Genomic DNA, 56232 nt, shown 5'->3' on the forward strand with positions numbered 1-56232 from the left:
CACGGCGATCTGGCACAACCGCAAGACCGAAGCCCCGGTCACCCGATCCCTGATTGCGTACGACCACTGATCACATAGGACTCACTCGTCTAGACCATCAGAACCTACCGGCGGGTTACTTGCTCCCTGGTGTCTGAGGTAGGACTACAGGGCCGGCGTGCCCTGATCGACATCGCCCGGGTCGGCCCGGGCAGCCGTGTGCTGGTGCGCGCGGCGGCGGGCGGGACCGGTCATGTGGCCGTCCAGCTGGCCGCGGCGGAGGGCGCCCGGGTAGTCGCAACCGCCCGGGCCGAGGACCACGGCTTCCTGCGCGACCTGGGCGCCGGCGAACTCGTCGACGACACGGCCGGGGACCTCGCCGAGCTGGTCCACGACGTCGACGCGGCCCTCGACCCGGTCGGCGGCGACCGGGCTCCGAACCTCCTCGACACCCTGCGTCCGGACGGCATCCTGCTGTGCTGCGTCCCGTCCGACCTGGGCCTGTCCCCCGAGGACGCGGAGGCGCGCGGCCTGCGCCTCGCCCTCGTCCCCGACAGCCCCTCGGGCGACCTGCTGGCCCGGGCCGCCCCGCTCCTCGCCGACCGCCGCATCCGCGTCCACGTGACGACGACCCTGCCGCTCGCGGACGCCGCCCGCGCCCACACCCTGGCGGAGGAGGGCCGGGCGCGGGGCGTGGTCGTCCTGGTGCCGCACCCCTGACCCCCGCGGGTACGCCGCAGGGCCGGGCCACGGCGGCCCGGCCCTGCGGTGCGCACGGGGCTCAGCCCATGTGCGGGTACGTGTAGTCGGTCGGCGGGACCAGCGTCTCCTTGATGGCGCGGGTCAGCGTCCAGCGCATGAGGTTCTGCGGGGCACCGGCCTTGTCGTTGGTGCCGGAGGCACGGCCGCCGCCGAAGGGCTGCTGGCCGACGACGGCGCCGGTCGACTTGTCGTTGATGTAGAAGTTGCCGGCCGCGTAGCGCAGCTTGTCCGCGGTGTACGCGGCGGCCGCGCGGTCGTTCGCGATGACCGAGCCGGTCAGGGCGTAGTCGGAGACGGCCTCCATCTGGGTCAGCATCTCGTCGTACTGGTCGTCCTCGTAGACGTGCACCGCCAGGATCGGGCCGAAGTACTCGGTGCGGAACACCTCGTTCTCCGGGTCGTCGCACTCGATGACGGTCGGTCGGACGAAGTACCCCTCGGAGTCGTCGTAGGTGCCGCCCGCGACGATCGTGCAGGAGGCGTCCTCCTCGGCGCGGTCGATGGCGGCCTTGTTCTTGGCGAAGGCGCGCTCGTCGATGACGGCGCCCATGAAGTTCGACAGGTCGGTGACGTCACCCATCGTGATGCCGTCGACCTCGGCCGCGAACTCCTCCTTGAAGCCGGAGTTCCAGATCGAGGCCGGGATGTACGCGCGGGAGGTGGCGCTGCACTTCTGACCCTGGTACTCGAAGGCGCCGCGGGTCAGGGCGGTCTTCAGGATCGCCGGGTCCGCCGAGGGGTGGGCGACGAGGAAGTCCTTGCCGCCGGTCTCGCCGACCAGGCGCGGGTAGGTGCGGTACTTCTCGATGTTGTTGCCGACCGTCTTCCACAGGTACTGGAAGGTCCTGGTCGAGCCGGTGAAGTGGATGCCCGCCAGGTCGCGGTGCTCCAGGGCGACCTTGGAGACCTCGATGCCGTCGCCGGTGACGAGGTTGATGACGCCCTTGGGCAGGCCGGCCTCCTCCAGCAGTCGCATCAGCAGCACGGCGGCGTGGGTCTGCGTGGGGGACGGCTTCCAGACCACGACGTTGCCCATCAGGGCCGGGGCGGTGGGCAGGTTGCCCGCGATGGCGGTGAAGTTGAAGGGCGTGATCGCGTAGACGAAGCCCTCCAGCGGCCGGTGGTCCAGCCGGTTCCACACGCCCGGGGAGTTGGCCGGGGGCTGCTCGGCCAGCAGCCTGCGGGCGTAGGAGACGTTGAAGCGCCAGAAGTCGACCAGCTCGCAGGGCGTGTCGATCTCGGCCTGCTGGGCGGTCTTGGACTGGCCGAGCATGGTGGAGGCGGCGAGCGTCTCGCGCCACGGGCCCGCCAGCAGCTCGGCGGCGCGCAGGATGATCGCCGCGCGGTCGTCGAAGGACAGGGCGCGCCAGGCGGGCGCGGCGGCCAGGGCCGCGTCGATCGCGTCCTGGGCGTCCTCCTGCGTGGCGTTGCGGTACGTGCCGAGCACGGCCTTGTGGCGGTGCGGCTGGACGACCTGGAAGGCCTCGCCGGCGCCCATGCGCTTCTCGCCGCCGATGGTGCAGGGCAGGTCGATCGGGTTGTCGGCCAGCTCCTTCAGCCTGGCCTCCAGCCGGGCCCGCTCGGGCGAGCCGGGGGCGTAGCCGTGCACCGGCTCGTTGACGGGGGTGGGGACCTGGGTCACAGCGTCCATGGGTTCCGTAACTCCTTACTGAGCGGTGGTTCGGTCTCAGCCCTTGCAGGGCTGTCAGCCCTTGGTCAGCATCGAGCGCGCGAAGAAGCGCAGGTTGGCCGGCTTCTCGGCGAGGCGGCGCATGAAGTAGCCGTACCAGTCGGTGCCGTAGGCGGTGTACACGCGCATGCGGTGGCCCTCGGCGGCCAGCCGCAGGTGCTCCCCGGTGCGGATGCCGTAGAGCATCTGGAACTCGTAGTCGCCGGGCTTGCGCCCGGCCCGGTGGGCGAGTTCCTGGCCGATGGCGACGAGCCGGGGGTCGTGGGAGCCGATCATCGGGTACCCCTCCCCCTGCATCAACGTCCGCAGGATCCGGACGTATGCCCGGTCGATCTCGTGCCTGTCCTGGTACGCGACGGAGGCCGGCTCCTTGTACGCGCCCTTGACCAGCCGCACCCGGCTGCCGCTCGCGGCCAGGCGGCGGGCGTCGTCCTCGGTGCGGAAGAGGTAGGCCTGGATGACGCAGCCGGTCTGCGGGAAGTCCTTCCGCAGCTCCTCGTGGACGGCGAACATCGAGTCCAGGGTGGTGTGGTCCTCGGCGTCCAGGGTGACGGTGGTGCCGATCCCGGCGGCGGCCTCGACGACCGGGCGGACGTTCTTCAGGGCGAGCTCGTGGCCGTCCTCCAGCGCCTGGCCGAACATCGAGAGCTTCACCGACATCTCTGCGCGGGTGCCGAGCTCCAGCGGCTTGAGGCGGTCGATCAGCTCCAGGTAGGCGTCGCGGGCGGCGGCGGCCTGCGCCGGGCTGGTGATGTCCTCGCCGACGACGTCCATCGTCAGCTCCAGGCCCTGACCGGTGAGGTCGCGGACCACGGGCACGATGTCGTCGACGTCCTCGCCGGGGATGAAGCGGTCGACGACCTGCTTGGTCACCGGGGCCGCCGAGATCAGGCGTCGCATCCGGTCGCTGCGCGACGCGGCGAGAATCACGGGACCCAGCACGGGGCACCTCCAGAGCACCAGCAGGAGAAGGCCGGACCCTGCGCGGGTGACGCGTCGGGTACGGGACGGAGAACCACCGTGAAACCTAAGGATCCCTCCGATCGTCGGCCATCGACAGCTGTCACGCATCCGTGCCGCAGATCTCAGACAGATGTATGAAGGGGCCGGTGCGGTGGGGGACAATGCCCGCGTGACGTCGGAACACAGGGGCGCCTACGAGGAGCTGGTCGACGAGGTCTCGGAGCTGCTCGGCGCGCCCGCGACCCTGGAGAACCGGGACTTCGAACTGATCGCCTTCAGGGCGTACGACAGCGAGGGCGACCTCGATCCGTCGGCCCTGGACCCCGTGCGCACCCGTTCGATTCTGACCCGCCGCTCCACGGCGGCCGTGCGGGCGTGGTTCGAGGGCTTCGGCATCACGCGCGCCACGGGCCCCGTCCGGATCCCGCCGACCCCGGAGGCCGGTGTCTACCGGGGCCGGATCTGCCTCCCCGTCCGGCACCGGGGCGTGGTGCGCGGCTACGTCTGGCTGCTGGACGACGAGCCCGGCCCGAACGAGGCCCAGCTGTCGGCCGCCATGCGGGTCACGGCCCGCATCGGCGCCCTCCTCGCGGACGAGGCGCAGCACGGCTCCGACCTCAGCCGGGAGCTGCGCGCGGTCCTGACCGCCGAGCGCGACTGGCAGCGCGACATGGCGATCGCCGAACTGCGCGCCGCCCTCGGCCCGCGCGCCGACGGCCCCCACACGGTGGTCTGCGTCGCCCCCTGGCCCTCGGCCGACCCCGACGACGCCCCCTCGGTCCGCGCGATGCCCGGCGCGGCGGCCCTGTGCACCCTGCCGTGGGGCGCGCAGGAACTGTGTGTGGCCGTGCTGATCCGGCTGCGTTCGCCGGACGTCCTGACCCCGGCGTCGACGGCGGCCGCGCGCCTGCTGGAACGGGCGGGCCTCTCCCCGGCGTCCGGCGCACGTCCCGCCGCGGGCGGCACCTCGCTCGGGGTGGCGGGCGGCACCTCGCCGGGCACGCCGGCCGGACCCGCCGGTGCCGCCGCGGGTCTCGCCACCGCCCGGCCCGGTCTCGCCGGGCTGGGTGCCGCCTGGGCGGAGGCCGCGGCGGCGGCCCGGGCCGCGCTGGCGGAGCCCCGGCTGGGACCGGTCGCCCGGTGGACGTCGATCGGGCCGTTCCGGCTGCTCACCGCCCTGCCCCCGCGGGCCGCCCACGACCCGGCGGTGAGCCCGCTGCTCTCCCCCGCCCAGCGCGAACTCGCCCGCACCGCCGAGGTCTACCTCGACTGCGCCGGCCAGGCCGCCCGCGCCGCCGCCGAGCTGGGCATCCACCGCCAGACCCTGTACTACCGGCTCTCCCGCGTCGAGAAGCTCACCGGCCTGGACCTGGACGACGGCGAGGACCGGCTGCTGCTGCACATGGCGCTGAAGTCGGCCCGGCTCGCACAGGGCGGGGGCCCGGGGCCGAGCGGGTGAGTCCCCCGGGACGAAGGAACGCCGGACGGGCTGATGCTCTCAGCCCGTCCGGCGTTTCCGGAGAGAGGGTCCGCTCGCGCGCCACGAACGGTGCCCGGGGACAAGGCCCCGGGAAGGTCAGGCCAGGTTCACCGACCGGGCGGAGGTCGCGCCGATCTCCGCGGCCACCTCGGCCAGCACGGCGGGGGTCACCGTGTCGTCCACGGTCAGCACCGCCAGCGCCTCGCCGCCGGCCACCGCACGCGACACCTGCATGCCGGCGATGTTGAGCCCCGCCTCGCCGAGGATGCGGCCCACCGTGCCGACGACACCCGGGCGGTCCTCGTACTTCAGCACCAGCATGTGGTCGGCGAGCGCGAGGTCCACGTCGTAGTCCCCGACGGCGACGATCTTCTGCAGGTGCTTGGGTCCGGCCAGCGTGCCGGAGACCGACACCTCCTCGCCGTCGGCGAGGGTGCCGCGCACCGTCACGACGTTACGGTGCTCGGTCGCCTCGGAGCTGGTGGTCAGGCGGACCTCGACACCGCGCTCCTGCGCGAACAGCGGGGCGTTGACGTACGACACCGTCTCGTCGACGACGTCCTCGAAGACACCCTTGAGGGCGGACAGCTCCAGCACCTTCACGTCGTGCTGGGTGATCTCGCCGTAGACCTCGACGTCGAGGCGGACCGCGACCTCACCGGCGAGCGCGGTGAAGATCCGGCCGAGGCGCTCGGCGAGCGGCAGACCCGGCTTGACGTCCTCGGCGATGACACCGCCCTGCACGTTCACCGCGTCCGGCACGAGCTCACCGGCGAGGGCGAGACGCACCGAGCGGGCGACGGCGATGCCGGCCTTCTCCTGCGCCTCGTCCGTGGAGGCGCCCAGGTGCGGGGTGGCGACGACCTGGTCGAACTCGAACAGCGGGGAGTCCGTGCAGGGCTCCTTCGCGTACACGTCGAGACCGGCGCCGGCGACCCGGCCCTCCTTCAGGGCCGAGTACAGCGCCTGCTCGTCGACGATCCCGCCGCGCGCGGCGTTGACGATGCGCACGCTCGGCTTCACCTTGCGCAGCGCCTCGTCGCCGATCAGGCCGAGCGTCTCGGGGGTCTTGGGGAGGTGGACGGTGATGAAGTCGGAGACCTCCAGCAGCTCGTCCAGCGACAGCACCTTGACGCCCATCTGCGCGGCCCGCGCGGGCTGCACGTAGGGGTCGTAGGCGACGACCTTCATGCCGAAGGCGGACATGCGCTGGGCGACGAGGGCGCCGATGCGGCCGAGGCCGACGACGCCGAGGGTCTTCTCGGCCAGCTCGACACCCGTGTACTTGCTGCGCTTCCACTCGCCGTTCTTCAGCGCGGCGTTGGCCTGCGGGATGTTGCGGGCGGTGGCGAGCAGCAGACCGCAGGCCAGCTCGGCGGCGGTCACGATGTTCGAGGTGGGGGCGTTGACGACCATCACGCCGGCCTTGGTGGCGGCGGAGACGTCCACGTTGTCGAGGCCGACGCCGGCTCGTGCGACGACCTTGAGCTTGTTCGCGGCGGCGATCGCCTCGGCGTCGACCTTGGTGGCCGAGCGGATCAGGATCGCGTCCACGTCGGCGATGGCGGGGAGCAGCTCGGCGCGGTCCGCGCCGTTGCAGTGCCGGATCTCGAAGTCCGGGCCCAGCGCGTCGACGGTGGCCGGCGACAGCTCTTCAGCGATGAGTACGACGGGTTTCGAGCTCACGTGAGTCCTCACAGGTCCAGTGCTGCGGACGGCCGTCCCGACGGCCGCAGGCGGTGGAGGGGTGGAGCGGCGCCGGAGGAGTGCGGGTGCGTTCCCGCGTCGTTCGGTGCGTGCTCTCGGCGTGCAGGCCGGAGGTCCTCGTAGCGGAGCTACTTGGGCCTTCGGCCGGTGCGGCGAGAGTGCCTGCCGGGCGGCGTGGGGGCGTGCCTGCACTACTCCGGTGTCGCTAGGCCGCGTGGAAGACGCACGACGCTGTGGGCCTGACGCGTATGTAGTGCGGCAGTCTAGTGGCGCCGAGGGCGTCGTCTTACGCCGCTGCGGAAGGATCACCCGTCCGTGGGGGACGGGATGGACAACGCCGTTCCACCGACGTTACCCCGGGTTCGCCCCAAGGGCCGGCACATCCAGCTCCGGCCCTTCGGGGCATGAGGCTCAGGCCTCCTCGTCGACCCAGCTCATGAGCTTGCGCAGCTCCTTGCCGGTGGTCTCCAGGAGGTGCTCGGAGTCCTGCTTCTTGTACTCGTTGTACTTCTTCAGACCGCCGTGGTACTCGTCCATCCAGTTCCTGGCGAAGGTGCCGTCCTGGATCTCGGCGAGGACCTTCTTCATCTCGGCCTTGGTGGCTTCGGTGATGATGCGCGGGCCGGTGACGTAGTCGCCCCACTCGGCGGTCTCGGAGATCGACCAGCGCATCTTCTCCAGGCCGCCCTCGTACATGAGGTCGACGATGAGCTTCAGCTCGTGCAGGCACTCGAAGTAGGCGATCTCCGGCTGGTAGCCCGCCTCGGTCAGCGTCTCGAAGCCGGCCTTCACCAGGGCCGCGGTGCCACCGCACAGGACGGCCTGCTCACCGAAGAGGTCGGTCTCGGTCTCCTCGGTGAAGGTCGTCTTGATGACGCCGGCGCGGGTGCCGCCGATGCCCTTGGCGTACGACAGGGCCAGCGCGAAGGCGTCGCCCGTGGCGTCCTGCTCGACGGCGGCGATGCAGGGAACGCCGCGGCCCTCCTCGTACTGGCGGCGGACCAGGTGGCCCGGGCCCTTCGGGGCGACCATGCAGACGTCCACGCCGGCCGGGGGCTTGATGAAGCCGTAGCGGATGTTCAGGCCGTGGCCGAAGAACAGGGCGTCGCCGTCCTTCAGGTTCGGGGCGATGTGCTCCTCGTAGACCTGGGCCTGGATGGGGTCCGGGACCAGGATCATGATGACGTCGGCCTCGGCGGCGGCCTCCGAGGGGCTCACCACGCGCAGACCCTGCTCCTCGGCCTTGGCCTTGGACTTGGAGCCCTCGTGCAGACCGACGCGGACATCGACACCCGAGTCACGGAGCGACAGCGCGTGGGCGTGGCCCTGGCTGCCGTACCCGATGACCGCGACCTTGCGGCCCTGGATGATGGACAGGTCGGCGTCGGCGTCGTAGAACAGCTCGGCCACTTTGGGTTCTCTCCTCGGGAGTGCAGGTGTTGCGTCCCACCGTATGACGGGGGGCGGAAGGGAAGTCTCAGGGTCTCGGGATGCGGGCGGTCCGCGTCGCGCGGACCGCCCGTTTCGGCTCTCAGGCCGATCGGTCCAGAGCGCGCAGCGACCGGTCCGTGATGGAACGGGCACCGCGCCCGATCGCGATCGTGCCGGACTGGACGAGCTCCTTGATGCCGAACGGTTCCAGCATCTTGAGCATCGCGGAGAGCTTCTCGCCGGATCCGGTGGCCTCGATGGTCACGGCCTCCGGGGAGACGTCGACGGTCTTGGCGCGGAACAGCTGGACGATCTCGACGATCTGGGAGCGCGTCTCGTTGTCGGCGCGCACCTTCACCAGGACGAGTTCGCGCTGCACCGCCTGCGATGGCTCCAACTCGACGATCTTCAGCACGTTGACGAGCTTGTTGAGCTGCTTGGTCACCTGCTCCAGCGGCAGGTCCTCCACCCCCACGACGATGGTGATGCGGGAGATGTCGGGGTGCTCGGTGACGCCGACCGCGAGCGAGTCGATGTTGAAGCCGCGCCGGGAGAACAGGGCGGCGATCCGGGCCAGGATGCCGGGGGTGTTCTCCACCAGGACGGAGAGCGTGTGCTTGGACATGGTCTTTTACGTCTCTCTCGCTCAGTCGTCTTCGTTGTCGCCGAAGTCGGGGCGGACGTCCCGGGCGGCCATGATCTCGTCGTTGGAGGTGCCGGCGGCGACCATCGGCCACACCATCGCGTCCTCGTGGACGATGAAGTCGATGACGACCGGGCGGTCGTTGATCGAGTTCGCCTCCTCGATGACCTTGTCCAGCTCGTCCGGCGACTCGCAGCGGATGGCGTGGCAGCCCATGGCCTCCGACAGCTTCACGAAGTCGGGGACGCGGGTGCCGCGGGCCTGGGGGTTGACGTCGTCCGGGCCGGAGTGCAGGACGGTGTTGGAGTACCGCTGGTTGTAGAAGAGGGTCTGCCACTGGCGGACCATCCCGAGGGCGCCGTTGTTGATGACGGCGACCTTGATCGGGATGTTGTTCAGGGCGCAGGTGGTGAGCTCCTGGTTGGTCATCTGGAAGCAGCCGTCGCCGTCGATGGCCCAGACGGCCCGCTCGGGGGCTCCGGCCTTGGCGCCCATGGCGGCCGGCACGGCGTAGCCCATGGTCCCGGCGCCGCCGGAGTTCAGCCAGGTGCCCGGCTTGTCGTACTCGATGAAGTGGGCGGCCCACATCTGGTGCTGGCCGACGCCCGCCGCGAAGATCGTGCCCTCCGGGGCGAGCCGGCCGATGCGCTCGATGACCTGCTGCGGGGAGAGCGAGCCGTCGCCGGGCTGGTCGTAGCCGAGCGGGTAGCTCTCGCGCCAGCGGTTCAGGTCGTTCCACCACATGCCGTAGTCGCCCCGGTGGCCCTCGCTGTGCTCCTTCTGCACGGCCTGGATCAGGTCGGCGACGACCTCGCGGGCGTCGCCGACGATCGGCACGTCGGCGGCGCGGTTCTTACCGATCTCGGCCGGGTCGATGTCCGCGTGGACGATCTTGGCCAGGGGGGCGAAGCTGTCCAGCTTGCCGGTGACGCGGTCGTCGAAGCGGGCGCCGAGGGCGACGATCAGGTCGGCCTTCTGCAGGGCGGTGACGGCGGCGACCGAGCCGTGCATACCGGGCATGCCCAGGTGCTGCGGGTGGTTGTCGGGGAACGCGCCGAGCGCCATCAGGGTGGTGGTGACGGGCGCGCCCGTCAGCTCGGCGAGGACCTTCAGCTCGGCGGTGGCCCTGGCCTTGAGCACGCCGCCACCCACGTACAGGACGGGCCGGCGGGCCTGGGTGATCAGCTTGGCTGCCTCGCGGATCTGCTTGGCGTGCGGCTTGGTCACCGGGCGGTAGCCGGGCAGGTCCATGACCGGCGGCCAGGAGAAGGTGGTCTTCGCCTGGAGGGCGTCCTTGGCGATGTCGACCAGGACCGGGCCGGGGCGGCCGGTGGAGGCGATGTGGAACGCCTGGGCGATGATCCGCGGGATGTCCTCGGCCTTGGTGACGAGGAAGTTGTGCTTGGTGATCGGCATGGTGATGCCGACGATGTCCGCCTCCTGGAAGGCGTCCGTGCCGATCGCCTTGGACGCCACCTGGCCGGTGATCGCGACCAGCGGCACGGAGTCCATGTGCGCGTCGGCGATCGGGGTGACCAGGTTGGTGGCGCCGGGGCCCGAGGTGGCCATGCAGACGCCGACCCGGCCGGTCGCCTGGGCGTAGCCGGTGGCGGCGTGACCGGCGCCCTGCTCGTGGCGGACCAGGACGTGGCGCACCCTGGTGGAGTCCATCAGCGGGTCGTAGGCCGGGAGGATGGCACCGCCGGGAATGCCGAATACCGTGTCGGCGCCGACCTCCTCGAGAGAGCGGATGAGGGACTGCGCGCCCGTCACGTGCTCGGGGGCGGAGTGCTGTCCTCCGGATCGGGGCCGGGGCTGCGGGTGATGGGCCCCGGTGGCCTGCTCGGTCATCGGCATTCTCTTCTCAGATGCTGAGGGTTTTTTGCGAGGTTTTGTACGGTATCCGGCTGATGCACGGAGGGTGCCCGTGCAACAAAAAACCCCTCGTGCCGTAAGGCAAGCGAGGGGAGCGCGCCGGGTGGGGTCGCTGAGCGGTCGAGGCTCAGCGTCAGCCGACGCGCTTTCCACGTACGAGAATTCGAGTGCGCATGGCACTGACCCTCCCCCCGGCACGCACTCACTGTCAAGCGGGTGGGACGGGAGTCTCATTATGTGAGCGCAGGGCCGTGCCGCCCCCGATGACGGCGGACACACCCGAGCCGTACCCCCGCGGGGCGCCGCCCGCGAGCGCCGGCTCGGCCGGTTGGTGCGGCAGCGGATAGTGGCCGGCGACGAGCGCCCGGCGCAGCCGGTACTCGTCGAGCGGCCCGGAGAACGCCTTGCCCTGCCCGTGCGTGCAGCCCATCGCCCGCAGGGCGACGACCTGGTCGGGCAGGTCCACCCCCTCCGCCACGGACGTCAGCCCGAGATCTCCCGCGATGCGCAGCAGGCCGCTGGTGATCTTGTACAGACGGGCGGACTCGACGACGCCCTCGATCAGGCCCCGGTCGAGCTTGAGGACGTCGACCGGGAGCCTCCTGAGGGCCGTGATCGCCGCGTAGCCGCTGCCGAACCCGTCGAGCGCGATCCGTACGCCGACCCGCCGCAGGGCACCCAGCCGCCGCTCCAGCTCGTCCAGCGGGACCCCGGGGTCGGCGTCGGACAGCTCGATGACCAGGGAGCCGGACGGCAGGCCGTGCCGGGCGAGCAGCTCCTCGATCGTGCCGAGCGGCATCGACCGGTCCAGCAGGCGGCGGGCGCTCATCCGGACGACCACCGGCACGGACAGCCCCGCCGCGTGCCGTTCGGCGGCCTGCTCGACGGCCTCCTCGATCATCCACCGGCCGAGCTCGGCGGTCTTGCCGCTGCCCTCGGCCACGCGCAGGAACTCCGCCGGGGTGAAGAGCACCCCCTGGGAGGAACGCCAGCGCGCCTGTGCGAACACCGAGGTGATCCGGCCGTCCTCCAGACGCACCACCGGCTGGTGCAGCAGGGCGAACTCGCCGTCGTACAGCGCGGCCCGCAGGCGGGTGGCCAGTTCCGCCTTGCGGACGACGTCCTGCTGCATCTGCGGCTTGTACAGCTCGACGCGCCCCTTGCCGCCGGCCTTGGCGCGGTACATGGCCAGGTCGGCGTTGCGCAGCAGCTCGCCCGCGCCGAGGCCCGGTTCCGCGAAGGCCACGCCGATGGAGGCGTTGACCCGGACGTCGTTGCCGTCGATGAGGTAGGGCTGGGACAGGGTGGTGCGCAGGCGGTCGGCGAGCTCCACGACGTGCCGCTCGCGGGCCTGGCGGTCGCGGGTGTTGTCCCCGACGATCAGGGCCGCGAACTCGTCGCCCCCGAGCCGCGAGGCGGTGTCGCCCTGGCGGACGGAGTCCTGGAGCCGCCGGGCGGCCTGGACGAGGAGCTCGTCCCCGGCCTGGTGCCCGATGGTGTCGTTGACCGCCTTGAAGCCGTCGAGGTCGATGAAGAGCACGGCCGTGTTCCGCAGGGCCGTGCCCCGGTCGGAGGCGCGGCGGCCCGACAACGCGTGCTGGACCCGCCGGGTGAACAGGGCGCGGTTGGGCAGGTCCGTGAGCGGGTCGTGCTCGGCGTTGTGCTGCAACTGCGCCTGCAGCCGCACCCTTTCGGTCACGTCCCGGCTGTTGAGGATCAGGCCGCCGTGGTGGCGGTTGACGGTCGACTCGACGTTGAGCCAGCGGCCCTCGCCCGAGCGGAAGCGGCACTCGATGCGCGTGGTCGGTTCCTCCACCGGGCTGGCGGCGAGGAATCTGCGCACCTCGTGCACGACGCAGCCCAGGTCCTCGGGGTGGATGAGGTGGGCCAGTTCCGTCCCCACCAGTTCCTCCGCCGGGCGGCCGTAGACACCGGCGGCGGCCGGGGAGACGTACCTCAGGACGCCGGTGGGGGCGGCGATCATGATGACGTCGCTGGAGCCCTGCACCAGGGAGCGGAAGTGGTTCTCCTTCTGGGCCAGTTCCTGGGTGAGGGTGATGTTGTCGAGCAGCATGATGCCCTGGCGCACCACGAGCGCGAGCACCACCGTGCCCCCGGTCAGCAGGACCACGCGGTCGACGCTGCGGCCGTTGAGGACGTTGCAGAGGATCCCCAGGGTGCACACGGCGGCCGCGAGGTACGGCGTGAGGGCGGCGAGGGAGCCGGCGATGGGCCGTGCGGCCGGGCACCGGCCGTGCTCGCCAGCGGCCGGTGCCGGCGGGTGGTGCGGCCCGCTGCGCTGCCCGGGCAGGTGCTCGTGCACCACGCGCGTGGACCCGCCCGTGCCGTGACGGCCGGGGTCGGGGCGGTCGCCGTCCGGCGTGCGGGGCGCGGCCCAGGGAGCGTAGGCGAGGAGCAGCGAGCCCGCGAACCAGCCCGCGTCGAGCAACTGGCCGGAGCGGTAGTCGTGGTGCATCAGCGGGGAGGTGAACAGGGCGTCGCACATCACGGTCAGCGCGAGGGCGCCGACGGCGGTGTTGACCGCGGAGCGGTTCACCGCCGAGCGCCGGAAGTGCAGGGCGAGGACCATGCTGACGAGGGCGATGTCGAGCAGCGGATAGGCCAGCGACAGCGCGGTGTGGGCCACGCCGGGGCCCTCCGTCCGCGCCGCCTGGGCGAGGGCGAGGCTCCACGCCAGGGTGAGCAGCGAGCCGCCGATCAGCCAGGCGTCGAGGCCCAGGCACACCCAGCCGGCCTTGGTCACGGGCCGCTTGGCGAGCACGAGCAGCCCGACGATCGCGGGCGGCGCGAAGCACAGGAAGAACAGGTCGGCGTGGCTGGGACTGGGCACGGGCAGTCCCAGGACCACCTCGTACCACCCCCAGACCAGGTTGCCCAGGGACGCCATGGCCGAGGAGAGGCCGAACAGGAGCCAGGCGGATCGAAAGCGGGTACAGCGGCTGCGGGCGTAGAGGAAGCACGACACGGAGGCGGTGGCCGCCGCGGCGGCCAGCCCGAAGTCGCCCATGATCAGGGCTACTTCGTACGAACCCCAGCCGAGCGCGGAACCGGCGGCGTAGGCCGCGCAGAGCAGGGCGAGGACGAGTTGGAGGGCCAGGCCCGGCCGGGGGCCGGTGACCGGCCTGCGGGGCAGCAGCGCGCCCGGGGACGGGGCGTGCGCCCGCAGCGCTCCGTCCAGCGCGGTGGTCGGGGGCGCGCTCACCGGACCCTCCCGGTCCGGGCCGCTCCCGGGTCCCGCCGGCGCACCGGCTGGCCGTGCCTTCCGCGGCTGCCGGTCCGACGGTGGTGACCGGTGTGGATGGTGTGCCGTTCGCCGTGGTGGGCGCGGTGGCCGCCGTGATCGGCGTGAGGTCCGCGTCTGCCCGCGGCCGCCCGCCAGGGTCGCCGCCGGCAGCCCCGCCCCGTCGGATCGCTCGCCCATAGGCCGTGCATCGCGTGTCGCCCCCCTCACCGTCTGAAGTGTCCGTCCCCGGCGCCGAACGGTCCCCGGCGCAACCCCTGTCGGGACGATACACCAGCCTCGTCACTCAGGGACATAGGTTCTCTACTCTGCGTGACGATCGCCAGATGTATGAGTACCCACCGCGCCCGGAGGATTGCGGACGGTACTCGAATTCGGTCAGCCGGTTGGTGCACCCGTCGTAACGATCACGTTGCGGAGCGGCTCCCGGTTCACATGACGCCTCAACTGGTCCGCCAGGAGCCGCTTGGCGCGCGGGAGGAACGCGGAGGTGGGACCGCCGGCATGAGGGCTGATGAGTACCCCCGGCGCACGCCAGAGGGGGTGCTCGCGCGGGAGGGGCTCGGGGTCGGTGACGTCGAGGGCCGCGGTGATGCGGCCGCTCTCCAGCTCGGCGAGCAGGGCCTTGGTGTCGACGACCTGGCCGCGGGCCACGTTGACCAGCAGCGCACCGTCCTTCATCCGGGACAGGAAGTCGGCTCCGGCCAGGCCGCGGGTGGTCTCCGTGAGCGGCGTGGCCAGGACGACGACGTCCGCGTCCGGGAGCAGGGCGGGGAGTTCGGTGAGCGGATGCACCGGACCGCGCGCCGTGGTGCGCTCGGAGCGCGCGACGCGCGCCACCCGCGCCGGCTCGAACGGAACGAGCCGGTCCTCGATGGCGGCGCCGATCGACCCGTATCCGACGACGAGGACGTTCCTGTCCGCGAGCGCGGGCCGGAATCCGCCGAGCCACTCCCCACGGTCCTGCGCGCGCACGAAGTCGGGGACTCCGCGCAGCGAGGCCAGGATCAGCGCGAGGGTGAGCTCCGCGGTGCTCGCCTCGTGCACCCCGCGGGCGTTGCACAGCCGGACGCCCTGGGGCAGGTGCCGCAGCCCCGGCTCCACGTGGTCGATGCCGGCGGAGAGCGTCTGCACGACCTGTACGTGACGCATCTGCGGCATCGGGCGCACGCACAGCGCGCTGGGCTTCATGTAGGGGACGACGTAGAAGGCGCAGTCGGCCGGGTCGGCGGGGAAGTCCTGCTCGCCGTTCCAGAAGCGGTAGCCGGGTCCTTCGGGCAGTCCGTCGATCTCGTCCGGCGGGATGGGCAGCCACACGTCAGCAGTCATGCACCGGAGGCTATGTCAGGAGCGCGCCACGGCAGAGGTTAGGTTGGGGTGGCCGGAACAGGGGAGGGTCACGACCAGGTGGAGCGCAGGACGATCGGCGCGACGGCACTCGCGGTGGGGGCCGTCGGACTGGGGTGCATGCCGATGAGCTGGGCGTACAGCGCGTCGCGCCAGCGCGGCGACGCGTCGCTCAGGGCGGTGCACCGGGCGCTGGACCTGGGCGCGTCCCTGCTGGACACGGCCGACATGTACGGCCCCTTCACCAACGAGCTCTTGGTGGGGCGGGTGTTGAAGGAGCGGCGGTCCGAGGCGTTCGTGTCGACGAAGGTCGGTCTCCTCGTGGGCGACCAGCACATCGTCGCCAACGGCCGCCCCGGGTACGTGAGACGGGCCTGCGACGCGTCGCTGCGGCGGCTGCAGACGGACGTCATCGACCTCTACCAGCTGCACCGTGCCGATCCGGAGGTGCCGGTCGAGGAGACCTGGGGCGCGATGGCGGAGCTCGTCCAGGCCGGGAAGGTCAGGGCGTTGGGCCTGTGCGCGATGGGGGCGCGGTCCTCGCGCAGGAACGGGTCCGGGCTGCACGACGCGACCATCGGGCAGTTGGAGCGGGTGCAGCAGGTCTTCCCGGTCAGCGCCGTGCAGGCGGAGCTGTCGGTGTGGTCGCGGGAGGCGCTCGAGGCGCTGCTGCCGTGGTGCCGGTCCCGCGGCGTCGGCTTCCTCGCCGCGATGCCCCTCGGCAACGGCTTCCTGACCGGCCGGCTGCGTCCCGGCGCCGGTTTCGAGGCGGAGGACCTGCGGGCCCGCCACCCCCGCTTCACGGCCGAGATGATGGCCGCGAACCAGCCGATCGTCGCCGGTCTGCGCCGGGTGGCCCGGCGGCACGGCCCCGAGGTCACGCCCGCCCAGGTCGCCCTCGCCTGGGTGCTCGCGCAGGGCCCGCACGTCGTCCCGGTGCCGGGCGCGAAGCGGGAGCGGTGGGTCTTAGAGAACGCGGCGGCGGCGGCCCTGCGCCTGGAGCCAGAGGACCTCGGGGAGGTGGCGGAGCTGCCGCCGGCCCAGGGGTCGTGGGACTGAGCCGGCCCGGGGCGCGAGGGGAACAAACGCCCTGATCCCGGTCCCGCGTCCCGTGATCGGGGACTTCGGGGGCCCGGGCGGTGTATGACAGGGAGGACACCTCCCCGTCGAAGGGACCATGATCGTGCGATGCCGAGCCGTCCCGGCCGTGCTGGCCGCCGCCGCGCTCCTGCTGACGGCCGGCTGCTCCTCCGGCGGCGGGGGAACGCCCGGCACCGGCGGCAGCGCCTCACCCGGCCGCTCGGCCCCGGGGCCGAGCGGCCCGCCGCGGCAGGACGCCGGGCAGACGCCTCCGGCCGAGGGCTCGGTGAAGGTCGTCCGCACCGTCGCCACCGGCCTGGACTCCCCCTGGGGCCTCGCCCCCCTGCCGGGCGGCGGCCTGCTCGTCTCCTCGCGGGACGAGGGGACGATCCTCCGGGTCGACGAGAAGACCGGCGAGAAGACCGAGCTGGGCGAGGTGCCCGGGGTCTCGGCCGCCGGCGAGGGCGGGCTGCTGGGCATCGCCCTGTCCCCCGACTTCGCTTCGGACCGCATGGTCTACGCGTACTTCACCTCGGTCTCGGACAACCGCATCGTCCGCATGATCTACGACGACGGCAAGCCCGCCGGCCGGCAGCTGGGCGCGCCCGACACGGTCTACCGGGGCATTCCCAAGGGCCTCATCCACAACGGCGGCCGGATCGCGTTCGGCCCCGACGGGATGCTGTACGCCGGCACGGGCGAGAGCGGTGACACGGGCCTGTCCCAGGACAAGGACTCGCCGGGCGGCAAGATCCTGCGGCTGACCCCGGAGGGCGAACCGGCGCCGGGCAACCCGTTCCCGGACTCGCCGGTGTACTCCTACGGCCACCGCAACGTACAGGGCCTGGCCTGGGACGATGAGCAGCGGCTGTTCGCCTCGGAGTTCGGTCAGGACACCTGGGACGAGCTGAACGCGATCAAGCCGGGCGACAACTACGGCTGGCCGGAGGCCGAGGGCCGGTCCGGCGAGGCGGGGTTCCACGACCCGGTCGAGCAGTGGAAGACGTCCGAGGCCTCCCCGAGCGGCATCGCCTGGGCCGAGGGCTCGATCTGGATGGCGGGCCTGCGCGGCAAGCGGCTCTGGCGCGTCCCGCTGAACGGCACGAAGGCCTCGGCGGAGCCCCAGGCGTTCCTGGAGGACGAGTACGGCCGGCTGCGCACGGTCGCCGCGGCCGGCGGCGACCGGCTGTGGCTCGTGACCAGCAACACGGACGGCCGGGGCAGCCCGAAGAAGGGGGACGACCGGATCCTCGAGCTGCGGGTGACGTGAGCCGGGGACCCTCAGTCCTCGCCCTCCCGCTCCTCGTGACGCGGGCGGACGACGACCTTCCCGGACGCCAGGTCTATCGGGCCGCGTCCGGGATCGGCGTCGCCGACGTCCTCCCGGGTCAGTTCCAGGCGGTTCTGCTCGTCGCGGGTGTGTGCGCGGCCGGGTGAGAACAGTTCCTCGAACACGTTGAACACAAGGGCCTCCCAGGGCCGTGACTCCCCCGACGTCCCTTACAGCGTAGGCCTCACCTCGCCGGGCCGGGCGCGAGGCTCTCGGCCGGGAACAGGCCCAGCCGGTGCGCCACCGCCGCCGCCTCGCCCCGCCCGGAGACACCGAGCTTGGCGAGGATGTGGGAGACGTGGACGCTCGCCGTCTTCGGGGAGATGAACAGCTCCTGTGCGATCCGGCGGTTGGTGTGCCCGGCGGCGACCAGGCGCAGCACGTCCCGTTCCCGGCTGGTCAGCCCCAGGGCCGCGGCCGGGTCGGCGGGTGCGGGGGCGGGGGCGAGCGGGAGGCGGGCCACGCCGTCCTCGTCGTGCCGCCCGGTGCCCGACTCGCCCAGCTCGGGCAGCAGCCGGGCCAGTTCCTCCTCCTGGCCGGCGGCCGCGGCGGCCAGTTCGCCGGGCAGGGCGCGGCGCAGGGCCGTGGAGAACGGGGCGAAGGGCAGTCCGTCGGCGCCGATCTCGACGCAGCCGCCGAGTGCGACGACCGCCCCCCGGCGGCGGGCGGCGTCCGCGAACTCCTCGACCAGGCGGGTCTTGCCGACACCGGCCTCCCCGCCGATCAGCAGGGCCTGCGGCTCGCCCTCGCGGGAACGGACGAGGGCTTCGTGCAGCGCGCCCAACTCCGGGGCGCGGCCCACGAACACGGGGCTGACGGACCTGGTCTCCATTGCCCCGAGCATGGCACGCGGGTCCGGCGGCGCGGCACCGGTTTTCCGACGGCCGGAGACGGCGGCGGTGGCGATGGCCGGGGCGGCGGGGAGGGCACCGCCCGCCCCCGTCACACCCACCGGCACGGCACCGTCCGCCGCCCCGTCCCGACGGTCGCGGCGGCGGACGGTGGCGGCTCCCCGTTCACGCGACCCGGGTGAACCGGGACCTGCGGAAGCGGCCGCTATGGCTCTCGTGCTCCGCGGAGTCCCGGGCGGATGAGCGGCGGGCCCGGGTGGCCTCGCGGACCAGGCGCGCGTGCTCGGCCCGGCGGATGAGGTCGGCGGCGCGCATCTGCTGGAGTTCGTACTCGAACATGGTGTGTCCTCGGGTGGGAGGCGGATCTCGGAGGGGTTCCTCCGGGATGCCTCCACCTTCGTCCCCCAGGCGGGGCGGCCGCATCGGGAGAGTTCCGCATCTTCGGGGGCCGGTGGGGCGCCTTAGACACGCCTGAGGGGTCTCAGGGGCCTCCGTAAGGCGGTTGCGCAGGCCCCTGAGACCCCTCATGGGGAACCGCGGCGGCTCAGCTCGCCGAGGGCAGCCCGAGCAGGAGGCCGGTGTACTTGAGGACCGCCAGGAACAGGCCGATGACGCCGAGCGCGACGCCCGCCCAGGCGACCGACTTGATCCACGGGGCCTGGACCCTGCCGGGCGTGCCGAACGCGGGCCGGGCCAGCGTCACGACGCCGACGACCAGGGCGAGCAGCGCGAACAGGCCGCCCCACAGGGCGGTGGTCTGCCAGGCGTCGCCGTAGACGGCCTGGACCTGCTTGGCGACGCTCGCGTTCGAGGCGGTCTCCAGCTGTCCGATGAGGTTCTGGCGTGCGGCCGCCACGGTGCCGACCCAGCTGCCGGTGAGCGAGACCACGCCCAGCGCGGCCGAGACGACGGCTCCGGCGCCCTGGCCGATTCCGTAGGAGGCCTTCCCGGTCTCCCGGCCGGCGGCCTCGTCCAGGACTGCGGGCTCGGTCGCCTCGTCGGACCCGGTGGTGTCCACCGCCTTCTCGTCCACCGCCTTCTCGTCGGTCGTGGCCTTGGTGGCCTCGGTCTCGTCCACTGCGTTCGTCGCCATGTCTCGCACCGTAGGGTCGCTGTCTGAGAAGTCCCTTAATGATCGCCGTGAGCGGCCCGCGCGCGTGCGGCGCGCCACTCGGGCGCCAGCATCGACCAGATCTCGAGGTCGTGCCGTACGCCACGGTAGTGGTGGGCCTCACGGCGCACACCGTCGCGGGTCATCCCGAGCCGCCGGGCCACGTTCAGGCTCTGCTGGTTGCCCGAGGCGGCGACCCACTCCACGCGGTGGATGCCGCGCTGCCCGACGGCCCAGTCGATCAGCACCCGCATCGCACGGGTGACCAGGCCCCGGCCGGTCCCGGCGGGTTCCAGCCAGCAGCCGACCTCGCAGGTGCCGTTCGCCGCGTCGAAGTTCAGGAACAGCACCCCGCCCACGAGTTTCCCGTCCAGCCACAGGCCGTGCAGGGAGCCCTTGTCTGCGGCGCGCAGCTCGGCGTACAGCTGGAGCTTCGCGCGAGCGGAGGGCAGGTCCGTCTCCGTCGTCCCGAACGGGATGTACCGGCCGATGAACTCCCGTCCCCGCTCCAGATGGGCCAGGAACTCCTCGGCGTGCCAGGGCTCCAGAGGCCGCAGTTCGGCGCCGTCGTCACCCAGGGATATCGCGTACATCGCGCTGCCGCTCCTCCTGTGCCAGGACGTCCGCCACCTCGGCGTCCGTCGCGGCGGCCAGCCTCTCATGGGTGGCACGGCATTCGGGCGGTTCGATGCTGATCCGCGGCAGGCGCCTGCCGAGCCGGCGGGGCAGCCACCAGTTGGCGCCGCCGAGCACGTGCATCAGGGCGGGGACGAGGAGGGTGCGCAGCACGAAGGCGTCCAGGGCGACCGCGGCGGCCAGCGCGATGCCGAACATGGCTATCACGCGGTCGCCGCTGAGTACGAAGGCCAGGAAGACGGAGATCATGATGACCGCCGCCGAGTTGATCACCCGGCTGGTCTCGGCGAGGCCGACCCGCACGGCCCGCCGGTTGTCGCCGGTGGCCAGCCACTCCTCGTAGATGCGGCTGACCAGGAACACCTGGTAGTCCATGGAGAGGCCGAAGAGCACCGACACCATGATCACGGGCAGGAAGGGCTCGATGGGGCCCGCGCTGCCGAGGCCGAGCAGTTCACTGCCCCAGCCCCACTGGAAGATCGCGACGACCACGCCGAAGGCGGAGGCCACGGCGGCGACGTTCATCGCGGCGGCCTTCAGCGGTATGCCGATCGAGCGGAAGGCCAGCAGGAGCAGCAGACAGCCCAGGCCGATGACGATCCCGACGAAGACGGGCAGCTTGGAGACGATGACGTCGGCGAAGTCGTCGTAGCCGGCCGTCATCCCGCCCACCTGCACGTCGAGGGACGTGCCCGACTCGGCGCGCGGCAGCACGTCCTCGCGCAGCCGGTCGACGAGGTCGCTGGTCTGCTTCGACTGCGGGGACGACTCGGGTACGACGGTGAGGTACGCGGTGTGGCCGCCGGAGTCGAAGGTGACCGGCGTGACCGAGGCGACGCCCTCGGTGGTGCGCAGGGTGGCGTCGAGGTTGTCCAGGGCGAGCTTGTCGGCGGCTCCGTCGACCTCCGTGACGAGGGTGAGCGGGCCGTTGACGCCGGGGCCGAAGCCGTCGGCGAGCAGGTCGTAGGCCTGGCGGGTGGTGGCCGTCTCGGGGTTGTTCCCCTGGTCGGAGGTGCCCAGGTGCAGGGAGAGCGTCGGCAGTGCGAGGACGCCCATGACGACGAGGGCGACCAGGCCGAGCAGCTTGGGGTGGCGTTCCACGAACGCCGACCAGCGGGCGGCGAATCCCGTGGGCATCTCGGGCTCGGGCCCGTGCTCCGCCAGGCGGCGGCGCTCGCGGCGGCTGAGGGCGCGCATGCCGATGAAGGACAGCAGGGCGGGCAGCAGGGTGACGGAGGCCGCGACGGTCAGGACGACGGTCAGGCTCGCCGCTACGGCGACGCCGTTGAGGAAGCTCAGCCGCAGGATCAGCATGCCCAGCAGGGCGATGCACACGGTGGCACCCGCGAAGACGACCGCCCGTCCCGTGGTCTGCACGGCGTTCGTTGCCGCCTCGGCGACGGACAGCCCACGCTTGAGGCCGCGACGGTGCCTGGTGACGATGAACAGGGCGTAGTCGATGCCGACGCCGAGCCCGATCAGCATGCCGAGCATGGGGGCGAAGTCGGCCACGGTCATGGCGTGCCCGAGCAGCACGATCCCCGCGTAGGCGGTGCCCACGCCGACCAGGGCGGTGGCGATGGGCAGCAGCGACGCGGCGAGCGAGCCGAAGGCGAGGAACAGCACGACCGCGGCCACGACCACCCCGACGATCTCGGCGACGTGCCCTTCGGGGGACTCGGTGAGGGCGGCGGCGCTGCCGCCGAGTTCCACCCGGAGCCCGTCGGTCTCGGCGCTCTTCGCGGTCTCGACGACGGCCTGCGCCTCGCTCCGGTCGATGTCCTGGGCCTGGTGGTCGAAGGTGACCGTGGCGTACGCGGTGCGGCCGTCGCCGCTGACGCGGCCCGTGCCCGGGCCGTCGTAGGGGCTGGTGACCGAGGACACGCCGGGGAGGTCCTCGATGCGGTCCAGGGCGCGGCTCATCGCCTGCTCGACGCCGGGTTCGCGGACGCTGCCGGAGGCGGTGTGCCAGACCACGGTGTCGCTGTCGCCGCCGAGCTGGGGGAAGCCCTCGTGCAGCAGATCGGTGGCGCGGCCCGACTCCGTGCCGGGGACCTGGTAGTCGTTCGAGTACGTGGTGCCGGCGACGGCAGCCCCCGTGGCCATCCCCGCGAAGGCGAGGAGCCACAGCAGGACGCTGACCAGACGGCGCTGGACGCACCAGCGTGCGAGGGCTGCCACGAGACGTGCTCCCGGTGCTGCTTTGAATGGATCTTTGGCCGGGAGCAGTCGTACTGGGACTGAGCAGCCCGCAAAGAACGCATGAGCAAGGTGACGCCACCCTTACAGGTGAAAGAGATCATTTGTCGTTTTCGTGGGCTTTTTCACATCGCCCGTGATCAGTCCGACCGGTCCCCCAGGGCCATCACCATCACACCGGCGATCATGAGCCACAGCGCCCGGCGCGTCCTGCCCCGGGAGCCCAGCGCGGCGGCGGCCCCGCACACCGCGGCCCCGCAGGCGTACGCCGTCGGGACGAGCGCGGACGCGGAGCCCGTGAGGCGCAGCAGGGCGGCGGCCAGACCGGCCAGGGTCAGAGCGACGCCGGTGCCCACCGCCGTCCAGCGGGCCCGGCGGGCGTCCCGCGGGTCCTCGGCCTCGTCCTGGTCGGCGGCCGCCTCCGGGTCCGGTATCTCCGGGCCGGTGTCGGAATCAGAGCGTCCACTCATGGCCGAGACGGTAGCGCGCCGCAGGAAACCCGGGTGCGGGGCCTCGGGGCCGCCTGTTAGCGTCCGCTGGTCCGAGACCGCCCGCGGCCTCCCGCCGCCCGGCCGAAGCAGGTGCATTGTTTGACGGTCCGACCGAGCTCCGACGCATCCCCCGTCTTCCTCAAGGACTCAAGGAGCCCGTTCACCGATGTCGGACATCACTTCCCGGACCCCGAACGACCCCCTGGCCGACCGTGTGAGCCACCCCGGCTACCCGCGCAGCAACGGCTACGACGCCCGCTGGGCCGTCGACAACCAGATGGGCCCGCACGCGCTGTGGCTGCTGGAGTGGCTGGCGCCCGCCCTGGGGTTCGACGCCCTGAGCCCCGGCTCCCGGGTGCTCGACCTGGGCTGCGGACGCGCCATGACGTCGATCTTCCTGGCCCGGGAGTACGGCCTCCAGGTCACCGCCGCCGACCTGTGGGTCAAGCCCGGTGAGAACGCGGGGCGCATCGCCGAGGCAGGCGTCGCCGACCGTGTGCAGCCGGTGCTCGCCGAGGCGCACGACCTGCCGTTCGGCGAGAACACCTTCGACGCGATCGTCTCCGTCGACGCCTACCAGTACTTCGGCACCGACGACCTGTACCTGCCCGGGCTGACGCGGCTGCTGAGGCCCGGCGGGCGGATCGGCGTCGTCGTACCGGCGCTGGCCGAGGAGATCGACGGCGTCGAGCCGCCGGAGCACCTGGAGCCGTACTGGGAGCCCGCGTTCTGGTGCTTCCACACCGCCGGCTGGTGGCGCCGCCACTGGACCCGCAGCGGGGCCGTGGAGGTCGAGACGGCCGACTGGCTGGACGACGGCTGGCGCGACTGGCTGCGGTGGTGCGAGGTCGTGGCCGAGGAGCACACCGACGCGTGGCACGTCCGGACGGCCGGGCAGTGCGCCGAGATGCTGCGTCTCGACCAGGGGCGCACACTCGGCTTCGCGCGGGTCGTGGGGCGCCGCCCGTTGACCGGAACGCGGAGGGGGGATGCGCCGGGTTCGGCGCATACCCCCTCCGCCGGGTCCGCGTGAGGCTCAGCCCTCGCTGACGCCCAGCTTCTCCAGGATCAGCTCCTTGACGCGCGCGGCGTCGGCCTGGCCCCGGGTCGCCTTCATGACCGCGCCGACCAGGGCGCCGGCCGCGGCCACCTTGCCGCCGCGGATCTTGTCCGCGACGGCCGGGTTGCCGGCGATGGCCTCCTCGACGGCGGTGGTGAGCGCGCCCTCGTCGGAGACGACCTTCAGACCGCGCCGGTCGACGACCTCGTCCGGCGTGCCCTCGCCCGCGAGGACGCCCTCGATGACCTGGCGGGCCAGCTTGTCGTTCAGGTCGCCCTTCGCGACGAGCTCGGTGACCCGGGCCACCTGCTGCGGCGTGATCGCCAGCTCGTCGAGCGCCTTGCCCGACTCGTTGGCGCTGCGGGCCAGCTCGCCCATCCACCACTTGCGGGCGGAGGCGGCGTCGGCCCCGGCCTCGATCGTGGCGACGATCGGCTCCAGGGCACCGGCGTTGAGGATCGCCTGCATGTCGGTGCCGGAGATCCCCCACTCCTCGCGGAGCCGGTTGCGGCGCACCAGCGGCAGCTCGGGCAGGGAGGCCCGGATCTCCTCGACCCACTCGCGGGACGGGGCGACCGGCACCAGGTCGGGCTCCGGGAAGTACCGGTAGTCCTCGGCCTCCTCCTTCACGCGGCCCGAGGTCGTCGACCCGGTGTCCTCGTGGAAGTGCCGGGTCTCCTGCACGATCGTGCCGCCCGAGGAGAGCACGGCCGCGTGCCGCTGGATCTCGAAGCGGGCCGCGCGCTCCACGGACCGCAGCGAGTTGACGTTCTTCGTCTCGGAGCGGGTGCCGAACTTCTCGGTGCCGTGCGGGCGCAGCGACAGGTTCACGTCGCAGCGCATCTGGCCCATCTCCATGCGGGCATCGGAGACGCCGAGCGCCCGGATGACCTCGCGCAGCTCACGGACGTAGGCCCGCGCGACCTCGGGGGCGCGCTCGCCGGCACCCTCGATCGGCTTGGTGACGATCTCGATGAGCGGGATGCCGGCGCGGTTGTAGTCCAGCAGGGAGTGGGACGCGCCGTGGATACGGCCCGTGGCGCCGCCGACGTGCGTCGACTTGCCGGTGTCCTCCTCCATGTGGGCGCGCTCGATCTCCACGCGGAAGGTCTCGCCGTCCTCCAGCTGCACGTCGAGATAGCCGTCGAAGGCGATCGGCTCGTCGTACTGGGAGGTCTGGAAGTTCTTCGGCATGTCCGGATAGAAGTAGTTCTTCCGGGCGAAGCGGCACCACTCGGCGATCTCACAGTTCAGCGCGAGGCCGATCTTGATCGCGGACTCGACGCCGGTCGCGTTGACGACCGGGAGGGCGCCGGGCAGGCCGAGGCAGACCGGGCAGGTCTGGGTGTTGGCGTCCTGGCCGAGGGCGGTCGAGCAGCCGCAGAACATCTTGGTCTTGGTGCCGAGTTCGACGTGGACCTCGAGGCCCATGACGGGGTCGTACGACGCGAGTGCGTCCTCGTACGACACCAGGTCGGTCGTGGTGGTCACGGTGAAGGTTCCCTCTCAGCCCAGCAGGACGTCGTCGTCGCCCAGCCGCTTCAGCTCGCGGTAGAGAATGGCCAGGTTGGTGACGACCGCGGCGCCGGTCACGACGGCGTCGAGCAGCCGCAGCGTGTCGTTGTCTCCGCGGGCCTTCTTGATCTGCTTGTAGACACCGACGGCGCCGAACGCCGACGTGGCCATCGAGACGTACAGACCGGACTTGGACTTCTTGAAGCCCTTGGCCTTGGACAGTGCGCTCACAGCGACGGAGCCTCCTCGATCAGCGGGTGCCCCCACTTTTCCACGAAGGCGGCCTCGACGGCGGCGCCCACCTTGTACAGGCGGTCGTCCTTCATGACGGGGGCGATGATCTGCAGACCGACCGGGAGGTTGTCCTCCGGGGCGAGGCCGCACGGCAGCGACATGGCCGCGTTGCCCGCCAGGTTGGTCGGGATGGTGCACAGGTCGGCGAGGTACATCGCCATCGGGTCGTCGGCGCGCTCGCCGATCGCGAAGGCGGTGGTCGGGGTCGTCGGGGAGACGATCACGTCGACCTGCTCGAACGCCTTGTCGAAGTCCTGCTTGATGAGCGTGCGGACCTTCTGGGCGCTGCCGTAGTACGCGTCGTAGTAGCCGGAGCTGAGCGCGTACGTGCCGAGCATGACGCGGCGCTTGACCTCGGGGCCGAAGCCGGCCTCGCGGGTGAGGGAGGTGACCTCCTCGGCGGAGTGCGTGCCGTCGTCGCCGGTCCGCAGGCCGTAGCGCAGGCCGTCGAAGCGGGCGAGGTTGGAGGAGCACTCCGAGGGCGCGATCAGGTAGTACGCCGACAGCGCCAGGTCGAAGGACGGGCAGTCCAGCTCGACGATCTCGGCGCCCAGCTCCTTCAGCAGCTCGACCGACTCGTCGAAGCGCCGGATGACGCCGGCCTGGTAGCCCTCGCCGCGGAACTGCTTCACGACGCCGACGCGCATGCCCCGCACGCTGCCGTTGCGCGCGGCCTCGACGACCGGTGGGACCGGCGCGTCGATGGAGGTGGAGTCCATCGGGTCGTGCCCGGCGATGACCTCGTGCAGCAGGGCCGCGTCCAGCACCGTACGGGCGCAGGGGCCGCCCTGGTCGAGGGAGGACGAGAAGGCGACCATGCCGTACCGGGAGACCGCGCCGTACGTCGGCTTCACGCCGACCGTGCCGGTGACGGCGGCCGGCTGGCGGATGGAGCCGCCGGTGTCGGTGCCGATGGCGAGCGGGGCCATGTAGGCGGCGAGCGCGGCGGACGAGCCGCCGCCGGAACCGCCGGGGATCCTGGTCAGGTCCCAGGGGTTGCCGGTCGGGCCGTAGGCGCTGTTCTCGGTGGAGGACCCCATGGCGAACTCGTCCATGTTGGTCTTGCCGAGGATCACGACGTCGGCGGCCTTCAGCCGCCGGGTGAGCGTCGCGTCGTACGGCGGGATCCAGCCCTCGAGGATCTTCGAACCGACGGTCGTCGGGATGCCCTCGGTGGTGAAGATGTCCTTCAGCGCGAGGGGGACGCCGGCCAGCGGGCCGAGCTTCTCGCCCCGCTCCCGCTTCGCGTCGACGGCACGGGCCTGGGCCAGGGCGCCCTCGCGGTCCACGTGCAGGAAGGCGTGCACCTTCTCGTCGACGGCCTCGATACGGGCGAGGTGGGCCTCGGTGACCTCGACGGCCGTGAGCTCACCGGAGGCGATCTTCGCGGCGGTCTCGGCGGCGGTGAGCTTGATGATGTCCGTCACGGTCTTAGTCCTCCCCCAGGATCTGCGGCACCTTGAAACGCTGCTGCTCCTGGGCCGGGGCGCCGGAGAGCGCCTGCTCGGGGGTGAGCGACGGACGGACCTCGTCCGCCCGCATGACGTTCGTGAGCGGGAGCGGGTGCGAGGTCGGCGGTACGTCTTGGTCGGCGACCTCGCTGACGCGTGCGACCGCGCCGATGATGTCGTCCAGCTGTCCCGCGAAGTGGTCGAGCTCTTCGGGCTTCAGCTCCAGACGCGCCAGCCGGGCGAGGTGGGCGACCTCCTCGCGCGTGATGCCAGGCATGCAGCGATCCTCTGGGGTGAGTGAATGTGGTGTGGCCTCATCCTATGGGGCGGGGGGCCGTGCCCGTGAAACGGTTTGCCCGGCCCCTCGCGGACGGGGCGGCGGGCCGTCCGCCCTGACGGCCTCTAGCCCAACCGGCCCGAGTCGTCCGCCGCGGCCGCCGGCAGGGCGGCGTGGGGGCGCTGCCAGCCCTGGGAGCCCCGGGCGCGGAGCCAGGCCGTGGTCTCCTCCGGGGGCATGGCGGCGGCCACCAGCCAGCCCTGGACCGCGTCGCAGCCGAGGTCGCGCAGGCGCTCCCAGGTCTCGTCGTCCTCGACGCCCTCGGCGACGACGAGCAGGCCGAGGGAGTGCGCCAGGTCGACCGTGCAGCGCACGATCTCCGCGTCCTCGTGGTCGCGTGCGAGCCGGGCCACGAACGAGCGGTCGATCTTCAGCTCGCTGACCGGGAGCCGGCGCAGGTGCACGAGCGAGGAGTAGCCCGTGCCGAAGTCGTCCAGGGACATCTTCACGCCGTGCCCGGTGAGCCCGTTGAGGGTGTCGGCGGCGCGCTGCGGGTCCTCCAGCAGGACGTGCTCGGTGATCTCCAGCTGGAGCGCTCCGGCCGGAACGCCGTGCCGGGCCAGGCGGGCCGCGACCGAGCCCGCGAAACCGGGAGTGTGCACGTCCCGCGGCGAGACGTTCACCGCGACCGGCACGAACAGGCCCTGGGAGCGCCAGCGCGCGACCTGGCCGAGGGCGGTCTCCAGGACGTACTCGGTGAGGTGCGGCATCAGGCCCGAGGACTCGGCGATCGCTATGAACTCGTCCGGCGGGACCTTGCCCCGCTCCGGGTGCACCCAGCGGACCAGGGCCTCCAGGCCCGCGACCTGGCCGTCGAAGCGGACCTTGGGCTGGTAGTGCAGATGCACCTCGTGCGCGTCCAGGGCGCGGCGCAGATCGCCCAGCAGGCCCAGCCGGTCCGGGGTGTTGGAGTCGCGCTTGGACTCGTAGACCTCCACGCCCGTGCGGTCCCGCTTCGCCTGGTACATCGCCACGTCCGCGCGGCGCAGCAGGCCCTCCGCGTCCAGCGCGTGGTCCGGGAAGACGGCGACTCCCGCACTCGCCTCCAGGACGAGGGTGAGTCCGTCGAGGTCGAGCGGGGAGCTGAGGGCGGAGACCAGGGTGCGGGCGACCCGGGTCGCGGAGGTCGTGGAGTCGGCGACGGGCAGTAAGACGGCGAACTCGTCCCCGCCGAGCCGGGCCGCCTCGGCTCCCCTCGGGAGCGCCACCCGCAGCCGGTCGGCGATCTGCAGCAGCAGCCGGTCCCCGGCGAGATGGCCGAGCGTGTCGTTGACCGACCGGAAACGGTCGAGGTCGATCAGCATCAGAGCGGCGCGGGCGTCGATCCGCTCCGCGTCGTCGAGCGCGGTCCAGATGCGCTCCAGCAGCCACTGGCGGTTGGGCAGGCCGGTCAGCGGGTCGCGCAGCTGCTCCTCCGCGCGGGCCCGGGCGATCCACAGGGTGGAGTCCATCGCGATCAGGGGGATGGAGAACAGCGGCAGCAGGACCGGCTTGGTCACGGCCACCACGCACACCAGCGGTGCGATGCCCAGCAGCGCGACGGCCATCAGGCCCTGCCGGACGAGGGCGGTGCGGGCGACGGTGGGCAGGCCGGGGCGCGGGGCGTGCAGGTACCAGAGCAGGACGCGGGTGACGGCCAGATAGGCGACGGCGACCAGGGCCACCTGGGCGGCGGTGGCGAGGGTCCAGCCGCCGGGCTGGGTGGGCGACTCGACGGACGGCACGCTCCCGAAGGCGCCCAGCACCAGGGCGCCGGCCCCGATGCCGAGGAGGTCGACCGCCCCGTGCAGCACGCCCGGGCGCCAGCGGTTGCGGCGGGCGATGCCGACCAGCACGACGACCGTGAGGCTGACCATGCCGGCCGGAACCCACCCGTACAGCAGCAGAACGGCGAGGGTGAGGGCGGCGCCCGAGCCGGTGCCGCCCCACCAGCGGGAGCGGCCGAGCATCACGAGGTGACCGACGATGACGCCGGTCAGCACCGCCAGCGACCAGCCGGTGGCGCCCGACGGGAAGAGCGCGTGCCCGGCGGTGAAGGCGTGGTATAACCCCGCGCCCAGGACGAGGGCGGCCGCCGCCACGACCGCCACGGGCAGCGCGGGCCAGGTGTGGTGCCGTTCGGTGTCCGGGGCACGGTCGGGGCCGGTCAGGTGGGCGGTGTTCTCGTCTGCCGGCTGGGCCACGCCGCGGCCGTCCGCCGCGGCGCGCCCGTCAGGGGTGTACTGTCCGACGGCGCGCACCTCGGCGCCCGGACGCCCCGCCGGCCGTACGGCCCCACGGACTGCACGCCAGGCGACCGCGAAGCGGCGCAGGCGCAGCCGTGAGCCCGGCACTGCGCTCTCGGTCGGTTCCATTCCCGTCCCTCTCACAGCCGGCGGTGCCCACGCCACGCGGCCCCGGTACCCGACGAACCCTCGGCGGCCGCGTTGGAAAACTTTTCTCCGCGCCCTGTGCGGGCACGAAGATGCCCCGACCGCAGCCGGGCACGGCAGGCGCACATCCCAACAGTAGGCCGCTGAAGGCTTCCACGGGCAGCGGTCGTCAACGGTTGCCCGAATGCGCCCTGGCCACCCGTATGCATCTGATATGCGCCGAACAGGTGGTCTTCAACCGCTACTCCTCGGCCGAAAGAGCGACGTCGGCGGCGGCTTCCGGCCCTTGTTCCAGCAGGACGCCGAAACCTTCCTCGTTCAGAACCGGAACCTTCATCTGCATCGCCTTGTCGTACTTCGAACCGGGGTTGTCGCCCACGACCACGAACGACGTCTTCTTCGACACCGAGCCGGTCACCTTCGCTCCGCGGTTCTGCAGCGCCTCCTTGGCGCCGTCGCGCGTGAAGCGCTCCAGCGTGCCGGTGACGACGACGGTGAGCCCTTCGAGCGGACGCGGCCCCTCGTCCTCGCCGGAGCTCTCCTCCTCCATGCGGACGCCGGCGGCCTTCCACTTGCCAATGATGTCGCGGTGCCAGTCCTCGGCGAACCACTCCTTGACGGCGGCGGCGACGATCGGGCCGACGCCGTCCGTGTTCTTCAGCTCCTCCTCCGTGGCCTGGTCGATGCGCTCGATCGAGCGGAACTCGCGGGCCAGCGCCTCGGCCGCGACCGGTCCGACATGACGGATCGACAGGCCGGTCAGGATGCGGGCGAGCGGGCGCTCCTTGGCCGCGGCGATGTTCTCCAGCATGGCGAGCGCGTTCTTGCGGGGCTCGCCCTGCTGGTTGGCGAAGATCGTGGCGACCTTCTCCTCACCGGTCTTCGGGTCACGCTTGGGCAGACCGCTGTCCGGGTCGAGGACGTAGGCCTTGATGGGCAGCAACTGCTCGACGGTGAGGTCGAACAGGTCGCCCTCGTCCGCCAGCGGCGGGTGCTCGGGCTCCAGCGGGGCGGTGAGGGCCGCGGCGGCGACATAGCCGAAGTGCTCGATGTCCAGCGCCTTGCGGCCCGCGAGGTAGAACAGCCGCTCGCGCAACTGGGCCGGGCAGGTGCGGGCGTTGGGGCAGCGCAGGTCGACGTCGCCCTCCTTCATGGGCCGCAGCGGTGTGCCGCACTCGGGGCACTCGCCGGGCATCACGAACTCCCGCTCGGTGCCGTCGCGCAGGTCGGCGACCGGCCCGAGGATCTCCGGGATGACGTCACCGGCCTTGCGCAGCACGACCGTGTCGCCGATGAGGACGCCCTTGGCCTTGACCACGTCCTGGTTGTGCAGCGTGGCGAACTCGACCTCGGAGCCGGCGACCGTGACCGGCTCGACCTGGGCGTACGGAGTGACCCGGCCCGTGCGGCCCACGCCCACGCGGATGTTGACGAGCTTGGTGTTGACCTCCTCCGGCGCGTACTTGTACGCGATCGCCCAGCGCGGGGCGCGGGAGGTGGAGCCGAGGCGGCCCTGGAGGGGGATCTCGTCGAGCTTGACGACCACGCCGTCGATCTCGTGCTCCACGGAGTGGCGGTTCTCGCCGTAGTGGGCGATGAACTCCCGGACGCCCGCGAGCCCGTCGACCACGCGGTTGTGCCGGGAGGTGGGCAGGCCCCAGGTCTTCAGCAGGTCGTAGGCCTGGGAGAGCCGGGTCATGCCGGAGAAGCCCTCCAGGGCGCCGATGCCGTGGACCACCATGTGCAGCGGGCGGGTGGCGGTCACGCGCGGGTCCTTCTGGCGCAGTGAACCGGCCGCCGCGTTGCGGGGGTTGGCGAACGGCTTGTCACCGGCCTCCACCAGGCGGGCGTTGAGCTCCTGGAACTTCTCCATCGGGAAGTAGACCTCGCCGCGGATCTCCACGAGGCCGGGCACGTCGTCACCCTCGAGGCGGTCGGGGATCTCGGCGATCGTCCGCACGTTCGGTGTGATGTCCTCGCCGGTGCGGCCGTCGCCGCGGGTCGCCGCGCGGGTGAGGCGGCCGTGCTCGTAGGTGAGGTTCACGGCGAGGCCGTCGACCTTGAGCTCGCACAGGAAGTGGTAGGTCTGCTCGCCCAGTTCCCTGGCGATGCGCTCGGCCCAGGCGGCGAGATCGTCGTCGTTGAACGTGTTGTCCAGGGAGAGCATCCGCTCGCGGTGCGCGACCGCCGTGAACTCCGTCTCGTAGGACCCGGACACCTTCTGGGTCGGCGAGTCCGGGGTGCGCAGCTCGGGGTGCTCCTCCTCCAGCGCCTCCAGGGAGCGCAGCAGCCGGTCGAACTCCGCGTCGCTGACGACGGGAGCGTCCTTCACGTAGTAGCGGAAGCGGTGCTCCTCGATCTGCTCCGCGAGGCGCGCGTGCTTCTCCCGTGCCTCGGCGGGCACCGTCGTCGTCTCCGCTTGCTTGTCGCCGGCCACCGTGTCGTCCTCCCGTTACTCTGGGTTGTCCGCGAGGGATCTCGCCGCCCGGACGCAGTGGGCGAGAGCCGTGCGCGCGTACGCCGGGGACACCCCCGCGAGTCCGCACGCCGGGGTGAGCGTGACCGCCTCCGCGAGAAGCCCCGGAGACAGCCCCAGCCTGCGCCACAGCGACCTGACACCCATGACGCTACCGGCAGGGTCTGACAGTGGGCCCTCCACGGCCGGGACGACACCGGCGAAGAGCCGGGTCCCGCCCTCCACGGCCTCACCGATCGTCTCGTCGTCACGCTCGGTGAGCAGTGAGAAGTCGAAGGAGACGGCCGCCGCGCCGACCCGGCGCAGCAGGGCGAACGGTACGTCCGGGGCGCACGAGTGGACCACGACCGGGCCCTCGGTGTGGACGCCGACGAGGTCGCGCAGCGTCTGCTCGGCGACCTGCCGGTCGACGGCCCGGTGGGTGCGGTAGCCGCTGGCGGTCCTCACCTGACCGCGCAGGACGGCCGTGAGGGACGGCTCGTCGAGCTGGAGCACGAGCCGCGCGCCCGGGATCCGCCGCCGGAGCTCGGCGAGGTGCTCGCGCAGCCCCTCGGCGAGGGAGGCGGCCAGGTCGCGGCAGGCACCGGCGTCGGCGAGGGCCGCCTCGCCGTTGCGCGTCTCCAGGTGCGCGGCGAGGGTCCAGGGCCCGACGGCCTGCACCTTCAGCGGGCCCTGGTAGTCCTGCGTGAACTCCTCCAGGGCGTCGAGGTCCTGGCCGAGCCAGGAGCGGGCCCGCCTGGTGTCCCGCCCCGGGCGGTCGCCGAGCCGCCAGCCGCTGGGCTCCACGCGCGCGTACAGCTCGACGAGCATCCCGGCGGTCCGACCGATCATGTCCGCGCCGGGGCCGCGGGCGGGCAGTTCGGGCAGGAACGGGAAGTCCTCGAAGGTACCGGTGACGGTCTTGGCCGCCTCACGGGCGTCGCCGCCGGGCAGGGAACCCACGCCGGTGGCGGCACCGAAGCTGAACTGGCTGTTTTCGCTCACCGGTGCAGCCTACGCAGCCGCTCGGCCGGGGTCAGTTCCCCGGTCGCACCGTCAGGTCGTTGACCTCCGCGTCCCTCGGCAGGTCCAGGGCCATCAGGATCGTCGTGGCCACCGACTCCGGGTCGATCCAGCGTGAGGCGTCGTACTCCTTGCCCTCCTGCCGGTGGACCTTGATCTGCATGGGACTGGCCGTGCGGCCCGGGTAGACGGACGTGACGCGGACGCCGTTCGCGTGCTCCTCGTGGCGCAGGGAGTCGGCGAGGGCCTTCAGACCGTGCTTGGAGGCGGCGTACGCGGACCAGCCGGCGTGGGCGCTCAGTCCGGCGCCGGAGTTGACGAAGAGGACGTGGCCGCGGGAGGCGCGCAGCTGGGGCAGGAAGTGCCGGGTCAGCTCGGCGGGGGCGACCAGGTTGACGTTGAGCTGGTGGCGCCAGGCCTTCGGGGTGAGCTCACCGACCGGGCCCAGGTCGACGACCCCGGCGATGTGCAGCAGCGCGTCCACGCGGTCGGGCAGCGACTGGTGGGAGAAGGCCCAGGAGAGCTTGTCGGGGTCCGACAGGTCGCCGACGAGGGTTCTCGAGCCGGGGAACGCGGCCGCCAGCTCCTTGGCGCGGCCGGCGTCGCGCGCGTGCAGCACGAGTTCGTCCCCGCGCGCGTGGAGGCGGCGGGCGACGGCCGCGCCGATGCCGGAACCGGCTCCGGTGATCACATGAGTAGCCATGCCGCCATGCTCGCATCAGCGCCGGGTCACCCGACGCCCCGGCTCTCCTCCAGGTAGGCCAGCGCCCCGGCCGGCTCCTCGGCGAAGAACACCAGCTCGGCGAGGGGCCGGGGCAGGAAGCCCTCGTCCTCCATCCGGCGGAACTGCTCCTTCAGGCCGTCGTAGAAGCCGGCCGTGTTCAGCAGCACCACCGGCATGTCGGTGTGCCCGTGCTTCTTCCGTTCCAGGATCTCGGTGGCCTCGTCGAGCGTGCCCGTGCCGCCGACCATGATGACCACGGCGTCGGCCTTCTCCAGGAGCAGCCGCTTGCGCTCGGCGAGGTCCTGGGCGATCACCATCTCGTCCACGCCCGCGCGTGCCGTGGCGGCGAGGAACCGCACGGAGACGCCGGTCAGCCGGCCCCCGGCCTCCTGCACCCCGTCGGCGACGACCTTCATGAGGCCGACGTCCGAGCCGCCCCAGACGAGGGTGTGACCGCCCTTGCCCAGCAGCGTCGCGAACTCCCGGGCGGGGCGGGTGTAGCGCTCGTCGAGGTCGGCGGCGGAGAGGAAGACGCAGATGTTCATGGACCCACCGTACGGGCCCGGTCGGCGGCCGCGGTCAGGCGCATCTTGGACTGTCGGTGCGGGAGTTCCTCCCAGTCGTCCATGAACCGGGCGTGCAGGCCGTGCCGGGCGGCGAGCCCGGTCAGCGTACCCGTCCGGTAGTAGAAGTCCTCGTGCAGGACCTGGTGCTCCTCACCCTCGGTGCGGTCGAAGGTGAAGTCGAAGAAGCCGCCGGGTGCGAGGATCCGGCCGACGTGCGCGAAGCACTCCTCGATGACGTGCAGGGGCGAGTGGGAGAAGACGCTGTGCGCGTGCACCACGTCGAAGTGCGCCTCGGGCAGGAAGGCGAAGGTGAGGTCGTCGGCGAGGGTCAGGTGGGGCAGCTTGGCCTGGAGCCTCTCGGCGACGAGGGTGTCCTGGGCGGCGAGCAGGATGTGCGGCGAGATGTCGATGCCGTAGTAGTGGCCGGTGTCGAGGTGGCCGATGAACAGCCGGCCGGCACGCAGGTTGCCGCAGCCGATGTCCAGCATGCGGTGGTGCGGCCGGAGGCCGTGTCCCACCAGGTAGTCGAACTGCATGCGGCCGATGCGCGTCCACGACTCGTGCGAGGGGTTGTGCCCCACGGCCGCCCGCGCGCTGCGCGCCGTGTCCGAGGCCATCACGGCCCGGTAGTACGCGATGTGGTCGCGGTGGCGCAGCCGCAGCAGGGCGTCCCGGGCCGCGCGCCGGGCGTGCGCCGGTATGCGTCCCGGGTTGCGCAGGGCGTACCGGGCCTGGTGGACCAGGCTGCTGCGGTTCCCGGGAGGATCCGTGGGGCGCATGGGGGCCTCCTGGCGGCGGGGAAGAACTCGGCTTCAGCCTGCGCTGTAACCAGGGAGTCTGCTACCCGAGGAGGGGCGATCGTGACGAAAGGGCATCGCATCACCGTCGAGCCGAGCGGCCGGCGGGTGCGCGTCGTGCGGGACGGACAGGTCCTGGCGGACAGCGACCGCTCGCTGGTCCTGCGCGAGACGGGCTGCCCGGAGCGGTACTACATCCCGCCCGAGGACGTGCGCCTGGACCTGCTGGCACCGTCCGGCACCCGGACCTACTGCCCCTTCAAGGGCACCGCGTCCTACTGGTCGCTGCCCGGCGCGGCGGACCTCGTCTGGGCGTATCCGGACCCGAAGCCGGATGTCGCCGGGATCAAGGACCACCTGTGCTTCTACGACGTGGAAGTGATGTGATCGGCTGACGCGCGGCCCGCCTCTTCGATGAAATCCGCCCCGTGCGGCAGTCTCCGTGAACATGGACAAGAAGACTCTTTCGCGCGACGGCACCCGCATCGCCTACGAGAGCACCGGCCGGGGCCCCGCGGTCGTCCTGGTGAGCGGCGCGATGTCGACGGGCGGCACGCTGGCGCCGCTGGCGGTGTCGCTGTCGGAGCGCTTCCAGGCCGTGGTGTACGACCGGCGGGGCCGCGGCGCCAGCGGCGACACGGCGCCGTACGCAGTGCAGCGCGAGGTCGAGGACCTGGCCGCGGTGATCGAGGCGGTGGGCGGTGAGGCGTTCCTGTACGGCATCTCCTCGGGCGGGGCGCTGGCCCTGGAGGCGGCGGCCGGCGGGCTTCCGGTGCGGCGGGTCGCCGTGTACGAGACGCCGTTCGCGATGTCGGAGGAGGGCGCGAAGGAGCGCGCCGAGTACACCGGGCGGCTGACCGAGGCGCTCGGCGAGGGCCGGCGCGGGGACGCCGTCGAGCTGTTCCTGCGGCTGACCGGCCTGGGCGAGGGGGTGATCCAGGGCGCCCGCCAGTCCCCCATGTGGCCCGGCATGGAGGCCATGGCCCCGAGCCTCGCGCACGACGACGCCGTCATGCGGGACGGCCGGGTGCCCCGCGCGCGGCTGGGCGCGGTCGGCGTGCCCGTCCTGGCGGTCGCGGGCGACGCGAGCCCGGCGTGGCTGCGCGAGGCGGCCCGGGCGATCGCCGACTGCGTCCCGCAGGGCGCGTACCGCACCCTGCAGGGGCAGACGCACATGGTCGAGCCGAACGTGCTGGCGCCGGTGCTGGCGGAGTTCTTCGGACGGGGATGAGCGGGGCGGCGCGGGGCCGGCCGCGGTGCGGCCGGTCCCGTTCAGGCCACGCCCGCCGTCGCCCTCCTGGTCGACACGATCGTCGCCGAGCCGACCACGCGCGTGCCGTCGTACAGCACGATCGCCTGGCCGGGGGCGACGCCGCGGACCGGCTCGGTGAAGGTGACCCGCAGCTCGCCGTCGACGAGTTCGGCGGTGACCTCGGTCTCGCCGCCGTGGGCGCGCAGCTGGGCCGTGTAGGTGCCGGGGCCGGTGGGGGCGGCGCCGCACCAGCGCGGCTTGGCGGCGGTGAGGGCGCCGACGTCCAGGGCGGAGGCCGGGCCGACGGTCACCGTGTTGTCCACCGGGGAGATGTCGAGGACGTAGCGCGGCTTGCCGTCGGGGGCCGGGGTGCCGATCCTGAGCCCCTTGCGCTGGCCGATGGTGAAGCCGTACGCGCCCTCGTGGGTGCCGAGCTTGGCGCCGGACTCGTCGACGATGTCGCCCTCGGCCTTGCCCAGCCTGCGGGCGAGGAAGCCCCGGGTGTCGCCGTCGGCGATGAAGCAGATGTCGTGCGAGTCGGGCTTCTTGGCCACGGCCAGGCCCCGGCGCTCGGCCTCCGCGCGGATCTCGTCCTTGGTGGTGACGGTGTCGCCGAGCGGGAACATCGCATGGGCGAGCTGCCGGTCGTCGAGCACCCCGAGGACGTAGGACTGGTCCTTGGCCAGGTCGGAGGCGCGGTGCAGCTCGCGCGTGCCGTCCTCGCGGACGATCACCTGGGCGTAGTGGCCCGTGCAGACCGCGTCGAAGCCCAGCGCGAGCGCCTTGTCCAGCAGCGCGGCGAACTTGATCTTCTCGTTGCAGCGCAGGCAGGGGTTGGGGGTGCGGCCTGCCTCGTACTCGGCGACGAAGTCCTCGACGACGTCCTCGCGGAAGCGGTCGGCGAGGTCCCACACGTAGAACGGGATGCCGATGACGTCGGCGGCGCGGCGGGCGTCGCGCGAGTCCTCGATGGTGCAGCAGCCCCGCGCGCCCGTCCGGAAGGACTGGGGGTTGGCGGAGAGCGCGAGGTGGACACCGGTCACGTCGTGGCCCGCCTCGGCCGCGCGGGCGGCGGCGACGGCGGAGTCGACTCCGCCGGACATGGCGGCCAGCACGCGGAGGGGACGGGGGCGCTGCGGGGTTTCAGTCATAACCCCTCCAGGGTACGGGGGCGCGGGAACCAGGGCCCGCGGGTATCCGTTGTCGATCACATGGGAGAGCGGAAGGCTGCGAAGGACGGCGACCGGAAGGTCGGCCGTCGGGCGTTGCTGATCGGCGGGGCGGCGGCAGCGGCGGGCACGGCCGTGCTGGCCCGGGACGAGCTGGCGCGACTGTGGTGGCGTACGCCCGGTGTGGAGAAGCCGCGCAGGCAGGGCGAGGTGGACGACGCGGGCGCGCGCTGGGTGGCGGCCTCGGACGCCAACTGGCGCCGTGCGGACCGCCCCGACGACTACGGCATAGACATGGTGATCGTGCATGTCACGCAGGGCAGTTTCGACAGCGCGGTGAAGGCCTTCCAGGACCCGGGGCACAAGGCGGCCACGCACTACATCGTCCGCCAGGACGGGCACGTGACGCAGATGATCCGCGAGCTCGACGTGGCGTACCACGCGGGCAACCGCGACTACAACGAGCGCAGTGTCGGCATTGAGCACGAGGGCTTCGTGGACCGCCCCCAGGACCTCACGGACGAGATGTACGAGGCCTCGGCCCGCCTCACGGCCCGGATCTGCGCGCGCTACGACATACCCGTGGACCGCGAGCACATCATCGGGCACGTGGAGGTGCCGGGGACGGACCACACGGACCCGGGGCCGCACTGGGACTGGGACCGCTACCTGAAACTGGTCCGCGAGGCGCCTGCGGCCCGGGCCTGACACCCGGGTCAGGTCAGCCCGGCCGCCCTGGCTCGTTCCACCGCCGGGCCGATGGCCTTGGCCAGGGCCTCGACGTCGTCCTGCGTGGAGGTGTGGCCGAGGGAGAAGCGCAGGGTACCGCGGGCCAGGTCGGGGTCGGTGCCGGTGGCGAGGAGGACGTGGCTGGGCTGGGCGACGCCGGCGGTGCAGGCGGAGCCGGTGGAGCACTCGATGCCCTGGGCGTCGAGCAGGAGCAGCAGGGAGTCGCCCTCGCAGCCGGGGAAGGTGAAGTGCGCGTTGGCCGGGAGCCGGCCCGCCGGGTCCGGGTCGCCGCCGAGGATCGCGTCGGGCACGGCCGAGCGGACGGCCTCGATCAGGGCGTCGCGCAGGGCGCCGATCTCACGGGCGAACCACCCGCGCTGCTCGGCGGCCAGCCGTCCGGCGACCGCGAAGGAGGCGATGGCGGGCACGTCCAGGGTGCCGGAGCGCACGTGCCGCTCCTGGCCGCCGCCGTGCAGGACGGGCACGGGGGTGTGTTCACGGCCGAGGACGAGCGCGCCGATGCCGTAGGGGCCGCCGATCTTGTGGCCCGACACCGTCATCGCGGCGAGGCCGGAGGTGCCGAAGTCCACCGGGACCTGACCGAAGGCCTGGACGGCGTCCGAGTGCAGCGGAACGTCGAACTCGGCCGCCACGTCGGCGAGTTCGCGGATCGGCAGGATGGTGCCGATCTCGTTGTTGGCCCACATGACGGTGGCGAGGGCGACGTCGCCGGGGTCCCGGGCGATGGCTTCGCGCAGGGCGTCGGGGTGGACGCGGCCGTAGGAGTCGACCGGCAGGTACTCGACTCCGGCGCCCTCGTGTTCGCCGAGCCAGTGCACGGCGTCGAGGACCGCGTGGTGCTCGACGGGGCTGGCCAGAACGCGGGTGCGGGCCGGGTCGGCGTCCCGGCGCGACCAGTACAGGCCCTTGACGGCGAGGTTGTCGGCCTCCGTGCCGCCCGAGGTGAAGACGATCTCGCTGGGGCGGGCGCCGAGGGCTTCGGCGAGGGTCTCGCGGGCCTCCTCGACGATGCGGCGGGCCTGCCGTCCGGATGCGTGCAGGGAGGACGCGTTACCGGTGACGCCCAGCCGGGCGGTGAGCGCCTCCGCCGCCTCCGGAAGCATGGGGGTGGTCGCGGCGTGGTCGAGGTAAGCCATGGTGAGCCCGATTCTACGGCTCCTCCTCCACGGACCTCGGACCAAGGCCGGTCCGAGGCACACCGCTTCCCGGCACGGCGGCGGCGCACCGGCGGACGGGGGCCGGCGGCGGCTCAGAAGCTCCAGGAGATCGTGCTGTCGGCCTCCATGAACGCCGCCAGGACGACGAGGTCGGCGATGCCCAGGCCCAGGCCGAGGAGGGCGCGGCCGCGGCGCCGGGTGCCCCGCCACAGGGCGACGCTCGCCAGCACGATGGCGATCGGGCCGAGGAAGAGGTTGAGGACGAGCAGGCCGAGCAGGCCGAGGACGAAGGACGCGACGGCCATCCCGTCGGTGTCGCGGAGGCCGGTGCGGCGCGCGGCCGGTGCGGTGAGCTGCATGGTGATCGACTCCCGAGGTGGGTGCGAAGGCGGGGCGGCCGGTGTCAGTGCGCCTGCGTACGGTGCCGGCGGTTGCGCTCACGCATCGCGAAGACGCCGAGCCAGACGGCGATGACCGCGCCGACGGCGAGGGAGAAGCCGAGCGGTGCGTGGGCGACGGTGCCCAGGACGACGCCCAGCAGCAGGAGCGCGGCGACGATGAACAGCATGGGAAACAGCCCCCAGGGTTTCGGTGAACGATTGCGGTTACAGTTGTTCACTGACTTTTCAGTCTAACGGCTCTCACGGCTTTCCAATTCGGGAGAACGGTTGTTAACTGCATGGCATGAGTCACACCCTCGGCATCCGGCAGGCCCAGAAGCAGAAGACCCGGCAGGCACTCCTGGACGCGGCCCTCGGGCTGCTCGAGGAGCAGAGCCTGAGCAGCCTGGGGTTGCGCGAGGTCACCCGCGCCGTCGGGGTCGCCCCGACCGCCTTCTACCGGCACTTCCGCTCGACGGCGGACCTGGGTGCGGCCCTGGTCGAGGAGGCGCTGGGCAGCCTGCACCCGATGATCCGGACGACGGTGTCCGGGACGGGGGACGGCGAGGAACGCGTCGTGCGCACCATCGAGTTGATCTCCCGTCACGTCGACGGGTACCCCGCGCATGTCCGCTTCATCGCCCGTGAGCGACATGGCGGAGTCCAGCCGGTGCGCGAGGCGATACGGGAGCAACTGACCCGGTTCGCGGGCGAGGTGAAGGACGAACTGGCCAAGGACCCGGTGTCCGAGGGCTGGAGCGACGACGACCTGCTGATGCTCGCCCATCTCTACGTCGACCAGATGCTGATCACGGCCTCCCTCTTCCTGGAGGCGATGGAGGGGCCGGAAGAGGGACGCGGGGAACGGAAGCGGCGGGTCACGCGGATGGCGACCCGTCAGATGCGGTTGATCGGCCTCGGCCGCGACCACTGGCTGGATTGAGCCGCCGGGTCCCGCTCCGCCCGCTGCGGCGGCGCCCGGCCGCCGCCGCCCGGGGCGCACGGTGGCGCCAGACGGCACGGCGACACCGACCGGCCAAGCAGCCCACGGCCGTCCACAGGCACCGGCCGCTCGCAGCCCGAGACGCCCGGCCGGCACCGCCCGAGGACGACGCAGGCCACCGGAGACGCAGGCCACCCGAGCCGGAGGGGTTGGCGCCGACTACTCGACCGATCCCGCTCAGGGCTCTCCTCGGACCGCCCTGTCAACGACCTGTCGGCGCCGGCCGAGCTCAGCCCAGCCGGACTCGCGCCAATTGCCGGGACTGTGCCACCAGGCGGTCCGCGCTGTCCCACACCTCGGCGTCCTCCTCCAGGAAGCCCCCGGCGAGGTTGCGCGTGGTGATCGAGACGCGCAGCGGACCCGGGGCCGGGCGGCAGCGGACGTGCACGGTCAGCTCGACCGTCGGCACCCAGCCCTTCAGCCCGATCTCGAAGGCGGTGGGGGGCAGGGCGTCGACCGCCAGCAGCAACGAGAGCGGGTCGGGGTCGCGGCCGTCCGCGAGACCGAACCAGGCGCGCATCTCGCCCTTGCCGGAGGGCTGCCCGAGGGCCCAGCCCACGGTCGAGGGGTCGAGTCTGAGCATCAGCCGGTCGGCGATCGCGGAGCTGCCGTCGACCGGGGCGGGACCGTCCTCCGGGCCGAAGCACTGGGCCAGGGGCGGAATCGCGGGCGGTTCGGCCGTCGTGCGGACGTCGTCGGGCAGGGCGTCCAGGTCGCCGTAGGAGGCGAGGACGCGGATGCGTTCGACCTCGCGGCCCCGGTCGTCGTACTGGAAGAGGGAGGCCTGGCCGGTGGACAGGGTGCGGCCGGCGCGGACGACGTCCGTGCGGACGACCGCCGGGCCGGGCTGGGACGCGGTCAGGTAGTGCGCCGAGACCGTGAAGGGGTCGGCGTGCGGCAGGGCGTCCGCGAGCGCGCGGCCGAGGACGGCCAGCAGGTATCCGCCGTTGACGGCGTTGATGATCGTCCAGCCGGCGGAGAGGTCGATGTCGTAGACGCCGGGCGCGCGGCGGGTGAGCGCGGTGTCGCGGTCGAACTCGCTGTCGCCGATCGTGGCCCGTACGGCCGCGGCGGAGGCTGCTTCTGGCATGGCTGAACAGTACAAGAAGTTACTACTAAGCGGTAGCTTTTCGTACGGTGCCCGGATGCTCACGACAGCATCGGCTGCTCCTCCTCGCTCACCGTCGAGCGCCGGTGCCACGCCCGGGGAGCCCGCCAGTGGTAGCGCATCGCGAGCAGGCGCAGCACGAAGGCCGTGATCACGGCGAGGCCGCTGGTCAAGGGGTTGAGGGCGTCGTAGCGGATGCACACGGCGACCAGGGTGGCGCCGACGATCGCCGGGACCGCGTACAGGTCCCGGTCCCAGCGCAGCAGGGAGGGCACCTCGTTGGCGAGGACGTCCCGCAGTACGCCGCCGCCGACCGCGGTGGTCAGACCGAGCCCGGCGGAGGCGGTCAGGCCGAGCCCGTACTCGTAGGCCTTCGTCGTGCCGGCGACGCAGAACAGGCCGAGGCCCGCCGCGTCGAACACGTTCACGGCCACCTGGATGCGCTCCACCTGCGGGTGCAGGAAGAAGACGAGGAGCGTGGCGAGCAGCGGGGTGAGGAAGTACCCGAGGTCCGTGAACGCGGCGGGCGGTACGGCACCGATGACCAGGTCGCGGAACAGCCCGCCGCCCAGCGCGGTGACCTCGGCGAGGACGGCCATGCCGAACACGTCGAAGTTCTTGCGGACGGCCAGCAGGGCGCCGGAGATCGCGAAGACGAAGATGCCGATGAGGTCGAGCGTGTGCTGGACGGACGGGCTGAAGAGTTGCTGGAGCACCCATACATTCTTACGCAGCGCTCGACCCTTGCCTTCCGTTGGAAGGCAAGGGGTCGACCCGGCTTACTTGTCTCCGCCCTCGGTGGTTTCGGCGCCGGACTGGGGCTTCTCCGTCGCCGCGGCCGCGGATGTCCGGGCCGGCACGGACGGCACGTCGTCGGCCACCCACTCGGCCGCCTCCTTGGCGGCGGTCAGCAGGACGGTGTCCTGCGGCTGCTGGTCGGCGAAGTTCTCCGGGTGGTGGCAGGCTGCCCGCTGGCCGGGACGCAGCTCCAGCAGCGGCGGCTCGGTCGTCCTGCAGATCTCCGTCGCCTTCCAGCACCGGGTGTGGAATCGGCAGCCGCTCGGCGGGGAGATCGGCGAGGGCACGTCGCCCTTGAGCAGGATGCGCTCGCTCTTGGCCGACTTGCGCCGCGGGTCCGGGATCGGCACCGCCGACAGCAGGGCCTTGGTGTACGGGTGCATCGGCGACTTGTAGAGCTGTTCGCGGTCGGCCAGCTCGACGATCTTTCCGAGGTACATCACCGCGATCCGGTCCGAGACGTGCCGGACGACCGACAGGTCGTGCGCGATGATCACGTACGTCAGACCCAGCTCCTGCTGGAGGTCGTCCAGCAGGTTCACCACCTGCGCCTGGATCGACACGTCCAGCGCGGAGACCGGCTCGTCCGCCACCACCAGCTTGGGGTTGAGCGCGAGCGCGCGGGCGATGCCGATGCGCTGGCGCTGGCCGCCGGAGAACTCGTGCGGATACCGGTTGTAGTGCTCGGGGTTGAGGCCCACGACCTCCAGCAGCCGCTGCACCTCCTTCTTCACGCCGCCCTCGGGCGTGACGCCCTGGAGCCGGAAGGGGGCGCCGACGATGGTGCCGATGGTGTGGCGCGGGTTCAGCGACGAGTACGGGTCCTGGAAGATCATCTGCACGTCGCGGCGCAGCGGGCGCATGCCGCCGACGCCGAGGTGCGTGATGTCGCGTCCCTCGAACTCGACCGTGCCGGCGGTGGGCTCCAGCAGCCGGGTGATCAGCCGGCCCATCGTCGACTTGCCGCAGCCGGACTCGCCCACGACACCGAGGGTCTCACCGGCCCGGACCTCGAAGCTGATGCCGTCGACCGCCCGTACGGCGCCGACCTGCCGCTGGAGCAGGCCCTTGCGGATCGGGAAGTGCTTCTGCAGGCCGGTCACCTTCAGCAGGATCTCGCCCTGGGCGGCGTCCTCGGTGAGGGTGGCCGCCCCGGCGGCGCTCGCCTCGGTGCCGTCGCTCTCGGCGGAAGTGGTCACGGCCGTGTCCTTGGAATTCTCGCTCACAGCTTCGGCGCAATCTCTTCGGTCCAGATACGCTCCCGCTGCTCCGCGGTCATGTGGCAGGCGGCCCAGTGCGAGCTGCCGACCTCGGTCAGCTCGGGGCGGACCGTGCGGGTGACGTCGCCCTTGGGCAGGTCGGCATACGGGCAGCGCGGGTTGAAGGCACAGCCGGACGGGACGTTGATCAGGGAGGGCGGGGACCCCTTGACCGGGATCAGGCGGTCCTGCTGCTCGCGGTCGAGGCGCGGCATCGAGCCGAGCAGGCCCCAGGTGTAGGGGTGCCGGGGCTCGTAGAACACCTTCTCGGCCGGGCCTCGTTCGACGCACCGGCCCCCGTACATCACCAGCAGGTCGTCGGCCAGTTCGGCGACGACGCCCAGGTCGTGGGTGATGACGATGACCGCGGACTCGAACTCCTTCTGCAGGTCCCGGATCAGGTCGAGGATCTGCGCCTGGACGGTCACGTCCAGGGCGGTCGTCGGCTCGTCCGCGATGAGCAGTTCGGGGTTGTTGATCAGCGACATCGCGATCATGGCGCGCTGGCGCATGCCGCCGGAGAACTCGTGCGGGTAGCTGTCGACCCGCTTGTCGGGCTGCGGGATGCCCACCCGGTCGAGCATCTCGACCGCCCGGCGCCGGGCGGTCTTCTTGTCGACGTCGTGGTGGATCCGGTACGCCTCCACGATCTGCTGGCCGATCGTGTAGTACGGGTGCAGCGCGGACAGCGGGTCCTGGAAGATCATCGCCATCTCGCGGCCGCGCAGCCTGCGCACGTGGTCCGGGTCGGCGGACAGCAACTCGGTGCCGTCGAGCCAGATCTCGCCGGAGATCCGGGCCTTGCGCTTGCCGTACTGCCCGGCGGTGTGCAGGCCCATGATGCCGAGCGAGGTCACCGACTTGCCGGAGCCGGACTCGCCCACGATGCCGAGGGTCTTGCCCTTCTCCAGCTGGAAGCTCAGCCCGTCGACGGACTTGACCAGGCCGTCGTCGGTGGGGAAGTGCACCTTCAGGTCGCGCACTTCGAGGAAGGCGGTGGGCGCCGGCGAGTCGCCGGTGGGCTCGCCCACGGCTGCACCGGTCTTGCTGAGTTCGGTCATGCGAGCCTCACTCGGGGGTCGATCACGGCATACAGGACGTCCACCACGAGGTTGGCGACGAGCACGGCGAGAGAGGTGATCAGGGTGACGCCCAGGATGATGGGCAGGTCCTGGTTCTTGATCGCGTTGAGGACGGCCTGGCCCAGACCGGGCAGGCTGAACGTGGTCTCGGTCAGGATGGCACCGCCGATGAGGGCGCCGAGGTCCATGCCGAGCATCGTGAGGATGGGCGTCATCGTCGAGCGCATGGCGTGCTTGCGGATGACGACCTGTTCGCGCAGGCCCTTGGCGCGGGCCGTGCGGATGTAGTCCTCGCCGAGGATCTCCAGCATGGTGGCGCGGGTGATGCGGGCGTACATCGCGGCGTACAGGAACGCCAGGGTGACCCACGGCAGGATCATGCCGCCGAGCCAGCCGGTGACGCTCTCCTCCAGGGGCACGTACTCCGCGTTGATCCAGCCCAGCCCGTAGGAGAAGATCGCCAGGCTCAGCAGGCCGGTGAAGTAGATGGGCAGGGAGACACCGGCGAGGGCGACGACCATCGCGCCGCGGTCCCACAGGCTGCCCCGCTTGAGCGCGGACAGGACACCCGCCGCGATACCGAACAGCAGCCACAGCACGGCGGCGCCGAGCGCGAGCCCCAGGGTCACCGGGAAGCGGTCGGTCAGCACCGGCCAGATGGCCTGCTCGCTGCGGAACGAGTAACCGAAGCACGGCGCGGCGCACTCGGTGACATCACCGCCGCCCGCGTACGTGCGGCCCACGAAGATGCCCTTGAAGAACTCCCAGACCTGGACGTAGATCGGGTCGCCCAGGCCCAGCTTCTGCCGCACGGCCTCGACGGCCGCCGGGTCGGCCTGCTTGCCCACGAAGCTGCTGGCGATGTCGACGCCCGCCCATTTGGGGACGAGGAAGAAGATGCCGAAGACCACCATGATGATGACCGCGAGCATCACTACGGCGGCGAACAGCCGCCTGATCAGGTAAGCGAGCACAGATCTCGGCCCACCGCGGACCTCGGGCCACCGGAGGTCTTCCGGTGGCCCGAGGTCACGCCGCGCCGGCCTTCACCTGCCTTTCGTGCCGTACGGCGGGTGTGCCGGTTACTTCGCGGACTTCAGACCGAGGTTGACGAAGTCGTACATGCCGCTGTAGGCGTCCGTCGTGTAGACGTTGGCCAGACGGCTGGAGCGCCAGTTGATGAACTTCTCGAAGACGAAGGGCAGGTAGTAGCCGCCCTCCATGACCTTGTGGTTGATCTCCGTGGCGATCTCGGTCTTGCCCGCGTCGTCCAGGGTGGTGGTGTACTTGTCGAACAGGCCGTCGATCGCCTTGTCCTTGATCAGGGCGTAGTTGTTGTTGCCGCTCTCGAGGATGTAGCTGCTGTCCCACAGCGGCAGGCCGTAGCCCTGCACGGACGGGAAGTCAGGACCCCAGCCCATGATGATGATGCCGTAGCCCTTCTTCTTCACGTTCGAAGGGCTGCCGATGATGCCGGCCGTCTGCGAGCCGTCGTACTGGTCGATGTCGGCGGTGATGCCGACCTTCTTCAGCGACGCCTGGAGGGACTCGGCGGTGGCCACCTCGGCGGGCTTGTTGTTGCGCACCGCGATGGTGGTCTTGAAGCCGTTCGGCTGGCCGCAGGCCTTCAGCGCTTCCTTGGCCTTGTCGACGTTGCCCTTCTTGTTGGCACCGGCGAGCTCGTACGGGTCGTACTTCTGGCCCTCGGCGCCCGGGACGGACGGCGGCAGCATGTTGGTGCCGATGTCGCCACCGGCGACGGGGCCGCCGCGGGCGGTCTGCAGCGACTCGTGGTCGGCGCCGTAGATGACGGCCTTGCGGCAGTCGATGTTGTCGAACGGCTTGACGCTCTGCGGGAAGACCGCGTAGCGGATGTAGCCGGAGACCGGGTTGTCCAGGTTGCCCTTGTGCTGCTTCAGGGCGGTGCTGCGGCCCTGCGGCGACATGCCGGTCTGGTTGATGTCCAGGTCGTAGTCGCCCGCGATCAGACGCGCGTCCATGTCGTTGGCGTTGGAGAAGAACTTGACCGTGATCTTGTCCGGGTACGCCTTGCGGATCGGGTCCGAGTCCTGCTTCCACTCGGTGTTGCGGACCAGTGTCAGGTCCTTGCCCGGGTTGTACGACTGGAACTTGTACGGGCCGGAGGAGAACGGGCGCAGGCCGTACTTGGACTTGGTGTCCTTGTCCTGGCGGACCGGGGACGCCGAGGTCAGGGCCAGCATCTCCTCGAAGTCCGAGTTCGGCTTCGGCAGCTTGAAGACGATGGTCTTGTCGTCGGGGGTCTCGATGGCCTTCAGACCCAGCTTGTCCGCGGACTTGTCCTTGTACGGACCCGGGTACTCGCCCTTGGGGTCGAGCACGTCCTTCAGGTAGACCGGGCCGCCGGACAGCACGTCCTGCGCCCAGACGCGCTGGATGCCGTACTTGATGTCCTTGGAGGTGATCGGCTTGCCGTCCTCCCACGTGAGGCCCTCACGCAGGGTGTACGTGTAGGTCTTCCCGTCGTCCGAGATCTTGGCCAGCCCGGTGGCGAGGTCCGGGGTCAGCTTGGTGCCGGCGCTGCCCGGCTCCGTCTTGCTCGTGACCAGCTGGCGGCTGTAGTAGCGGGAGAAGTTCCACATGAAGCCGTAGTAGCCGCGCGTGGTGTCCCACGAGTCGGCGTCCTGGGCACCGGCGAACTTCAGGGTGCCGCCCTTCTTGGCGAGCGAGGCCTGGGCGACCTTGTTGTTCGCGGCGTTGAAGCCGGCCGCGCCGTTCTTCGACCCCTCGTCGTCGTTGCCGCCGCCGCACGCCGCCGTGGTCAGCAGTGCGGCGACCACGGCCGCAGCGGCCATGGCCTGCTTGCGCCGCCCTGAGGTGCGTTGGGTAGTCACGATCTCGGATCCTCCGGATTTGGATGAGAGCCCCGGTGCCAAATGCCACGGGTCGCTGTAGTACGGCAGTTCAGCGGGAGCCCTTCGGGTCGAGCGCGTCACGCACGCCGTCACCGAAGAGGTTGAAGGCAAGGACGGTGATGAAGATCGCCACGCCCGGGACCACCATGTACATGGGGTCCGAGTCGTAGTAGTCGATCGCGCTCGAGAGCATCTGTCCCCAGGAGGCCGTGGGCGGCTTGACGCCCACGCCCAGGAAGCTGAGCGCCGCCTCGGTGAGGATGTTGGTGGGGATCATCATCGTCGTGTACACGATGATGGGCGCGACCAGGTTGGGCAGCAGTTCCCTGAAGAGGATGTAGAACCGGCCGGCGCCGAGCGACCGGGCCGCCTCGACGTACTCCCGCTCGCGCAGCGACAGCGTCTGGCCGCGCACCACGCGTCCGATGTAGGGCCAGCCGAAGAAGCCGATGACCAGGATCATCACGAACAGGCGCACGCCGGTGCCGGTCAGCCCCAGCATCTCGCCCGGCATGACGGAGACCAGGGCGATGATGAACAGCAGCTGCGGGAAGGCCAGCAGACCGTCCATCACACGGCTGATGACGGCGTCGACCCAGCCGCCGAAGAAGCCGGCCAGGACGCCCAGGACGGTGCCGATCACGACGGCGACGATCGCGGACAGGAAGCCCACGAGGAGCGAGATCTGGGCGCCGTAGACGATGCGGGCGAAGATGTCGCGGCCGCTCACCGGCTCGACGCCGAGCAGGTGCTCGCCGCTGATGCCGCCCCACGCCCCCGTGGGAGTGCCGAACAGCGGGTCGATCAGCTCCTCGTGGCGGGACTCGGGGTCCTGGCCCACCAGGCCCGTGATGACCGGCGCGAGGAGGGCGATCGCTATGAGCGCGAGCACCATGACGCCACCGGCCAGTGCGAGTCTGTCCCGTTTCAGGCGCTCCCAGGCGATCCGGCCCAGAGAACGACCCTGTACGGCTTTCGCACCGCCGCCGGCGACTACCGCTTCCTCGGCCGCACTCGGAGCCGCTTCCGCGGTCGGCTCGTGCAATGGTGCCGTCATCAGGCAGGGACCCCTCTTCTCAACCGGCGGTGGCCGGTCCGCGCATTCCGCTGTGGCGGCGTGTCTGTCCGTCGTACACAGGGGCGAGCAACCCCTGGTGCCGGGAGTCTTCAACGCTTCGGCGTTTTGCTGCCAGACTTGGCGGTGAAAGGATGCGTAAACGTGATGCTGTCTGGGGGATTCCGTTATCCGGACAGCAGGTAACGGCCACCGGTGCCACGCGAGTTGGGACATCCGGCGCAGAGCGTCACATTCCACCCCGGTCTACGCGCGAAGAGACGGGTGCGTGCACCTTGCGGTCATGAGGCGGTTCGGCGGGTGTGCTCAGTATCCGCTCTGGGCGGGCGGGTAGCCGTAGCCCGAGGCGGGGGCCTGGACGGGGGCGGTGGCGTGGGCCTCGCGGTCGTAGAACGGGCGGGCGTTCGCGCGCAGCCACAGGGCCACGGGGTCGTACTCGTCCGACATGGCCACGGTCGAGACGGGGAGTCCCTCCGGCACGGCGCCGAGGGACTGCTGCATCATCGCGCGCACCGCATCCACGGCCTGCGGCGAGGTGTCGTAGACGTCCAGGCCGATGGCGAGGTACGGAGCGCCGAGCGCGGGCTGCACCCAGGCGCGGCGCAGGGCGCGGACGGCCGGGGTGCGGTGGGCGTTCTGGGCGAGCAGGGCGTAGAACTGCGGGACCTCGATGGCCGGTTCGGACAACCGCAGCGGTCCCGCCGGCTGGCGGTCCAGGCCCGTGGCGATCCGGCGCAGGTCGGGCCAGGGGACGCCGACACCGCCGCCGGGGGCGTGCGGGTTGAGCCAGAGGCCGTAGTGGTCGGGGTAGAGGGCGCGGGCGACGTCGATGCCGTCGACCACCTCGTAGGAGCGGGCCCAGCCGCTGGCGGAGAGCTCCTGGGCGGAGGTCACACAGGGGGCGTAGCCGTGCCCGTCGACCTCCATCCTCCCGTACCGGGCGTCCGGGGAGCCGGCCTGGCCGTGCCACAGGAGCATCCAGATCCGGCCGGTGCGGGGCGTCGCGAGCGCGCGCAGGAGTGCCTCGTAGGCGTCGTAACGCCCGGGCGTGACCTGGCGCAGCATGTGCTCGACCTGTCCGGCCGCGGCCGTGCCGCTCGCGCTCACCTTTACCGCCCCTTCGTACAACGCCTCGACCGTGACCTAGCTTAAGCCCGCCCGCCGGCTCGGGACTCTTTCCCGCTCGCCGGGTGCCGGATCGTTGCCCTACCGCTGGTAGAAGGGGCGGACCCGGTCGCGCATCCATTCCCCCACCGGGTCCTCCGCGACGTCCAGCAGGACCAGGTTGACCGGCCAGGGGGCCGGTGCCCTGGTGACGGCCCGGGTGAGGGCCTCCAGGGGCAGGGCCCGCAGGTCACCCTCCCACTGGGAGAGTTCCACGCCCACGAACATCACGGGGTCGGCCGTCTCGATCGCGGCGAGGCAGCGGCGGGCGGTGAGGACCACGCCGGTCGCCTCGAACTCGGTGGAGGCGGCGGCGAGGAAGTCGACCGGGTCGTCCTGCCAGTCCGGCTCGAGGAGACGGACGCGGCCGCCGCTCGCGGGACCGTCCAGCGGGGTGCGGCCGGCCCGGCACAGCTCGGCGACTGCGGGCGGCGGCAGGGGTACGCCGACCACGCCGCCGGGGTTGACGACGATGCCCGCGTGCGGGGGCAGTCCGCGGGCGAACTCCACGGCGGGGGCGATGGTGTACGACATGTGGGAGCCGACGACCTGCCGGAACTGCTCCTCGGAGCTGAACACCGGCACGAACGCCTGGCCGTCGATCTCGATGCCGGGGAGGTCGAGGGGGCCGCTGCGCGGGCCGCCGCCGCTGGGCAGCGGCACCCAGACGAAGCTCCGCCCGAGCACCTCGACGATCCGCCCCCCGGCCGCCGGCCCGGCACCGAGCGAGGCCGAGAGCACCTCCTCCAGCTCGTTGCCGGGCCACCCGCCGTGCGGGTGGGTCTGTGTCTGCGCCGGGAAGTCCGCGGAGAAGTCCGCCGGGAAGTCCATCTGCCTACCGCCCTGCCTGGAACCACTGCTGAGGCTAAGAAGGCTAACGGCTCGTGGCCCTCGGGGCTTCGTCCGTGTGCCGGGAGTCCGGCGGTCGGGTGGGGGCTGGGGCTGACGGTGGGGTTCGGGCGGGTGGGCGAGAGGGGGGCGTGGCCCCTCTCGCCGTGCCCCCCTCTCGCCCTCGCCCCTCCCCCTTCCCCCGCGCGATCGCTCAGCCCACGAAGCCGATGCCGCGCAACGTGTCCGCCGCCGCGCGGTCGGCCAGGACGGCCGAGGCGCAGCCGGGGGGCAGGTCGCCTCGTTCCACCGAGCGGAGCAGGCGGGTGGTGGCCGCGCGGTGGCGGAGGAAGGCGTAGCGGGAGACGCCCCGTCCGCGGTCGCGCTGGCCTGCCAGGGCCTCCTGGGGGGTGACGTCCAGGAGGAGCAGGTGCAGGGTGCCGCCCCGGCGCCGGGCCTCGCGCGCGAGCCAGCGGCGGACCCAGGCCTGGTGGCCGCAGTCGTGGACGACGACGCCCTCGCCGGTGCGCAGGGCGCGGCGCAGCCCGGCGTAGTGGGCGAGGCGGACCAGCGGGCGGTAGACCGCGTAGGGGAGGAAGCCCGGCATACGGCGCTCCCAGCGGTCGCGGGTGTCCTGGGAGTCGACGCGCCGGCCCGGCACCGTGCGGCGCATCAGCGTGGACTTGCCGGAGCCGGGCAGACCCGTGACCACGACGAGGTCGCGGGGGCCGAACAGCAGCGCGTGCGGGCCGCGGCCGGCGCGCTCGCGCAGATCGCGGACGACGGGCGCCGGCACCGGGCCGCACGCGGCCCGGGCCGGGACCGCCGGCTGCTCGGGCAGCGCGATGCCCGTGGTCGTGGCGTACGCCGTGGTCCTGTTCACCGTGAACGTCCTCCCCTGAGGCCAGGTACGGAGACCCATCCCCGCCGAGTGTAAAAAGAAGGTAATGCCACAGGCCTCTCATTTCCTTACTGGTCCTGCAACAGGGCTGCTACAGATCACGGGCCCGGCGGGCGGGACGCTGTGCTCTTCCTGGGAAAGGTCCCCCTGCCGCGTGGGAAGGATGCGTGCAATGATGTGCGCGCCAACTGCATACCGGCCGTTTGAATCCGCGCGGGAGAGTCCCCAGCACCGCTGACGCTGGGGCGCCGAAGGAGCAAGTCCCTCCCTTGAATCTCTCAGGCCCCGTTACCGCGCGGGCGAGGCACATCTGAAAAGCGGGCCCTCCCCTGCCCCGGCAGGCCGGCTCCACCCAAGGTGCAAGCCATGGACCGGCAAGGTCATGGCGAACCTCTCAGGTTCCGATGACAGATGGGGAGGAACGACCTCGCCCTCCCCCACGCCCGGCTCCGCCCGCGCGTGAGGGACCCCCATGTGCCCTGGGAGACGACCGACTGTGAGCAGTACAGGAGAACTCCGTCACACCGCGCTCGATGCCCTGCATCGCTCGCTCGGCGCGACGATGACCGACTTCGCCGGCTGGGACATGCCCCTGCGCTACGGCTCCGAGCGCGACGAGCACACCGCCGTGCGCACGAAGGCCGGCCTCTTCGACCTCTCCCACATGGGCGAGATCACCGTCACCGGCCCGCAGGCCGCCGCCCTGCTCGACCACGCGCTGGTGGGCGACATCGGCGGCGTGAAGCCGGGCCGCGCCCGCTACACCATGATCTGCCGCGCCGACGGCGGCATCCTGGACGACCTGATCGTCTACCGGCTGGGCGAGACCGAGTACATGGTCGTCGCCAACGCCTCCAACGCCCAGGTCGTCCTGGACGCGCTGACCGAGCGCGCCGCCGGCTTGGACGCCGAGGTCCGCGACGACCGGGACGCCTACGCGCTGCTCGCCGTCCAGGGCCCCCAGTCCCCCGGCATCCTGAAGTCCCTCACCGACGCCGACCTCGACGGCCTGAAGTACTACGCCGGACTGCCCGGCACGGTCGCGGGCGTCCCGGCGCTGATCGCCCGGACCGGCTACACCGGCGAGGACGGCTTCGAGCTGTTCGTGAAGCCGGAGCACGCGGTCGAGCTGTGGCAGGCGCTGACCGAGGCGGGCGAGGGCGCCGGCCTGGTCCCGTGCGGGCTGTCCTGCCGCGACACGCTGCGCCTGGAGGCGGGGATGCCGCTGTACGGGCACGAACTGACCACCTCCCTGACGCCCTTCGACGCCGGTCTCGGCCGTGTGGTGAAGTTCGAGAAGGAGGGCGACTTCGTCGGGCGCGAGGCGCTCGCGGAGGCCGCCGCCCGGGCCGGGCAGAACCCGCCGCGCGTACTGGTCGGCCTGGTCGCCGAGGGCCGCCGGGTCCCGCGGGCCGGGTACGCGGTCGTCGCCGGCGGCGAGGTGATCGGCGAGGTCACCTCCGGCGCACCCTCCCCCACGCTGGGCAAGCCCATCGCCATGGCCTACGTCGACGCCGCACACGCCGCCCCCGGCACGAGCGGTGTGGGCGTGGACATCCGGGGCAGCCACGAGCCGTACCAGGTCGTGGCGCTGCCGTTCTACAAGCGCCAGAAGTAGACACTGGCCGGGAGGCCGCGGCTACGGCCTCGCCCCCGCCCCGTCGTCCCAGCTCACCAGCAGTCCCCCTTTTCACAGCACTCCCGCGCGTACAGGAGAATCCAGGCCATGAGCAACCCCCAGCAGCTGCGTTACAGCAAGGAGCACGAGTGGCTGTCGGCCGCAGAGGACGGCGTCTCGACGGTCGGCATCACGGAGCACGCGGCCAACGCGCTCGGCGACGTGGTCTTCGTCCAGCTCCCCGAGGTGGGCGACACCGTCGCCGCGGGCGAGACCTGCGGCGAACTGGAGTCGACCAAGTCGGTGTCCGACCTGTACTCCCCGGTCTCCGGTGAGGTCACCGAGGTCAACGAGGACGTCGTCAACGACCCGTCGCTGGTGAACTCGGCGGCCTTCGAGGGCGGCTGGCTGTTCAAGGTGCGCGTCACCGACGAGCCGGGCGACCTGCTCTCGGCCGACGAGTACACCGCGTTCGCCGCCGGCTGAGGAGTCGTAGCCGTATGTCCGTCCTGAACACACCCCTGCACGAGCTCGACCCGGCCGTCGCCGCCGCGGTCGACGCCGAGCTGCACCGCCAGCAGTCCACGCTGGAGATGATCGCCTCGGAGAACTTCGCCCCGGTCGCCGTCATGGAGGCGCAGGGCTCGGTCCTCACCAACAAGTACGCCGAGGGCTACCCCGGCCGCCGCTACTACGGCGGTTGCGAGCACGTCGACGTGGTCGAGCAGATCGCGATCGACCGCATCAAGGAGCTGTTCGGCGCCGAGCACGCCAACGTGCAGCCGCACTCGGGCGCCCAGGCCAACGCGGCCGCGATGTTCGCGCTGCTCAAGCCGGGCGACACCATCATGGGTCTGAACCTCGCCCACGGCGGGCACCTGACCCACGGCATGAAGATCAACTTCTCCGGCAAGCTCTACGACGTCGTCGCCTACCACGTGGGCGAGGACGGCCGGGTCGACATGGCCGAGGTCGAACGGCTGGCCAAGGAGTCCAGGCCGAAGCTGATCGTCGCCGGCTGGTCGGCGTACCCGCGGCAGCTGGACTTCGCGGAGTTCCGCCGGATCGCGGACGAGGTCGGCGCGTACCTGATGGTCGACATGGCGCACTTCGCCGGTCTCGTGGCCGCCGGGCTGCACCCCAACCCGGTGCCGCACGCGCACGTGGTCACCACCACGACCCACAAGACCCTGGGCGGCCCGCGCGGCGGCGTGATCCTCTCCACGGCCGAACTGGCCAAGAAGATCAACTCCGCCGTCTTCCCCGGTCAGCAGGGCGGTCCGCTGGAGCATGTGATCGCCGCCAAGGCCGTCGCCTTCAAGGTCGCCGCCTCGGAGGACTTCAAGGAGCGCCAGCGCCGTACGCTGGAGGGCGCCCGCATCCTGGCCGAGCGCCTGGTGAAGGACGACGTGCGGGCCGTGGGCGTGGACGTCCTGTCCGGCGGCACGGACGTGCACCTGGTCCTGGTCGACCTGCGCCACTCGGAGCTGGACGGGCAGCAGGCCGAGGACCGCCTCCACGAGGTGGGCATCACCGTCAACCGGAACGCGATCCCGAACGACCCGCGCCCGCCGATGGTGACGTCCGGCCTGCGGATCGGCACGCCGGCCCTGGCCACCCGCGGGTTCGGGGCGGACGACTTCGCGGAGGTCGCGGACGTCATCGCCGAGGCGCTGAAGCCGTCGTACGAGGCGGAGGCCCTCAGGGCCCGGGTGAAGGCCCTGGCCGACCAGCACCCGCTGTACGCGGTTCTGGACAAGTAGAGAAACCTCTCCGGTGCCGCGCCCGCCACAAGCGGCCGCGGCACCCTGCCCCTCCGCACCACCCCCGTAGTCAGGAGTCCCCCCGTGGCCATCTCGGTCTTCGACCTGTTCTCGATCGGCATCGGCCCGTCCAGCTCCCACACCGTCGGCCCGATGCGCGCGGCCGGCCTGTTCGTCCGGCGGCTGCGCAACGAGGAGCTCCTGGAATCCGTCGCCTCGGTCCGCGCGGAGCTGTACGGCTCGCTCGGCGCGACCGGCCACGGCCACGGCACGCCCAAGGCGGTGCTGCTCGGCCTGGAGGGGGACTCGCCGCGCACGGTGGACGTGGAGACCGCCGACGAGCGCGTGGAGGCCATCAAGGCCGGCGGCCGTCTGAACCTGCTCGGGGAGCACGAGGTCGCGTTCTCCTTCGACGACGACATGGTCCTGCACCGCCGCAAGGCCCTGCCGTACCACGCCAACGGCATGACCCTGTGGGCGTACGACGCCTGGGGCACGGAGCTGCTGACGAAGACGTACTACTCGGTCGGCGGCGGGTTCGTCGTCGACGAGGACGCGGTCGGCGCTGACCGCATCAAGCTCGACGACACCGTGCTGAAG

At 71.9% G+C, this 56232-nt stretch carries 51 protein-coding genes, 1 pseudogene and 1 riboswitch (1 of these 53 only partly in view); of the genes and pseudogenes, 13 read left to right on the forward strand and 39 right to left on the reverse strand.

Annotation, left to right across the window (positions count from 1 at the left end; translation table 11 throughout):
• Nucleotides 1-129: 129 nt before the first annotated feature.
• Complete coding sequence (locus ACFW6P_RS21260) at nt 130-699, forward strand: zinc-binding dehydrogenase (protein WP_386356351.1); 570 nt, start codon at nt 130-132, stop codon at nt 697-699.
• Nucleotides 700-760: 61 nt separating this feature from the next.
• On the opposite strand, the gene pruA is transcribed toward ACFW6P_RS21260, so the two are convergent.
• The gene (gene pruA / locus ACFW6P_RS21265) at nt 761-2392 is read right to left on the reverse strand and encodes an L-glutamate gamma-semialdehyde dehydrogenase (protein ID WP_386356353.1); all 1632 of its coding nucleotides are present in this window, start codon (nt 2390-2392) and stop codon (nt 761-763) included.
• A 54-nt stretch (nt 2393-2446) separates the two neighbouring features.
• Nucleotides 2447-3373: a proline dehydrogenase family protein gene (locus tag ACFW6P_RS21270; protein WP_386356356.1), complete on the reverse strand. Its 927-nt coding sequence runs from the start codon at nt 3371-3373 to the stop codon at nt 2447-2449.
• Between the two features lie 151 nt (nt 3374-3524).
• Here ACFW6P_RS21270 and ACFW6P_RS21275 point away from each other — a divergent pair, with 151 nt between their 5' ends.
• Entirely contained in the window at nt 3525-4853 is a 1329-nt protein-coding gene (locus ACFW6P_RS21275; protein ID WP_386356359.1) for a PucR family transcriptional regulator, read from the forward strand.
• 117 nt (nt 4854-4970) lie between these two features.
• Here ACFW6P_RS21275 and serA read toward each other — a convergent pair whose 3' ends face one another.
• From serA to ACFW6P_RS21305, 6 genes are all read right to left on the reverse strand, one after another.
• Nucleotides 4971-6560, reverse strand: coding sequence for a phosphoglycerate dehydrogenase (serA, locus tag ACFW6P_RS21280; protein WP_386356362.1), 1590 nt, complete (start codon nt 6558-6560; stop codon nt 4971-4973).
• 432 nt (nt 6561-6992) lie between these two features.
• Entirely contained in the window at nt 6993-7991 is a 999-nt protein-coding gene (gene ilvC / locus ACFW6P_RS21285) for a ketol-acid reductoisomerase (RefSeq protein ID WP_386356365.1), read from the reverse strand.
• Between the two features lie 121 nt (nt 7992-8112).
• Nucleotides 8113-8637 (reverse strand): acetolactate synthase small subunit, encoded by a 525-nt coding sequence (ilvN, locus tag ACFW6P_RS21290; protein ID WP_114255472.1) that lies wholly within the window; start codon nt 8635-8637, stop codon nt 8113-8115.
• A gap of 21 nt (nt 8638-8658) precedes the next feature.
• Entirely contained in the window at nt 8659-10506 is a 1848-nt protein-coding gene (locus ACFW6P_RS21295; RefSeq protein ID WP_386424374.1) for an acetolactate synthase large subunit, read from the reverse strand.
• 232 nt (nt 10507-10738) lie between these two features.
• Nucleotides 10739-13753 carry a putative bifunctional diguanylate cyclase/phosphodiesterase gene (locus ACFW6P_RS21300; protein ID WP_386424376.1) on the reverse strand — a complete coding sequence of 1005 codons (3015 nt, stop codon included), beginning with the start codon at nt 13751-13753 and terminating at the stop codon, nt 10739-10741.
• A 417-nt stretch (nt 13754-14170) separates the two neighbouring features.
• On the reverse strand, nt 14171-15121 hold the full coding sequence (locus ACFW6P_RS21305) for a 2-hydroxyacid dehydrogenase (RefSeq protein ID WP_386356375.1): 951 nt from the start codon (nt 15119-15121) through the stop codon (nt 14171-14173).
• Nucleotides 15122-15199: 78 nt separating this feature from the next.
• Between ACFW6P_RS21305 and ACFW6P_RS21310 the strand changes: the two genes are divergently transcribed.
• Together ACFW6P_RS21310 and ACFW6P_RS21315 are read left to right on the forward strand one after the other, a co-directional pair.
• Nucleotides 15200-16198 (forward strand): aldo/keto reductase, encoded by a 999-nt coding sequence (locus tag ACFW6P_RS21310; RefSeq protein ID WP_386356535.1) that lies wholly within the window; start codon nt 15200-15202, stop codon nt 16196-16198.
• Between the two features lie 118 nt (nt 16199-16316).
• The gene (locus tag ACFW6P_RS21315; RefSeq protein WP_386356378.1) at nt 16317-17489 is read left to right on the forward strand and encodes a PQQ-dependent sugar dehydrogenase; all 1173 of its coding nucleotides are present in this window, start codon (nt 16317-16319) and stop codon (nt 17487-17489) included.
• Nucleotides 17490-17500: 11 nt separating this feature from the next.
• Here ACFW6P_RS21315 and ACFW6P_RS21320 read toward each other — a convergent pair whose 3' ends face one another.
• The 7 genes and pseudogenes from ACFW6P_RS21320 to ACFW6P_RS21350 form a co-directional block, all read right to left on the reverse strand.
• Entirely contained in the window at nt 17501-17683 is a 183-nt protein-coding gene (locus ACFW6P_RS21320) for a DUF6191 domain-containing protein (protein ID WP_386356381.1), read from the reverse strand.
• A gap of 140 nt (nt 17684-17823) precedes the next feature.
• Nucleotides 17824-18393: pseudogene (locus ACFW6P_RS21325) on the reverse strand (LuxR family transcriptional regulator); the annotation flags it as partial.
• A 172-nt stretch (nt 18394-18565) separates the two neighbouring features.
• Nucleotides 18566-18739, reverse strand: coding sequence for a hypothetical protein (locus ACFW6P_RS21330; RefSeq protein ID WP_386356384.1), 174 nt, complete (start codon nt 18737-18739; stop codon nt 18566-18568).
• 205 nt (nt 18740-18944) lie between these two features.
• Nucleotides 18945-19493, reverse strand: coding sequence for a hypothetical protein (locus tag ACFW6P_RS21335; RefSeq protein WP_386356386.1), 549 nt, complete (start codon nt 19491-19493; stop codon nt 18945-18947).
• Between the two features lie 35 nt (nt 19494-19528).
• Nucleotides 19529-20104 (reverse strand): GNAT family N-acetyltransferase, encoded by a 576-nt coding sequence (locus tag ACFW6P_RS21340; RefSeq protein WP_386356389.1) that lies wholly within the window; start codon nt 20102-20104, stop codon nt 19529-19531.
• Nucleotides 20082-22328, reverse strand: a complete 2247-nt coding sequence (locus ACFW6P_RS21345) for an MMPL family transporter (protein WP_386424377.1) — start codon at nt 22326-22328, stop codon at nt 20082-20084. Before ACFW6P_RS21345 ends, ACFW6P_RS21340 begins: the two co-directional genes overlap by 23 nt.
• A gap of 158 nt (nt 22329-22486) precedes the next feature.
• On the reverse strand, nt 22487-22816 hold the full coding sequence (locus ACFW6P_RS21350; RefSeq protein ID WP_386356395.1) for a hypothetical protein: 330 nt from the start codon (nt 22814-22816) through the stop codon (nt 22487-22489).
• Nucleotides 22817-23003: 187 nt separating this feature from the next.
• On the opposite strand from ACFW6P_RS21350, the gene ACFW6P_RS21355 reads away from it, so the two are divergent.
• On the forward strand, nt 23004-23870 hold the full coding sequence (locus ACFW6P_RS21355; RefSeq protein ID WP_386424378.1) for an SAM-dependent methyltransferase: 867 nt from the start codon (nt 23004-23006) through the stop codon (nt 23868-23870).
• Between the two features lie 3 nt (nt 23871-23873).
• On the opposite strand, the gene gatB is transcribed toward ACFW6P_RS21355, so the two are convergent.
• From gatB to ACFW6P_RS21405, 10 genes are all read right to left on the reverse strand, one after another.
• Nucleotides 23874-25388: an Asp-tRNA(Asn)/Glu-tRNA(Gln) amidotransferase subunit GatB gene (gatB, locus tag ACFW6P_RS21360; protein WP_386356398.1), complete on the reverse strand. Its 1515-nt coding sequence runs from the start codon at nt 25386-25388 to the stop codon at nt 23874-23876.
• A 15-nt stretch (nt 25389-25403) separates the two neighbouring features.
• Nucleotides 25404-25643 carry a hypothetical protein gene (locus tag ACFW6P_RS21365; protein ID WP_019329755.1) on the reverse strand — a complete coding sequence of 80 codons (240 nt, stop codon included), beginning with the start codon at nt 25641-25643 and terminating at the stop codon, nt 25404-25406.
• Nucleotides 25640-27133, reverse strand: coding sequence for an Asp-tRNA(Asn)/Glu-tRNA(Gln) amidotransferase subunit GatA (gene gatA / locus ACFW6P_RS21370; protein ID WP_386356401.1), 1494 nt, complete (start codon nt 27131-27133; stop codon nt 25640-25642). Before gatA ends, ACFW6P_RS21365 begins: the two co-directional genes overlap by 4 nt.
• 4 nt (nt 27134-27137) lie before the next feature.
• On the reverse strand, nt 27138-27434 hold the full coding sequence (gatC, locus tag ACFW6P_RS21375; RefSeq protein ID WP_018531282.1) for an Asp-tRNA(Asn)/Glu-tRNA(Gln) amidotransferase subunit GatC: 297 nt from the start codon (nt 27432-27434) through the stop codon (nt 27138-27140).
• 125 nt (nt 27435-27559) lie between these two features.
• Complete coding sequence (locus tag ACFW6P_RS21380) at nt 27560-29848, reverse strand: putative bifunctional diguanylate cyclase/phosphodiesterase (protein ID WP_386356406.1); 2289 nt, start codon at nt 29846-29848, stop codon at nt 27560-27562.
• Nucleotides 29849-30107: 259 nt separating this feature from the next.
• Nucleotides 30108-32303 (reverse strand): NAD-dependent DNA ligase LigA, encoded by a 2196-nt coding sequence (gene ligA / locus ACFW6P_RS21385; protein ID WP_386424379.1) that lies wholly within the window; start codon nt 32301-32303, stop codon nt 30108-30110.
• 15 nt (nt 32304-32318) lie between these two features.
• Nucleotides 32319-33326: a methionine synthase gene (locus ACFW6P_RS21390; RefSeq protein WP_386424380.1), complete on the reverse strand. Its 1008-nt coding sequence runs from the start codon at nt 33324-33326 to the stop codon at nt 32319-32321.
• A 31-nt stretch (nt 33327-33357) separates the two neighbouring features.
• Nucleotides 33358-34047: an SDR family oxidoreductase gene (locus ACFW6P_RS21395; RefSeq protein ID WP_386356415.1), complete on the reverse strand. Its 690-nt coding sequence runs from the start codon at nt 34045-34047 to the stop codon at nt 33358-33360.
• Nucleotides 34048-34073: 26 nt separating this feature from the next.
• Entirely contained in the window at nt 34074-34613 is a 540-nt protein-coding gene (locus tag ACFW6P_RS21400; RefSeq protein ID WP_386356418.1) for a TIGR00730 family Rossman fold protein, read from the reverse strand.
• Entirely contained in the window at nt 34610-35413 is an 804-nt protein-coding gene (locus ACFW6P_RS21405) for a class I SAM-dependent methyltransferase (RefSeq protein ID WP_386356421.1), read from the reverse strand. Before ACFW6P_RS21405 ends, ACFW6P_RS21400 begins: the two co-directional genes overlap by 4 nt.
• Before the next feature lie 81 nt (nt 35414-35494).
• Here ACFW6P_RS21405 and ACFW6P_RS21410 point away from each other — a divergent pair, with 81 nt between their 5' ends.
• Nucleotides 35495-35818: a DUF427 domain-containing protein gene (locus ACFW6P_RS21410; protein ID WP_386356423.1), complete on the forward strand. Its 324-nt coding sequence runs from the start codon at nt 35495-35497 to the stop codon at nt 35816-35818.
• A gap of 61 nt (nt 35819-35879) precedes the next feature.
• Complete coding sequence (locus ACFW6P_RS21415; RefSeq protein ID WP_386356426.1) at nt 35880-36662, forward strand: alpha/beta fold hydrolase; 783 nt, start codon at nt 35880-35882, stop codon at nt 36660-36662.
• Between the two features lie 41 nt (nt 36663-36703).
• Here the strand turns inward: ACFW6P_RS21415 and mnmA are convergent, their stop codons facing one another.
• Complete coding sequence (gene mnmA, locus ACFW6P_RS21420; RefSeq protein ID WP_386356429.1) at nt 36704-37834, reverse strand: tRNA 2-thiouridine(34) synthase MnmA; 1131 nt, start codon at nt 37832-37834, stop codon at nt 36704-36706.
• Nucleotides 37835-37894: 60 nt separating this feature from the next.
• Here mnmA and ACFW6P_RS21425 point away from each other — a divergent pair, with 60 nt between their 5' ends.
• Nucleotides 37895-38560: an N-acetylmuramoyl-L-alanine amidase gene (locus ACFW6P_RS21425; protein WP_386356432.1), complete on the forward strand. Its 666-nt coding sequence runs from the start codon at nt 37895-37897 to the stop codon at nt 38558-38560.
• 8 nt (nt 38561-38568) lie between these two features.
• On the opposite strand, the gene ACFW6P_RS21430 is transcribed toward ACFW6P_RS21425, so the two are convergent.
• The 3 genes from ACFW6P_RS21430 to ACFW6P_RS21440 form a co-directional block, all read right to left on the reverse strand.
• Entirely contained in the window at nt 38569-39738 is a 1170-nt protein-coding gene (locus tag ACFW6P_RS21430; protein ID WP_386356435.1) for a cysteine desulfurase family protein, read from the reverse strand.
• 113 nt (nt 39739-39851) lie between these two features.
• Nucleotides 39852-40118, reverse strand: a complete 267-nt coding sequence (locus ACFW6P_RS21435) for a DUF4190 domain-containing protein (RefSeq protein ID WP_386356438.1) — start codon at nt 40116-40118, stop codon at nt 39852-39854.
• A gap of 44 nt (nt 40119-40162) precedes the next feature.
• Complete coding sequence (locus ACFW6P_RS21440; protein WP_386356439.1) at nt 40163-40327, reverse strand: hypothetical protein; 165 nt, start codon at nt 40325-40327, stop codon at nt 40163-40165.
• A gap of 116 nt (nt 40328-40443) precedes the next feature.
• On the opposite strand from ACFW6P_RS21440, the gene ACFW6P_RS21445 reads away from it, so the two are divergent.
• Complete coding sequence (locus tag ACFW6P_RS21445; protein WP_386356442.1) at nt 40444-41082, forward strand: TetR family transcriptional regulator; 639 nt, start codon at nt 40444-40446, stop codon at nt 41080-41082.
• Between the two features lie 289 nt (nt 41083-41371).
• Here the strand turns inward: ACFW6P_RS21445 and ACFW6P_RS21450 are convergent, their stop codons facing one another.
• The 10 genes from ACFW6P_RS21450 to ACFW6P_RS21495 all read right to left on the reverse strand — a co-directional run bounded on the left by ACFW6P_RS21450 (nt 41372) and on the right by ACFW6P_RS21495 (nt 52233).
• A complete protein-coding gene (locus tag ACFW6P_RS21450) occupies nt 41372-42232 on the reverse strand; it encodes a thioesterase family protein (RefSeq protein ID WP_386356445.1) in 861 nt (286 codons plus the stop codon).
• 59 nt (nt 42233-42291) lie between these two features.
• The gene (locus ACFW6P_RS21455; protein WP_386356448.1) at nt 42292-42966 is read right to left on the reverse strand and encodes a trimeric intracellular cation channel family protein; all 675 of its coding nucleotides are present in this window, start codon (nt 42964-42966) and stop codon (nt 42292-42294) included.
• Between the two features lie 63 nt (nt 42967-43029).
• Nucleotides 43030-44274: an ABC transporter ATP-binding protein gene (locus ACFW6P_RS21460; protein ID WP_386424381.1), complete on the reverse strand. Its 1245-nt coding sequence runs from the start codon at nt 44272-44274 to the stop codon at nt 43030-43032.
• A complete protein-coding gene (locus ACFW6P_RS21465; RefSeq protein ID WP_386356454.1) occupies nt 44271-45368 on the reverse strand; it encodes an ABC transporter ATP-binding protein in 1098 nt (365 codons plus the stop codon). Before ACFW6P_RS21465 ends, ACFW6P_RS21460 begins: the two co-directional genes overlap by 4 nt.
• Nucleotides 45365-46363: an ABC transporter permease gene (locus tag ACFW6P_RS21470; RefSeq protein ID WP_386356456.1), complete on the reverse strand. Its 999-nt coding sequence runs from the start codon at nt 46361-46363 to the stop codon at nt 45365-45367. The genes ACFW6P_RS21465 and ACFW6P_RS21470 overlap by 4 nt, the downstream gene beginning before the upstream one ends.
• A gap of 108 nt (nt 46364-46471) precedes the next feature.
• Nucleotides 46472-48262 carry an ABC transporter substrate-binding protein gene (locus ACFW6P_RS21475; RefSeq protein WP_386356459.1) on the reverse strand — a complete coding sequence of 597 codons (1791 nt, stop codon included), beginning with the start codon at nt 48260-48262 and terminating at the stop codon, nt 46472-46474.
• Between the two features lie 70 nt (nt 48263-48332).
• Nucleotides 48333-49340, reverse strand: coding sequence for an ABC transporter permease (locus ACFW6P_RS21480; RefSeq protein ID WP_386356462.1), 1008 nt, complete (start codon nt 49338-49340; stop codon nt 48333-48335).
• 324 nt (nt 49341-49664) lie between these two features.
• On the reverse strand, nt 49665-50465 hold the full coding sequence (locus tag ACFW6P_RS21485) for an enhanced serine sensitivity protein SseB C-terminal domain-containing protein (RefSeq protein WP_386356465.1): 801 nt from the start codon (nt 50463-50465) through the stop codon (nt 49665-49667).
• Between the two features lie 99 nt (nt 50466-50564).
• Nucleotides 50565-51353 carry an enhanced serine sensitivity protein SseB gene (locus ACFW6P_RS21490; RefSeq protein ID WP_386424382.1) on the reverse strand — a complete coding sequence of 263 codons (789 nt, stop codon included), beginning with the start codon at nt 51351-51353 and terminating at the stop codon, nt 50565-50567.
• Nucleotides 51354-51564: 211 nt separating this feature from the next.
• Nucleotides 51565-52233 (reverse strand): AAA family ATPase, encoded by a 669-nt coding sequence (locus ACFW6P_RS21495; protein WP_386356471.1) that lies wholly within the window; start codon nt 52231-52233, stop codon nt 51565-51567.
• A gap of 222 nt (nt 52234-52455) precedes the next feature.
• Nucleotides 52456-52555, forward strand: a riboswitch (glycine riboswitch).
• Nucleotides 52556-52723: 168 nt separating this feature from the next.
• Here ACFW6P_RS21495 and gcvT point away from each other — a divergent pair.
• The 4 genes from gcvT to ACFW6P_RS21515 all read left to right on the forward strand — a co-directional run.
• Nucleotides 52724-53869: a glycine cleavage system aminomethyltransferase GcvT gene (gene gcvT / locus ACFW6P_RS21500; protein WP_386356474.1), complete on the forward strand. Its 1146-nt coding sequence runs from the start codon at nt 52724-52726 to the stop codon at nt 53867-53869.
• A 108-nt stretch (nt 53870-53977) separates the two neighbouring features.
• Nucleotides 53978-54355 carry a glycine cleavage system protein GcvH gene (gene gcvH / locus ACFW6P_RS21505; RefSeq protein ID WP_386356477.1) on the forward strand — a complete coding sequence of 126 codons (378 nt, stop codon included), beginning with the start codon at nt 53978-53980 and terminating at the stop codon, nt 54353-54355.
• A 14-nt stretch (nt 54356-54369) separates the two neighbouring features.
• On the forward strand, nt 54370-55632 hold the full coding sequence (gene glyA, locus ACFW6P_RS21510) for a serine hydroxymethyltransferase (protein ID WP_386356480.1): 1263 nt from the start codon (nt 54370-54372) through the stop codon (nt 55630-55632).
• Nucleotides 55633-55716: 84 nt separating this feature from the next.
• A protein-coding gene (locus ACFW6P_RS21515; RefSeq protein WP_386356482.1) for an L-serine ammonia-lyase crosses the window boundary here: on the forward strand, nt 55717-56232 show its 5' portion. The gene runs 852 nt beyond the window's last position; only the first 516 of its 1368 coding nucleotides appear in the window; its start codon is at nt 55717-55719; the stop codon falls past the right edge of the window.

This window comes from Streptomyces sp. NPDC058741 (assembly GCF_042746715.1).
GTDB lineage: Bacteria > Actinomycetota > Actinomycetes > Streptomycetales > Streptomycetaceae > Streptomyces.

What these genes read in the sequence shown, in the direction of transcription:
- ACFW6P_RS21445 (WP_386356442.1), top strand. Translation starts at nt 40,444, where the DNA reads ATGAGTCACACCCTCGGCATCCGGCAGGCCCAGAAGCAGAAGACCCGG.
- ACFW6P_RS21430 (WP_386356435.1), bottom strand. Translation starts at nt 39,738, where the DNA reads ATGGCTTACCTCGACCACGCCGCGACCACCCCCATGCTTCCGGAGGCG.
- ACFW6P_RS21400 (WP_386356418.1), bottom strand. Translation starts at nt 34,613, where the DNA reads ATGAACATCTGCGTCTTCCTCTCCGCCGCCGACCTCGACGAGCGCTAC.
- ACFW6P_RS21315 (WP_386356378.1), top strand. Translation starts at nt 16,317, where the DNA reads ATGATCGTGCGATGCCGAGCCGTCCCGGCCGTGCTGGCCGCCGCCGCG.
- ACFW6P_RS21480 (WP_386356462.1), bottom strand. Translation starts at nt 49,340, where the DNA reads ATGACGGCACCATTGCACGAGCCGACCGCGGAAGCGGCTCCGAGTGCG.
- pruA (WP_386356353.1), bottom strand. Translation starts at nt 2,392, where the DNA reads ATGGACGCTGTGACCCAGGTCCCCACCCCCGTCAACGAGCCGGTGCAC.
- ACFW6P_RS21425 (WP_386356432.1), top strand. Translation starts at nt 37,895, where the DNA reads ATGGGAGAGCGGAAGGCTGCGAAGGACGGCGACCGGAAGGTCGGCCGT.
- ACFW6P_RS21380 (WP_386356406.1), bottom strand. Translation starts at nt 29,848, where the DNA reads ATGGAACCGACCGAGAGCGCAGTGCCGGGCTCACGGCTGCGCCTGCGC.
- ACFW6P_RS21275 (WP_386356359.1), top strand. Translation starts at nt 3,525, where the DNA reads ATGTATGAAGGGGCCGGTGCGGTGGGGGACAATGCCCGCGTGACGTCG.
- mnmA (WP_386356429.1), bottom strand. Translation starts at nt 37,834, where the DNA reads ATGACTGAAACCCCGCAGCGCCCCCGTCCCCTCCGCGTGCTGGCCGCC.
- ACFW6P_RS21295 (WP_386424374.1), bottom strand. Translation starts at nt 10,506, where the DNA reads ATGACCGAGCAGGCCACCGGGGCCCATCACCCGCAGCCCCGGCCCCGA.
- ACFW6P_RS21330 (WP_386356384.1), bottom strand. Translation starts at nt 18,739, where the DNA reads ATGTTCGAGTACGAACTCCAGCAGATGCGCGCCGCCGACCTCATCCGC.
- ACFW6P_RS21335 (WP_386356386.1), bottom strand. Translation starts at nt 19,493, where the DNA reads ATGGCGACGAACGCAGTGGACGAGACCGAGGCCACCAAGGCCACGACC.
- ACFW6P_RS21405 (WP_386356421.1), bottom strand. Translation starts at nt 35,413, where the DNA reads ATGCGCCCCACGGATCCTCCCGGGAACCGCAGCAGCCTGGTCCACCAG.
- gcvH (WP_386356477.1), top strand. Translation starts at nt 53,978, where the DNA reads ATGAGCAACCCCCAGCAGCTGCGTTACAGCAAGGAGCACGAGTGGCTG.
- glyA (WP_386356480.1), top strand. Translation starts at nt 54,370, where the DNA reads ATGTCCGTCCTGAACACACCCCTGCACGAGCTCGACCCGGCCGTCGCC.
- ACFW6P_RS21415 (WP_386356426.1), top strand. Translation starts at nt 35,880, where the DNA reads ATGGACAAGAAGACTCTTTCGCGCGACGGCACCCGCATCGCCTACGAG.
- ACFW6P_RS21395 (WP_386356415.1), bottom strand. Translation starts at nt 34,047, where the DNA reads ATGGCTACTCATGTGATCACCGGAGCCGGTTCCGGCATCGGCGCGGCC.
- gcvT (WP_386356474.1), top strand. Translation starts at nt 52,724, where the DNA reads ATGTGCCCTGGGAGACGACCGACTGTGAGCAGTACAGGAGAACTCCGT.
- ACFW6P_RS21350 (WP_386356395.1), bottom strand. Translation starts at nt 22,816, where the DNA reads ATGAGTGGACGCTCTGATTCCGACACCGGCCCGGAGATACCGGACCCG.
- ACFW6P_RS21450 (WP_386356445.1), bottom strand. Translation starts at nt 42,232, where the DNA reads ATGCCAGAAGCAGCCTCCGCCGCGGCCGTACGGGCCACGATCGGCGAC.
- ACFW6P_RS21340 (WP_386356389.1), bottom strand. Translation starts at nt 20,104, where the DNA reads ATGTACGCGATATCCCTGGGTGACGACGGCGCCGAACTGCGGCCTCTG.
- ACFW6P_RS21465 (WP_386356454.1), bottom strand. Translation starts at nt 45,368, where the DNA reads ATGACCGAACTCAGCAAGACCGGTGCAGCCGTGGGCGAGCCCACCGGC.
- ACFW6P_RS21435 (WP_386356438.1), bottom strand. Translation starts at nt 40,118, where the DNA reads ATGCAGCTCACCGCACCGGCCGCGCGCCGCACCGGCCTCCGCGACACC.
- gatC (WP_018531282.1), bottom strand. Translation starts at nt 27,434, where the DNA reads ATGCCTGGCATCACGCGCGAGGAGGTCGCCCACCTCGCCCGGCTGGCG.
- ACFW6P_RS21355 (WP_386424378.1), top strand. Translation starts at nt 23,004, where the DNA reads ATGTCGGACATCACTTCCCGGACCCCGAACGACCCCCTGGCCGACCGT.
- ACFW6P_RS21490 (WP_386424382.1), bottom strand. Translation starts at nt 51,353, where the DNA reads ATGGACTTCCCGGCGGACTTCTCCGCGGACTTCCCGGCGCAGACACAG.
- ACFW6P_RS21440 (WP_386356439.1), bottom strand. Translation starts at nt 40,327, where the DNA reads ATGCTGTTCATCGTCGCCGCGCTCCTGCTGCTGGGCGTCGTCCTGGGC.
- ACFW6P_RS21305 (WP_386356375.1), bottom strand. Translation starts at nt 15,121, where the DNA reads ATGACTGCTGACGTGTGGCTGCCCATCCCGCCGGACGAGATCGACGGA.
- ilvN (WP_114255472.1), bottom strand. Translation starts at nt 8,637, where the DNA reads ATGTCCAAGCACACGCTCTCCGTCCTGGTGGAGAACACCCCCGGCATC.